The organism is Shewanella sp. 1CM18E (assembly GCF_023161665.1).
Taxonomy (GTDB): Bacteria; Pseudomonadota; Gammaproteobacteria; order Enterobacterales; family Shewanellaceae; genus Shewanella.
Map to the genome: position 1 here is coordinate 1 of NZ_JALNTW010000016.1, position 57,671 is coordinate 57,671.

49 protein-coding genes (1 of these 49 running past the window's edge) are annotated in these 57,671 nt (G+C 42.2%); 36 read left to right on the forward strand and 13 right to left on the reverse strand.

From position 1 onward, the window contains the following. The first annotated feature begins 368 nt into the window (after positions 1 to 368). Both MSG37_RS17230 and MSG37_RS17235 read left to right on the forward strand, forming a co-directional pair. Positions 369 to 1,247, forward strand: coding sequence for a 6-carboxytetrahydropterin synthase (locus MSG37_RS17230; RefSeq protein WP_248471910.1), 879 nt, complete (start codon positions 369 to 371; stop codon positions 1,245 to 1,247). A gap of 101 nt (positions 1,248 to 1,348) precedes the next feature. Next, the gene (locus MSG37_RS17235; RefSeq protein ID WP_248471990.1) at positions 1,349 to 2,134 is read left to right on the forward strand and encodes a M23 family metallopeptidase; all 786 of its coding nucleotides are present in this window, start codon (positions 1,349 to 1,351) and stop codon (positions 2,132 to 2,134) included. 174 nt (positions 2,135 to 2,308) lie between these two features. Here MSG37_RS17235 and MSG37_RS17240 read toward each other — a convergent pair whose 3' ends face one another. After that, the gene (locus MSG37_RS17240; protein ID WP_248471911.1) at positions 2,309 to 2,818 is read right to left on the reverse strand and encodes a DUF2062 domain-containing protein; all 510 of its coding nucleotides are present in this window, start codon (positions 2,816 to 2,818) and stop codon (positions 2,309 to 2,311) included. A gap of 32 nt (positions 2,819 to 2,850) precedes the next feature. On the opposite strand from MSG37_RS17240, the gene MSG37_RS17245 reads away from it, so the two are divergent. From MSG37_RS17245 to MSG37_RS17260, 4 genes are read left to right on the forward strand one after another with little or no spacing between them, the layout of a single operon-like run. Then, positions 2,851 to 5,367: a DNA internalization-related competence protein ComEC/Rec2 gene (locus MSG37_RS17245; protein WP_248471912.1), complete on the forward strand. Its 2,517-nt coding sequence runs from the start codon at positions 2,851 to 2,853 to the stop codon at positions 5,365 to 5,367. A gap of 32 nt (positions 5,368 to 5,399) precedes the next feature. Then, the gene (msbA, locus tag MSG37_RS17250) at positions 5,400 to 7,223 is read left to right on the forward strand and encodes a lipid A export permease/ATP-binding protein MsbA (protein ID WP_248471913.1); all 1,824 of its coding nucleotides are present in this window, start codon (positions 5,400 to 5,402) and stop codon (positions 7,221 to 7,223) included. Continuing rightward, complete coding sequence (lpxK, locus tag MSG37_RS17255; RefSeq protein ID WP_248471914.1) at positions 7,224 to 8,216, forward strand: tetraacyldisaccharide 4'-kinase; 993 nt, start codon at positions 7,224 to 7,226, stop codon at positions 8,214 to 8,216. It abuts the gene before it with no gap. 11 nt (positions 8,217 to 8,227) lie between these two features. Then, positions 8,228 to 8,401 carry a Trm112 family protein gene (locus MSG37_RS17260; protein ID WP_084221416.1) on the forward strand — a complete coding sequence of 58 codons (174 nt, stop codon included), beginning with the start codon at positions 8,228 to 8,230 and terminating at the stop codon, positions 8,399 to 8,401. 55 nt (positions 8,402 to 8,456) lie between these two features. On the opposite strand, the gene MSG37_RS17265 is transcribed toward MSG37_RS17260, so the two are convergent. From MSG37_RS17265 to MSG37_RS17290, 6 genes are all read right to left on the reverse strand, one after another. Next, positions 8,457 to 9,875, reverse strand: coding sequence for a hypothetical protein (locus MSG37_RS17265; RefSeq protein ID WP_248471915.1), 1,419 nt, complete (start codon positions 9,873 to 9,875; stop codon positions 8,457 to 8,459). 196 nt (positions 9,876 to 10,071) lie between these two features. After that, entirely contained in the window at positions 10,072 to 10,653 is a 582-nt protein-coding gene (locus MSG37_RS17270) for a hypothetical protein (RefSeq protein ID WP_248471916.1), read from the reverse strand. Between the two features lie 279 nt (positions 10,654 to 10,932). Continuing rightward, positions 10,933 to 14,028, reverse strand: a complete 3,096-nt coding sequence (locus tag MSG37_RS17275; protein ID WP_248471917.1) for an efflux RND transporter permease subunit — start codon at positions 14,026 to 14,028, stop codon at positions 10,933 to 10,935. Next, positions 14,025 to 17,318, reverse strand: coding sequence for an efflux RND transporter permease subunit (locus tag MSG37_RS17280; protein ID WP_248471918.1), 3,294 nt, complete (start codon positions 17,316 to 17,318; stop codon positions 14,025 to 14,027). Before MSG37_RS17280 ends, MSG37_RS17275 begins: the two co-directional genes overlap by 4 nt. 22 nt (positions 17,319 to 17,340) lie before the next feature. After that, a complete protein-coding gene (locus tag MSG37_RS17285; protein WP_248471919.1) occupies positions 17,341 to 18,405 on the reverse strand; it encodes an efflux RND transporter periplasmic adaptor subunit in 1,065 nt (354 codons plus the stop codon). A 463-nt stretch (positions 18,406 to 18,868) separates the two neighbouring features. Next, complete coding sequence (locus tag MSG37_RS17290; RefSeq protein WP_248471920.1) at positions 18,869 to 20,158, reverse strand: citrate synthase; 1,290 nt, start codon at positions 20,156 to 20,158, stop codon at positions 18,869 to 18,871. Between the two features lie 411 nt (positions 20,159 to 20,569). Here MSG37_RS17290 and sdhC point away from each other — a divergent pair, with 411 nt between their 5' ends. From sdhC to MSG37_RS17340, 10 genes are all read left to right on the forward strand, one after another. Further along, on the forward strand, positions 20,570 to 20,965 hold the full coding sequence (gene sdhC, locus MSG37_RS17295; RefSeq protein WP_248471991.1) for a succinate dehydrogenase cytochrome b556 subunit: 396 nt from the start codon (positions 20,570 to 20,572) through the stop codon (positions 20,963 to 20,965). Beyond that, a complete protein-coding gene (gene sdhD / locus MSG37_RS17300; RefSeq protein WP_248471921.1) occupies positions 20,959 to 21,306 on the forward strand; it encodes a succinate dehydrogenase, hydrophobic membrane anchor protein in 348 nt (115 codons plus the stop codon). The genes sdhC and sdhD overlap by 7 nt, the downstream gene beginning before the upstream one ends. Next, on the forward strand, positions 21,307 to 23,073 hold the full coding sequence (sdhA, locus tag MSG37_RS17305) for a succinate dehydrogenase flavoprotein subunit (protein ID WP_248471922.1): 1,767 nt from the start codon (positions 21,307 to 21,309) through the stop codon (positions 23,071 to 23,073). A 12-nt stretch (positions 23,074 to 23,085) separates the two neighbouring features. Further along, on the forward strand, positions 23,086 to 23,793 hold the full coding sequence (locus MSG37_RS17310; RefSeq protein ID WP_248471923.1) for a succinate dehydrogenase iron-sulfur subunit: 708 nt from the start codon (positions 23,086 to 23,088) through the stop codon (positions 23,791 to 23,793). Between the two features lie 207 nt (positions 23,794 to 24,000). After that, a complete protein-coding gene (gene sucA / locus MSG37_RS17315) occupies positions 24,001 to 26,820 on the forward strand; it encodes a 2-oxoglutarate dehydrogenase E1 component (protein WP_248471924.1) in 2,820 nt (939 codons plus the stop codon). A gap of 33 nt (positions 26,821 to 26,853) precedes the next feature. Then, a complete protein-coding gene (gene odhB / locus MSG37_RS17320; RefSeq protein ID WP_248471925.1) occupies positions 26,854 to 28,050 on the forward strand; it encodes a 2-oxoglutarate dehydrogenase complex dihydrolipoyllysine-residue succinyltransferase in 1,197 nt (398 codons plus the stop codon). A 78-nt stretch (positions 28,051 to 28,128) separates the two neighbouring features. Continuing rightward, positions 28,129 to 29,295 carry an ADP-forming succinate--CoA ligase subunit beta gene (sucC, locus tag MSG37_RS17325; RefSeq protein WP_028766998.1) on the forward strand — a complete coding sequence of 389 codons (1,167 nt, stop codon included), beginning with the start codon at positions 28,129 to 28,131 and terminating at the stop codon, positions 29,293 to 29,295. After that, the gene (gene sucD / locus MSG37_RS17330; RefSeq protein ID WP_248471926.1) at positions 29,295 to 30,167 is read left to right on the forward strand and encodes a succinate--CoA ligase subunit alpha; all 873 of its coding nucleotides are present in this window, start codon (positions 29,295 to 29,297) and stop codon (positions 30,165 to 30,167) included. Before sucC ends, sucD begins: the two co-directional genes overlap by 1 nt. A 242-nt stretch (positions 30,168 to 30,409) precedes the next feature. After that, positions 30,410 to 30,718: a hypothetical protein gene (locus MSG37_RS17335; RefSeq protein ID WP_248471927.1), complete on the forward strand. Its 309-nt coding sequence runs from the start codon at positions 30,410 to 30,412 to the stop codon at positions 30,716 to 30,718. 303 nt (positions 30,719 to 31,021) lie between these two features. Continuing rightward, entirely contained in the window at positions 31,022 to 31,939 is a 918-nt protein-coding gene (locus MSG37_RS17340) for an AEC family transporter (RefSeq protein ID WP_248471928.1), read from the forward strand. Positions 31,940 to 32,111: 172 nt separating this feature from the next. Here the strand turns inward: MSG37_RS17340 and MSG37_RS17345 are convergent, their stop codons facing one another. Continuing rightward, positions 32,112 to 33,764, reverse strand: a complete 1,653-nt coding sequence (locus tag MSG37_RS17345) for an FMN-binding glutamate synthase family protein (protein ID WP_248471929.1) — start codon at positions 33,762 to 33,764, stop codon at positions 32,112 to 32,114. 151 nt (positions 33,765 to 33,915) lie between these two features. On the opposite strand from MSG37_RS17345, the gene MSG37_RS17350 reads away from it, so the two are divergent. Then, positions 33,916 to 34,416 (forward strand): GNAT family N-acetyltransferase, encoded by a 501-nt coding sequence (locus MSG37_RS17350; RefSeq protein ID WP_248471930.1) that lies wholly within the window; start codon positions 33,916 to 33,918, stop codon positions 34,414 to 34,416. Positions 34,417 to 34,553: 137 nt separating this feature from the next. On the opposite strand, the gene fur is transcribed toward MSG37_RS17350, so the two are convergent. Then, positions 34,554 to 34,985 (reverse strand): ferric iron uptake transcriptional regulator, encoded by a 432-nt coding sequence (fur, locus tag MSG37_RS17355; RefSeq protein ID WP_220781983.1) that lies wholly within the window; start codon positions 34,983 to 34,985, stop codon positions 34,554 to 34,556. Positions 34,986 to 35,253: 268 nt separating this feature from the next. On the opposite strand from fur, the gene cobB reads away from it, so the two are divergent. The 3 genes from cobB to MSG37_RS17370 all read left to right on the forward strand — a co-directional run bounded on the left by cobB (position 35,254) and on the right by MSG37_RS17370 (position 37,739). Beyond that, a complete protein-coding gene (cobB, locus tag MSG37_RS17360) occupies positions 35,254 to 35,979 on the forward strand; it encodes a Sir2 family NAD+-dependent deacetylase (protein WP_248471931.1) in 726 nt (241 codons plus the stop codon). A 69-nt stretch (positions 35,980 to 36,048) separates the two neighbouring features. After that, the gene (locus tag MSG37_RS17365) at positions 36,049 to 36,510 is read left to right on the forward strand and encodes an AAA family ATPase (RefSeq protein ID WP_248471932.1); all 462 of its coding nucleotides are present in this window, start codon (positions 36,049 to 36,051) and stop codon (positions 36,508 to 36,510) included. A gap of 323 nt (positions 36,511 to 36,833) precedes the next feature. After that, positions 36,834 to 37,739, forward strand: coding sequence for an MBL fold metallo-hydrolase (locus MSG37_RS17370; protein WP_248471933.1), 906 nt, complete (start codon positions 36,834 to 36,836; stop codon positions 37,737 to 37,739). 468 nt (positions 37,740 to 38,207) lie between these two features. Here the strand turns inward: MSG37_RS17370 and fusA are convergent, their stop codons facing one another. Then, complete coding sequence (fusA, locus tag MSG37_RS17375; protein ID WP_248471934.1) at positions 38,208 to 40,301, reverse strand: elongation factor G; 2,094 nt, start codon at positions 40,299 to 40,301, stop codon at positions 38,208 to 38,210. 541 nt (positions 40,302 to 40,842) lie between these two features. Between fusA and MSG37_RS17380 the strand changes: the two genes are divergently transcribed. Next, positions 40,843 to 41,784 (forward strand): hypothetical protein, encoded by a 942-nt coding sequence (locus MSG37_RS17380; RefSeq protein ID WP_248471935.1) that lies wholly within the window; start codon positions 40,843 to 40,845, stop codon positions 41,782 to 41,784. 178 nt (positions 41,785 to 41,962) lie between these two features. Here the strand turns inward: MSG37_RS17380 and bioA are convergent, their stop codons facing one another. Further along, positions 41,963 to 43,303: an adenosylmethionine--8-amino-7-oxononanoate transaminase gene (gene bioA / locus MSG37_RS17385; RefSeq protein ID WP_248471936.1), complete on the reverse strand. Its 1,341-nt coding sequence runs from the start codon at positions 43,301 to 43,303 to the stop codon at positions 41,963 to 41,965. A 332-nt stretch (positions 43,304 to 43,635) separates the two neighbouring features. Here bioA and bioB point away from each other — a divergent pair, with 332 nt between their 5' ends. The 6 genes from bioB to MSG37_RS17415 all read left to right on the forward strand — a co-directional run bounded on the left by bioB (position 43,636) and on the right by MSG37_RS17415 (position 49,441). Beyond that, the gene (bioB, locus tag MSG37_RS17390; RefSeq protein ID WP_248471937.1) at positions 43,636 to 44,688 is read left to right on the forward strand and encodes a biotin synthase BioB; all 1,053 of its coding nucleotides are present in this window, start codon (positions 43,636 to 43,638) and stop codon (positions 44,686 to 44,688) included. A 149-nt stretch (positions 44,689 to 44,837) separates the two neighbouring features. After that, positions 44,838 to 46,031, forward strand: a complete 1,194-nt coding sequence (locus MSG37_RS17395; RefSeq protein ID WP_248471939.1) for an 8-amino-7-oxononanoate synthase — start codon at positions 44,838 to 44,840, stop codon at positions 46,029 to 46,031. A 42-nt stretch (positions 46,032 to 46,073) separates the two neighbouring features. Further along, positions 46,074 to 46,844: a methyltransferase domain-containing protein gene (locus tag MSG37_RS17400; RefSeq protein WP_248471940.1), complete on the forward strand. Its 771-nt coding sequence runs from the start codon at positions 46,074 to 46,076 to the stop codon at positions 46,842 to 46,844. A 26-nt stretch (positions 46,845 to 46,870) separates the two neighbouring features. Beyond that, a complete protein-coding gene (gene bioD / locus MSG37_RS17405) occupies positions 46,871 to 47,536 on the forward strand; it encodes a dethiobiotin synthase (RefSeq protein ID WP_248471941.1) in 666 nt (221 codons plus the stop codon). 403 nt (positions 47,537 to 47,939) lie between these two features. Further along, the gene (gene htpX, locus MSG37_RS17410) at positions 47,940 to 48,803 is read left to right on the forward strand and encodes a protease HtpX (RefSeq protein WP_248471942.1); all 864 of its coding nucleotides are present in this window, start codon (positions 47,940 to 47,942) and stop codon (positions 48,801 to 48,803) included. Between the two features lie 290 nt (positions 48,804 to 49,093). Beyond that, a complete protein-coding gene (locus MSG37_RS17415; RefSeq protein ID WP_248471944.1) occupies positions 49,094 to 49,441 on the forward strand; it encodes a cytochrome c3 family protein in 348 nt (115 codons plus the stop codon). Positions 49,442 to 49,550: 109 nt separating this feature from the next. Here the strand turns inward: MSG37_RS17415 and MSG37_RS17420 are convergent, their stop codons facing one another. Beyond that, positions 49,551 to 51,017, reverse strand: a complete 1,467-nt coding sequence (locus MSG37_RS17420; protein WP_248471945.1) for a NarK family nitrate/nitrite MFS transporter — start codon at positions 51,015 to 51,017, stop codon at positions 49,551 to 49,553. A 392-nt stretch (positions 51,018 to 51,409) separates the two neighbouring features. On the opposite strand from MSG37_RS17420, the gene MSG37_RS17425 reads away from it, so the two are divergent. The 8 genes from MSG37_RS17425 (at position 51,410) to MSG37_RS17460 (ending at position 56,892) form a co-directional block, all read left to right on the forward strand. After that, positions 51,410 to 52,567 (forward strand): hypothetical protein, encoded by a 1,158-nt coding sequence (locus tag MSG37_RS17425; RefSeq protein ID WP_248471946.1) that lies wholly within the window; start codon positions 51,410 to 51,412, stop codon positions 52,565 to 52,567. Positions 52,568 to 52,869: 302 nt separating this feature from the next. Beyond that, positions 52,870 to 53,418 (forward strand): curlin, encoded by a 549-nt coding sequence (locus tag MSG37_RS17430; RefSeq protein WP_248471947.1) that lies wholly within the window; start codon positions 52,870 to 52,872, stop codon positions 53,416 to 53,418. 105 nt (positions 53,419 to 53,523) lie between these two features. Beyond that, the gene (locus tag MSG37_RS17435; protein WP_248471948.1) at positions 53,524 to 54,159 is read left to right on the forward strand and encodes a LuxR C-terminal-related transcriptional regulator; all 636 of its coding nucleotides are present in this window, start codon (positions 53,524 to 53,526) and stop codon (positions 54,157 to 54,159) included. Then, a complete protein-coding gene (locus MSG37_RS17440) occupies positions 54,156 to 54,611 on the forward strand; it encodes a curli production assembly/transport protein CsgE (RefSeq protein WP_248471949.1) in 456 nt (151 codons plus the stop codon). The genes MSG37_RS17435 and MSG37_RS17440 overlap by 4 nt, the downstream gene beginning before the upstream one ends. A gap of 12 nt (positions 54,612 to 54,623) precedes the next feature. Further along, positions 54,624 to 55,037: a curli assembly protein CsgF gene (locus tag MSG37_RS17445; RefSeq protein ID WP_248471950.1), complete on the forward strand. Its 414-nt coding sequence runs from the start codon at positions 54,624 to 54,626 to the stop codon at positions 55,035 to 55,037. 2 nt (positions 55,038 to 55,039) lie between these two features. Next, positions 55,040 to 55,888 (forward strand): CsgG/HfaB family protein, encoded by an 849-nt coding sequence (locus tag MSG37_RS17450; RefSeq protein WP_248471951.1) that lies wholly within the window; start codon positions 55,040 to 55,042, stop codon positions 55,886 to 55,888. A 159-nt stretch (positions 55,889 to 56,047) separates the two neighbouring features. Then, positions 56,048 to 56,443, forward strand: coding sequence for a hypothetical protein (locus tag MSG37_RS17455; RefSeq protein WP_248471952.1), 396 nt, complete (start codon positions 56,048 to 56,050; stop codon positions 56,441 to 56,443). Beyond that, complete coding sequence (locus MSG37_RS17460; RefSeq protein WP_248471953.1) at positions 56,443 to 56,892, forward strand: hypothetical protein; 450 nt, start codon at positions 56,443 to 56,445, stop codon at positions 56,890 to 56,892. The genes MSG37_RS17455 and MSG37_RS17460 overlap by 1 nt, the downstream gene beginning before the upstream one ends. A gap of 113 nt (positions 56,893 to 57,005) precedes the next feature. On the opposite strand, the gene MSG37_RS17465 is transcribed toward MSG37_RS17460, so the two are convergent. Next, positions 57,006 to 57,419 carry a TetR/AcrR family transcriptional regulator gene (locus MSG37_RS17465; protein WP_248471954.1) on the reverse strand — a complete coding sequence of 138 codons (414 nt, stop codon included), beginning with the start codon at positions 57,417 to 57,419 and terminating at the stop codon, positions 57,006 to 57,008. Between the two features lie 195 nt (positions 57,420 to 57,614). Here MSG37_RS17465 and hinT point away from each other — a divergent pair, with 195 nt between their 5' ends. Continuing rightward, a protein-coding gene (gene hinT, locus MSG37_RS17470) for a purine nucleoside phosphoramidase (RefSeq protein ID WP_248471955.1) crosses the window boundary here: on the forward strand, positions 57,615 to 57,671 show its start. 300 nt of this gene lie beyond the right edge of the window; only the first 57 of its 357 coding nucleotides appear in the window; it begins with the start codon at positions 57,615 to 57,617; its stop codon lies off the right edge, out of view.

The following is a 57,671-nucleotide window of genomic DNA, read 5'->3' on the forward strand; positions in this document are numbered from 1 at the left end:
GCGGTACAAGCTTCTAAATCAGGGATGATTTAGTAGAGCCTATAGGGATATATTTACGGCGTCTTGTTAACGCACGGCAGGAAAGCTCCCTTTTAGGGAGTTATATCAAAGCCACCTTCTTCAGAAGGTGGATCTTTTACTTGTATAAACACTATTATCTTCTTCAAAGTGCGCAAATTGAGAAACAGTTGCACTTGGTATAAAACCACACTGTTAATACTAAAAAAGTCGAATGTTAGTTCGGTTCAATGTAAGCTACAGCAATCAATGTAAAAGGGCAGTTTATTGCCTTTAAAACACCATTCATCCTGCGGCCATATGCTGTATGGACTATGACAGGTAGACTGTTTTTCTACCTAGGAGCGAAAATGCAACTGTTTGTTAAAGATTTAACCGTAATCGATTTTTCATATTTGTGTCCAATTAGAGGCATGGTCGGTGAAAGCTGGATTGTGGATGTGCTGCTTGATGGTGGTCTCGATGAACAAAACATGGTGCTCGATTTTGCTAAAGTGAAGCGCACTATCAAAAATACCATTGATGATGTTGCTGATCACCGTTTGCTTATTCCTACGGCTTTTAGTGAAGTGCGTTGGCAACAGCAAGGTGACCGCGTGTGGATGGATTTTTCAAGCCAAAAAGGTGATATCCACTTAGCGTGCCCATCTCAAGCATTTGCGCTAATCCCAAGTGAGATGATTGACTTTGAAAGCGTAAATAAGTTTCTACAGCAAGCGCTTAAAGAAGTACTCCCGGACAATGTCGAAGGGATTTCGTTGACGTTACGCAATGAAATTCACGATGCGCCTTTTTATCACTATAGCCATGGCTTGAAAAAGCACGATGGCAATTGTCAACGCATTGCCCATGGTCACCGCAGCCCAGTTACCGTGTTTGAAAATGGCGTAGCTGCACCTAAGTGGGATGAATATTGGGCTAAGCGTTGGCAAGATATCTATTTAGGGACGATTGAAGATCAAGTTTCAGTCAGCTCTTTAGAGCTGTCACCGCAAACAGACATTAAAGATGACACTCACTTTGGTTTTCACTATCAAGCACCGCAAGGGGATTTTCAACTAGCGATGCCCAAAGCGTTATGCGATATTTTGCCTCACGATACGACGGTTGAGCTGCTTGCCGACTATATGGCGCAAACCTTATCTGATAAAGAGCCTATGAGTGATTTCAAAGTGATTGCATTTGAAGGTGTTGGTAAAGGTGCTATTGCCACTCGCAGCGCAAAATAACTTGATACTTAGCCATCGTTAAACGATTAAAAAAGCAATAAGGAGTCGCTTTGAGACCTTTAGTACAAATTATATTGACGAGTGTTTTCTCTAGTTTGGCGATGCAGGCCATTGCTGGAGTCGAGTTAAATGGTGAGTTATCTCAAGGCGCACTTATTCGCGCTAAAGTTGAGCCAGGTACTGAAGTATTTCTCAATGACGAAGTGGTAAAAGTTAATGATAAAGGCGAATTTGTATTTGGTTTTGCCCGTGACGCGCAAGCAGAGCAAATGCTTAAACTAGTTTATGCTGATGGCTTAACTGAGCTAAAACCTTTAAAAGTGAAGCCGCGCGAATATAAGATCCAAAATATTACTGGGATCAGCAAGAAAATTATGAAGCCAGACCCCAAAGCGCAAGCTAGAGCGGCTGAGGATTCTAAACAAGTTAAGGCTGCGCGTGCGCAATTTACAGCAAGCGATGCTTTCAATCAGGATTTTATCTGGCCACTCACTGGGAGAGTAACTGGGGTGTATGGTAGCCAACGTATATACAATGGTAAACCTGGTACACCGCATTACGGTGTTGATATTGCGGCTAAAACTGGAACAGTAGTTGTTGCGCCAGCTGATGGGGTTATATCTCTTTCAGTGCCTGATATGTTTTATTCTGGTGGAACAATGATTATTGATCATGGTTATGGTGTGAGCTCAAGTTTTCTGCATTTAAGTAAACTTTACGTCGAGCCGGGACAGGTAGTTAAACAAGGCGATAAAGTGGCTGAAGTTGGCTCAACAGGCCGCTCAACAGGCCCGCATTTAGACTGGCGAGTTAATTGGTATCAAGTTCGGTTAGATCCAACAACAGTAGTACCGTCGATGAAAAGCGTGTTAGCTAAACAGCAGTAAATCATAAGTTAGCCAATAAAAAAGCAGTCATTAAGACTGCTTTTTTGGCTTTGAATCCTGTACTAAAATCTATGGCGTGCCAAGTTTATTGCGGTAGCTTTATATTGGTTTGTGCAGATCTACCTTGAGCCAAAAATTAGCTTGTTCAAAGTATAACGTCCCACAGTCGAACTCTTACTCTTTGTAGCGGTTCTTCCATTTAAACAGTACTGAATACTTCCATAAAGTACTGATCACAAAATATCCTAACAGCGCAAAAATACCAGCTAGAACCACGCAGCCTAATAAAAATGGTGGGCCAATGGTTTCGAGTGAGGCTTGCACCCAATGCCAACTTGCTTCGAATTTAAAGGCTTGCGGTTCATGGCCAAGTAATGTCGCGCCGAGTAAATAAGCAATATAAAACATGAATGGCATGGTGATTGGATTGGTGATCCAAACCAACGCGACTGATAATGGTAAGTTGACATTAAACAATATTGCTAATGCTGCGGCTAACACCATTTGAAAAGGCATCGGTAACCAGGCAACAAATAAGCCTACCGCGAACGCTCCTGGGGCTGAGTGGCGGTTTAACGTCCATAAATTGGGTTTTAAGAGTAGATCACCAAACATGCGCAAGTGTTTATGTTCGCGCAATGTTTCAGGTTTTGGCATGAATTTTTCAATAAATTTTTTTGGCATAACTTCTATTTGCTGTCTTAACTTAATGCACTATGAATCGATTTATGTGCGGCTACTGCATCACCATTGTTTCTACAATGTTTTGGCCATCCTTGGTTAGTCTATATATCCTACCTTTACTAATCGTAGTGGTTATTACAGCCTGTAGGCGTTTTCCATTTATCGCTGGAAGTCTATTAGCGATAGGCTGGTTCAGTGTTTTCTATTCGTTATTAATGAGCTGGAGTACAGACGAATATGGCAAAGCACTAAATATTGAGGGCGAGATAGTATCATTAGTTAGCTCAAATCGCGACTGGATTAGCGTGGATATTGTTCTGCTTGGGTTAAACTCACCCCAAATAGTACAAAGTAAACTGCGTTTATTTTGGCAAAAGCCACCGAAAGTTTCAGTTGGTCAACGCTGGCTACTGACAATAAAACCTAAACCTAAACCTATAACCAGTATCCTCAACCAAGGTGGTTTCAATCAGCAAAAGAACTTTCTCGCTAAACATATTATAGCTAAGGGAAGTGTTATTAGTGCTGAGTTGATTGAAGATAGTCCCTCCTACAGAGCCCAACTAATCGCACAACTTAAACCTGTTTTAAAATCATATTCAAGTGGAGATCTTATTCTCGCGCTAGTTTCAGGTGATAAGTCTCTAATCAGTAAGGCACGTTGGCAAGAACTTAGAAGTAGCGGTGCAGGGCATCTGTTTGCAATATCTGGGTTACATTTATCTGTGGTGTCTATGTGGCTGCTTCTTTTGGCAAGACTAATACTTTATCGACTAGTCCCCATCAATAGTCGGCGTAATTGGCTTATATGCTTGTTAGTGGCCGGTATTGGAGCAATCTTTTATGCTTATCTAGCGGGTTTTGCTGTCTCTACCCAGCGTGCACTAGTTATGCTAATTGGATTCATTGTTTTTAGTGCAGTAAGTCGTTATTCATCAAGTTGGGAACGCTTGTTATATGCACTATTTATTATCTTAGTTATTGATCCTCTCAGTATTTTAAGTGCCAGTTTTTGGCTCTCTTTTAGTGCATTAGCCATCATATTACTGACGGTATCCAGAGCCAATGCGGTAACGAGTATGGCAAACGCTACAGTTTTAACTTCTGGAGCGGAGCCTGATAATCAGTTAGCAAAACAAGCGCCAAGTAAAAGCTATTTTAAGCCAAATAAAATTAAGCTTTATAACGGGCTTAAGATGTTTTGGGCAGTTCAGTGGAGGTTAACCATTGCATTAGGCATTATTCAGGCTATTTTCTTTGCCGGCACATCTGTTACAAGCCTTTTAGTGAATATGTTACTCGTGCCTTGGTTTAGCTTTGTATTGATCCCTATTAGCTTATTATCGCTAGTTAGTTTTATGGCGTTTACCGCATTAGGGCTTTCTGGCTATTGGTTGTTTGAACTATCAGCATTATTGATGGAGCCTGTAGTTGTTGTATTGGCGATAGTTACCGAGTTTAGTTTTTCCTGGCTTGTGATTTCTGATGAGCTACTTGCGGTGTTGATAGTCGCTTCTATTGGCTGTTTTTTAATGCTGAATATTAAGAATACACATTGGCGGCTGGTGTTGTCTGTGATGCTATTGCCTTTGATAATGTATGGTGGATTAAGGCTGCATTCGCCTGTCATTAATAACCGCTGGCAGGTACATGTGTTGGATGTTGGTCAAGGATTAGCTGTTGTTATTGAACAAAATAAACGAGCCGTCATATACGATACTGGTGCGCGTTATGGCGAAACTTTTAGCTATGCTGAGCGGGCGCTGCAACCTTTTTTAGTCAGCAGGGGCATTAGTGATGTCGACTATTTGGTGGTCAGCCACAGTGATAATGACCATGCTGGTGGCGTAAACTATATGCTTGCTAGCTACTCTAGCGTTAAAGTGATTGCTGACTTTTTATTAAAGAGTAACACTGATGAATCATCATCCAGCAGTGCCAAGACTTCTCTGCGTTCAAGTAGTGCAAATTCAAGTCAAAACAAAGCGCCAAACCAAAGCCAAAATGTTAGTCAAAGCCAATATAAAAACAGTAATAAACCTGATAAAGCCTGCCGGCCCCATAAACTCGACTGGCAGCATTTACAGTTAGACTTTATTGCGCCAAATCAGCCGCAAAAAGGAAATAATGGCTCTTGTGTATTGAAAGTAAGTGATGACATCAATAGCCTGCTTTTAACTGGTGATATAGAAAAACAAGCAGAGCTTGCATTAGTCGCAGAATTTAAAGATAAACAGCTGCAGAGTCGGCTATTGATTGCGCCTCATCATGGTAGTAATACTTCATCAAGTGCTGAATTTATTGATGCTGTTGCACCGGAATTAGTAGTATTTCCCGCGGGATTTAATAATCGTTACGGTTTTCCTAAACAAAAAGTGGCTGAGCGTTACCAACATAGAAATATTCCATCTCTTACAACAGGTTTAGAGGGGCAGGTAAGTATTATATTTAATCAACAATCAATGAAAGTGCGTACATATCGAACAGATTTGGCACCATTTTGGTATAACCAAGTGTTTAGGTTTGGTCAGATGCAAAATCCGGAGTAGAATGCTTCTTTTGCCAATATGTTAATTTCTCAATGACAACATCTCCTAAAAATGAAGTCTGGACTGTATTTAAGCGTTTACTGGGTTATTTAAAGCCTCTTAAAGCAGTGCTGGCTTTAGCCATTTTTGGCCTAGCTATGTATGCCCTTGTGGATGCAACGTTTATCGCAGTTATTAAGCCATTTATTGATGAAGGTTTTGGCGGTCAGGCCGGCCAAGCTGCACAGGCAGCTGGAGGCATAGGTAGTATTGATTTCGGTACTGGTGCAGGTTTCAACTCAGAAAGTGACGTCTTACTGATAGCACCTCTTGTGGTTATTGGCCTATTTTCGCTTCGCGGCTTAGCAAACTTTTTGTCGACTTATTGTATCTCTTATATGAGTGCTCGGGTGATTATGGATATGCGTCAGGAAGTATTTGAGCATTACCTGACACTGCCTGTGAGTTATATCGATAAAGAGAACACGGGTAACTTAATTTCTCGTGTGACTTACGATACCGAACAGATTGCTCGCGCTTCGGGTAGTGCGTTGATAACGATTGTACGCGACAGTATTACTGTCATCGGCATGATAGCGATTATGTTCTATTTTTCATGGAAATTATCGTTAGTGATTCTAGTGGTTGGCCCTGTGATTGGGTTAGTTATCACAGTGGTGAGTCGTCGCTTTCGTAAAGTCTCTAAGCAAATTCAAACGGCAATGGGCGGCGTAACTGCAGCAACTGAGCAGATGATTAAAGGCCATAAAAACGTCTTGTCTTTTGGTGGTCAGCAAACAGAAGCTGAGCGTTTTGCTAAAGTCAATAATCAAAACCGTTACCAAACAATGAAGCTCGCGACAGCGCAGGCTATTAGTCAACCTTTAGTGATGATTATTGGTTCATTTGCTTTAGCGTTTGTGCTTTATGCCGCTAGTCTAGACAGTATGAAAAGCGAGCTTACCGCAGGTACGTTCGCCACGATTCTTGCAGCTATGCTGGCGATGTTGCAACCGATTAAAAACTTAACCCGAGTGAATGCTGAGTTCCAACGTGGTATCGCAGCCTGTACGACGGTATTTGAATTACTTGATACCGAACCTGAAAGCGATAAAGGCACACTTGAAGTTGAGCGGGTAAAAGGTGATTTATCATTTAACCAGGTGAACTTTAGCTACCCAGGACAAGAAAAGTTAGCCTTAGATGGTATCGACTTTACTGTAGAGCAGGGACAAACCTTAGCTTTAGTAGGACGTTCTGGTTCTGGTAAGTCAACCATTGCAAGTTTAGTTACTCGATTCTACACCGGCTTAAAAGCCGGTGAAATTACCCTAGACGGGTATAATATTGACGAATACAAACTGAAAACCCTGCGCAGCCAAGTGGCCTTAGTATCGCAGCAAGTGACATTATTTAATGACTCTATCGCCAATAACATCGCTTATGCTTATCCGGGCGTAGCGACTCGAGAGCAGATCATTGAGGCGGCAACGCTTGCTCACGCAATGGAGTTTATTGAGCCTATGCCTGAGGGATTAGATACCCAAATTGGTGAGAACGGGGTAAACCTTTCTGGTGGCCAAAGACAACGTATTGCTATTGCGCGCGCCATTTTACGTAATGCGCCAGTACTTATTCTTGATGAGGCGACATCAGCGCTTGATACCGAGTCTGAAAAAGCGATTCAGCAAGGTTTGGATAATTTACGTCAAAACAGAACTTCTGTTGTTATTGCCCATCGCTTATCAACCATTGAAAGCGCTGATCAGATTTTGGTTGTTGACCAAGGTAAGATTGTTGAGCGTGGTAACCACGAAACCTTATTGGCTCAAGGTGGGGTATATGCCAACCTGTATCAAATGCAGTTTGGTAGTTAAATGCAGTCTTGGGTTAATCGATTATGGTATCAAGGTCACCCGCTGAGATTTGTGTTGTGGCCTTTATCGTTGCTATTTGCTCTTATTACAGCAACGAGACGACTGTTTTTTAAAATTGGACTAAAGCAAGCGATTAAACTTCCCGTGCCGGTGATTATTGTCGGTAACATTACTGTTGGCGGCAGCGGTAAAACCCCCACGGTGATCTACTTGATTGAATTGCTGCGCAGCCATGGCATGAAACCCGGGGTGATTAGCCGTGGCTATGGCGTTGAAATCGACGGTGTGAGAGCGGTATTGCCTGAAGACTCGGCCGATAGCGTTGGTGATGAACCAGCAATGATAGTTGCTCGCACTGTCGTGCCTATGGTTGTAGGGGCTAAACGAGTCGATGCGGCGAATAAGCTATTAACAGACTTTGATGTGGATATCATCATCAGCGACGATGGTCTGCAACATTATCAGTTAGCACGAGATATTGAATTGGTGATCCTTGATGGTGAGCGCCGCTTAGGTAATGGAATGTTACTGCCTGCAGGCCCTCTACGTGAAGGGGGTTGGCGTTTAGGTAGTGTTGACCATGTTATTGTAAATGGTGGCGATGCACTTGCTAATGAACAATTAATGACATTAGAGCCCACCAAGTGGTTGCCTGTGTCAGCACTGCATCATGGTAGTTCAGTTCCTACAAAGAGTGATTCTATTGTGGCGATGGCTGGGATTGGTAATCCACAGCGGTTTTTTGATTCATTATTAGCACAAGGTTATGACGTCGAACAGGCTCAAGCTTTTGATGATCATAGTGATTACCAAGAATCTGTTTTGACTGAACTGGCAGATGGTCGAATCTTAGTAATGACAGAAAAAGATGCGGTGAAATGTCGCGATTTTGCAAAAGATAACTGGTGGTATCTCGCAGTTGATGCGAAGCTATCTTCCTCATTTGATAAACAACTACTGACTAAAATTGATCAGTTAGTAGCAGATAAGTAAAGGCATTCAAAATGGCATTTGATAAAAAATTACTCGAAATCGTTGCGTGTCCAGTGTGTAAAGGCAAACTTGAATACAATAAAGAAGCGCAGCAGTTAATCTGCAAGGCTGATAAGTTGGCTTATCCTATCAATGACGGCATTCCGGTATTACTTGAAAACAAAGCTGAACCGTTAGCTGAGTAGTTTAGTTGCACTAAAAAAGCGCCTTAATGGCGCTTTTTTGTTGGCAGCAGTTTTGTTAAAAATAGGATATTTCTAGTTCATATAGCAGGGCATCATCTTCGTAAGAGTCATATCTTGCTTGCAAAGAATATGTAGTGGTTTCTATATCAACTATGTCATAGTTATCGACAGCTTCATTATATTGATCAATCATTTCTGCTTTCGACAATGGAATTTCTAGTAAGCTAATACTGCTTAAGAAAGAATGTTCATTAGTATCGGAAAATAAAGATTCACTGATTTTTACTTGCTTAGGAACTTGTTCATCAAACTTAATTAAGATGTGATTGCCTATCAGTAACCATGTGTTGTAATCACTTGCTATATTGATCTTATGGGTGAATGGAATACGTTGTTTTAGTTCGTTAAGAGTAAATTGACCTGCTGTAGTAGGTGATAAGAATTTATTTAATAACCATTGCTTATGTTGTTGAGGTAACTGTTTAGGTTTGCCTGAAGATTCTTTATCTGAAGTTCTTAAGGTGAAATTAGCAAGTTTTAATTGGCTTTCATATGTTGCGGTTGAGCTGAAACTGTTAAAGTCTAAAACAAGTTCTTGATCCTTTTTTTTCAGTAAAATTTGGTCTGATGCGAGTTGGAAATCGGTGGATGTAAGAACATCTTTGACCTTTGTTATATCGCTTTTTTTTACGGCAACGCCTTCAATTTTCCATAAACTTTCATCAAATTTTGGCCTGAAGCCTAAACTGTTAAGGCCTGCACCACTTAATATAGTTTGTTTCGAAGTAATGTTAATGAGTGAGCCTTCTCTAAATGTAAACCATAGTCGTCTGCCATAACCATATAAGATTTGATTGTTATCTAGGATAATTTCAATACTTGGTGGGCCAAGCTTTGCTATTGTTTCAGCAAAGTTGCTTCCAATTTTTACTCCAAATGCTCCTGTTGAGATAGAAACGTTTTCTTCAGGTAATTTAATGGTTTTAGCAATGTCATAAGCGGATTTTTTTTCTAACGAATTCGGTATGAATGTCAATTCATAAGTATAATTAGTTACTTGATAGCCTTTTGCATTATAAGGGGCAGGGGTGTTTGACAAAGATTTATCGTTAGCACACATGATAAACCCATTTGCCTCAATTTTTGTATATTGACTTTTCTTATCATTTTCGTGCTTTGTTATATGGTGGTTAACATTAGTTATTATGACTGCATCAGCACCTTTACGTTTAGCTTCTTTTGTTAGCGCTAATAAAGCTAAACGAAGAGAGTTGAGCTTTTCATTATTCTGTAAGTTCTTATTTTGTTGAATATTGCTTTCAGGTTCTTGTGAAATGACTTTAATTACGCCTAAGTCGTCTGCTACACAATTAGGCAGGTAGTCAAATATTATTGGCACTTCAACAGCACTACTTTGCAGTGGAATTACAACTGTAAATAATAAAAGCGCTAATTTTGAGAAAGTATTTACCATTTATGCATTTCCTTATGCTAAATCATCATTTTTTCGAATTGTTTTTATTAATCGGAAGGGGATTTAGTAACTTACTCTTTATGAGAAAAAGTATCTACCTGACCCCCTCTTAAATTTTATGACGTGCTCGGCTTACGATTTAGCACTTTTACTAACAGTATTCCGGTTGCTGTTTTATATTAGCTTTCAACAGTGTTTATTGTATCAAGCTAATTGCTTGTACTTGTAAGATTGCTTTGCCACCATGCTTGTCTGTCATACTTGGCGTTAAATAGAGTGCATTGATTTCATTTAGTATTATGCCATGATCTACCGAACTTTTTGGTGTCCAGTCTGGGCGAGAAAAAGTATCAAAACCGACTTCTACAGTATTCCAGTCATTGCTTGCTGGAAGCTTTGTTTGGTAGTGAGCATAAGTCTTGTCACCTTCTTTACCGTAGTGAGATTGCGATAACTTAATCAGTAATGGTATGTCGCATTTATAGGTAAGGCGGATCTTTTTAGTTCCCGTTAAGCTGGTGGCTTCAGGAGAATAAATGACTTCAACCCAAGAGTTACGTTGTGGATCGACTCTTGGGATCCGCTTGAACTTAACCCAAACACCTTCATCAGTGATCATTTGATTTCGAAATGTGGCAGTACTGCCATATGGATCCGTTGCATAACTCCATTGGGTCGCATCGAGTGCTGGAGTCGTTTCTTTCGCTTGGCTATCGGAAGTATTGATTAGCATAGCAGCGACTAGTCCAATTAAGGCATATTTCCCAAACGGCTTCATGATTATCCTTGTCATGTTAAAGGTAAACGATATGGGGGCGCAGGCCCTTAATCTGTGCGGTTAAGTGAGGCTAGGATAACAAATTCTATTTTGCATATTGTCTTATTTTATAAACAGTTATTTTGCCAAACGCACAAAAGCTAGCGTTTATATGCAGCCATAGAATAAAAAAGACTAAAACCTAGTCATGGTTTTAGTCTTTTAGATTAGCCGTTAATGGCATAAGTTAATGCTATCTTTTAATGTTAGCCCCTTGTATTGGGACCCATTATTTGCAAGTTAATGCGCGCCACTCATCCAAGGCAAAACCTTTCTTGAAAACCTATCGGCTTGCCCGAGACGAATAGCACTGTTATGTCTCATTCTATAAAGCGCTTGATAACAGAGTGGCACTAAATACAAGCTGGTTACCGTTGAGAATGTCAGGCCGCCAATAATGGCAATGGCCATTGGTGAATATGAAGGGCCACCGCCACCAAGTTGGGTGTCTCCCATCGCGAGTGGCACTAAACCGAGTACAGTGGTGCCAACTGTCATCAATACAGGGCGCAATCTTGTATAACACACAGCACTAATCGCATTTGACAGCTCATCTAACGCGGGTGACATTTGGTTTATTTGGTCGACCAATACTATGCCGTTGTTTACCACTATCCCCATAAGAATCAATATGCCTATCATCGCCATAATCGACATGGGGGTGCCAGTAAATAATAAGGCCCAGAATACACCGGTTATTGAAAATAAAATCGAGGTGATAATTGCTGTTGGCAGCAAGAGTGACTCAAATAGCGCTGCCATTACGATATAGATCATCGCGATTGCTAAAATCATGTTTGTCGCCATGACGGCTTCGTCTTCATCTTGCTTTTGAAAGCCACCTCTAAGGGAGTAACCATAACCGGCAGGAAAGTTAACGCTATCCATAACCTGTGTGATTTTTTCCTGTGCCTCTTCAGTTGTTAGGCTATCGAGGTTAGCGCCAATCGACAGCGCGGTTTGCCTGTCGTAATGCCTTATGGTATCGAATCGCGGTAAGATCTCAATTTGTGCCAAGTTATCTAAGGTAAATACGCGATTATCGATACGGATCACCGGTAACTGTTTAAGTTTCTCTAGGGATAGACGCCATTGTTGCTCATAGGCCATTTCAATGCGGAGTTCACCGCTTGGATCGTGGCGAAATGAACGTAAAGGCGTACCACGTAGCGCCATAGAAATACTGGAAGCCACTTCATTTAGCTTTAAGTCCAGTCTAGCGGCCATTTGACGGTCGATGCGGATCACCACTTCTTGCTGGGCACCGTTAAGTTCTGAGCGCACATCGGTTAAACCATCAATTGCGCTGAGTAACGGCACCACTTGCTGGCTAATACGGATAAGTTCGCTGGTAGAGCGTCCGGTTAATGACACCCGCACACCATTGTTTTCACCGCCCCAGCCAAATTGCGGTTTGGCAATCGCAAATTTAGGAAAGCCTTCGCGTATGGTCTTTTTCAGTGCTTTCATATCAACTTCGGTATCGTCTTTTAAGATCAGTGTTGATTGGCCTCTGTCTGCAGAAAAGTAGCTGTATACCGAGTCAATTTGGAACTTGTCTTTATTGGCATAAAGGTAAGTTTCCATTTTGGTGATCATCGCCTCTGTAACATCAAGGCTATGTCTGCCTTCGACTTGATAATTGATATATAAACGATTATTGCCTTCGCCATCAGACTGATCTTGGCTGACCATACTCAGTGGTAGGGCTGTTGATGCCAATATCACTAGCGCCAAAACCCCAGATATACGTGGGTGAGCCAAAATCCAATTAAGGCTGGTTTGATAGCCTGTTTGTAAGCGGCTCTTTTTGGCGACGGGCTTAACTTTAAAACTCAGTTTACTGAGCATCAGCGGCAGTAGTGTTTTTGCAACCAGTAAAGAAGCGGCGAGTGAGATACAAATTGCAATTGCAACGTGCTCCAAAAAAATCGTCAATTCGACTTTAACGCCGAAAATATTCGGTAAAAAAACAATAGCAGTGGTGAGTGTTCCCGCTAGTACTGCAAGTGAAACTTTATCGACACCACGTAAAATCGCGCTGCTTTTTATTCCTTGGTTAGGAGAATATGTGGCAGTAGCGTCAGAACGGTTGTCACTATTAGCCTGCTTTTCCTGCAATACACTTTCAGTAACCACTACTGCATTATCAATCAGCATACCTACGGCCAACAATAAGCCCATCATAGATAAGATATTGAGGCTATAACCTAAAAAGTACATAGCAGCCAAAGTCATACAGATGGAAATAGGTACCGATGAAACAATAACTAAGGTCATCTTCAAATCGCGTAGGAATAGATACAAGACCACAAAAGACAGTAGTGCGCCAATTAAGCCAGCTGCAAGTAAGTCGCGAAGTGAAGAGGTCACGCCATAAGCTTGATCTTCCATGACAAACAGTTTGATACCATCAAATTGTGAGTTCTGTTTAGCTTCATCAATGACCTTCATTACTCGCTTAGAGACGTCAACTAAATTAGCGCCAGACTCTTTAAATACATCTAGACCTACCGCATAATTTTGATCTAAATGGCGCCCATCTAAACGCTCTGGTAGCGAAAAGCTGACCGTTGCGATATCGCCAAGGGTGATCCCCGGTGCCAAGACAAGTACATTGATATCATTTAAGTTTTTAAATTCGCCCTTTGGCGACACTTGGTATACCCGAGATTGCGTTTTTAATACGCCGGCATTAATAACAAAATTTTCTTGTTGTAAACGGCGATTAAGCGCTTGCACTGAAATATTACTTGCAGCCAGTTTGTCGGCATTGACACGTATTTCAATCTGCTTTTGCTCAACGCCGTAAAGGGTGACTTGCGATACACCGGCTACCCGCTCAAGAGGCTTTTTAAGCTGTTTATCGAGTAAGTCAAAGGCGCTTGATAATTCACGGTCGCTGGATATACGCAGATTGAGCACTGGCATATCAGCAGTACTGAACTGCCTGATAAACACTCGTTCTACATCTTTTGGCAGTAAATGACGCACCGCATCGACTTTTTCACGGGCTTCTAAGCTTTTAGTCGCAACGTTTTCGCCCCATTTCATTCTTAGGTCGATTTCAGCACCATTTTGCGAAGAGCTTGAACGAAGCTCTTCAATGCCCCCCATAGTAGCTAATGACTCTTCCAATATATTGGTGATATCGCGTTCAACTTCAGCGGGAGTTGAACCTTTATAAGGCACCTCAACAATGACTTGCGGAATATCGATGCCGGGAAACATTTCCAGTGGCAACAATCTGCTTGAAGCAAGACCGAATAATAGTATTGCCACAAAAAACATCGTGGTTGTGACCGGGCGTGCTAAGGCTAAGCGGGTAATATTCATGCTTGGCCTCCTTCAAGTTCTGGCTTATTAGTTGCACTGCTTTGGTTGCTACTTTTAGCAAACTGCTTCCTATCAAAGACGGCATAAAGCACAGGGATAACCACAAGAGTAAGCAGGGTAGAGAGGCATAAGCCAAAGATAACCGTTATTGCCATTGGCGCTCGAACTTCACTACCATCGCCTAGGCCAAATGCCATTGGCGATAAACCTAGCGCTGTGGTCATGGTGGTCATAATGATTGGGCGTAGGCGCGATTTAGCCGCGTTTGAGATTGCACTCAGTTTATCTTCACCGCTTTGGCGCAGTTGATTAATTCGATCAACTAGCACAATGGCGTTATTCACAACAATACCTGCGAGCATGATAAGACCAATGAACACCACCACACTTAAGTGAGTTTGAGTGATAAACAAGCCAAAAATACTGCCGCCAACAGCCATAGGAACGGCGATGAGAATAAGTAGCGGGTGCAGTAAAGATTCAAACTGACTTGCCATCACTAAATAAACTAAGAATACCGCTAATACGAGTGCAATTTGTAATGACTTAAACGAGTGCTCCATCTCCTCGTTTTGTCCGCCAAATCGAGCTTGAATCGAAGTGGGGAGAGTTTGCGCTGCCAAAATCTCACGAGCGGTTAATACAGCATCGTTTAAATCACCATAAGCGAGGTTGGCAGACACAATAGCAACGCGTTGTTGACTGATACGGTTAATTGCAGACGGACCTAATTTTAGGCTGACATCTGCTACTGCACTAAGTGATATTGGATGGCTGCTATTTGGATTAATAATCATCGAGTCGATGTCGCTTATTTGGTTGCGTTCATCAATTTCACTGCGCACCAAAATATCAATCTTGCGGTCACGAACTGTGTATTGGCTAGCAATAGTACCGCCAATACGCTGGGCAATCCGGTTCGCTACCGTTGGCGCATCCATTCCCAGAGCTGCTAAACGTTGATGGTCAAACTGAATACTTAGCTCAGGTTGGCCGTCGCGTAGACTCGTATTGATATCAGCGAAACGCTCAGAATCACCCAGTGCATCAACAAGATTGTCTGCCGTTTGTTTAAGCTGAGCTAAATCATAACCAACAAGTTCGATTTCAAGTGGTGTTTTAAAACTAAATAGTTCTGGGTGCTGCACTTTGGCTTCAAGTTCAGGAATTCGCATAGCGGTTGCACGTAACTTATTTGCTACCGCATCAAAGGCGTTATGATCGCTAAGTACGACTTGCAAACGTCCCCAATTCTCGCCGCCTCGAGAGGTGTCAGAGGTCATCAGTCCGCCGCTGCCTGCTTGGCTATAAGCGTGTTTAACGTCCTTGCGATCTTTTATCGATAGCGCCAATTTACGCAAAATGCGGTCAGTTTGGGCAACTTCGGTGCCTGGTGGCAATAATACCTCTACATAAAATTCACCTTGGTTCATCGGTGGAATGAGCTCCATGCCTAAACGGGGTACAAGTAGGGCGGCGCTTGCTGTGACCATCAAGGCTATCGCTAAAGTGAGTCCCCGAAACTTTAGCGCGGCTGCTAATAGTTTATGATATACGCCTTCAAGTTTGCTGTAGCCCCAATTAAATGCACCACTTATTGGGCGCATCACCAGACCTGCTAACCATGACAGGCTACGACCAACAATAAGCACGAGTGTTAACAGCGCACTCGGTAAGTAGCTAAATAACAATACAAAAGGAAAGGAGAATACGGTGGCGCTGTAATGCTTTAGTTTGCCTATTTTTGTTGTAGGCTTTGGCTTAGCCGCTTTTTCAAGTAACGGTGGTAGGGCTTTAAAGCCTTCGCGGGATGCCAACATTGGGATGGTGGTTAATGCCACAAGTAGCGATGCGAGTAGGGCAAAGGTAACCGTTAACGCTTGGTCTGAAAAAAGTGCGCCAGCGACACCATCGACAAATACCAGTGGCACAAACACGGCTAGGGTTGTAAGTGTTGACGCAAAAATCGCACCGGCAACTTCTTTGGTGCCAGTGAAAGCTGCCTCAAGTTTGCTCATACCCAGTGATTTACAACGATCGATATTTTCCAATACCACAATGGCATTATCGACCAAGAGTCCAACGGCTAAGGCTATGCCACCCAGTGACATAATATTGAGACTGATGTCGGCAAAATACATCATGTTGAAGGTGGCAATAACCGAAAAGGGGATTGAGATAGAAATAATTAATGTTGGAATGATATCGCGTAAAAATAGATAGATAACCAGCATAGAAAGTAGGCTACCGATTAGTGCTGCACTCGTGACCTCATTAACTGCACTTTCAATAAACTCTGACTGATCATAAATAACTTTTAGCTCGCCTTTAGGGTTGCGCTGATTGAGTTTATTGAGTTCATCAGTCACTTTACGCGCCACTGCAACCGTGTTGGCATCGCCTTCCTTATAAATAGCGAGTTCAATGGATTCTTTATCGCCTATGCGAGTAATGTCATTACGTTCTTTAAAGGCATCGGCAATGGTTGCTACTTCAAATAGGCGCACTAATGTTTGTTTATCACGGTAAACCACTATTTGTCCGAGCTCGTCGAGCGAGTTGAATTGATTTAGAGTACGAACCAAATACTCTTTGTCTCCTTGAATGACTTTACCGGCAGACAGGTTAATGTTTTCTTCGGCGATACGATTGCGAATAAGGTCCGCACTTAAATTGAGTTGGCTGAGTTTTTGTTGATTAAGTTGAATATGGACTTCTTGCTGTAAACCACCTGAAAGCCTTACTGCTGCAACACCTGATAATGATTCTAGTTGGCGTTTTAGCTCTTCCTCTGCGTAGGTTCGCATCTGCTTTAGCTCGGTTTCACTCATGCCATCAGTGACTGCACCACTCGCTTCTGGCACTGAAAGCGCTAAACGAACAATGGGGTCAAGGTTTGGGTTAAAACGCAGTAGCAAAGGCTTTTTGACATCTAGAGGTAGTTCTATGGTGTCGAGTTTTTCTCGCACATCAAGGCTTGCCATGTCCATATCTGTGCCCCATTCAAACTCAAGTACCACATCAGACATACCTGAGCGCGAAATCGAACTGATTTTTCTAAGGCCTTTTACAATGCCCGCCGCTTCTTCAATCGGCTTTGAAACCAGTTGCTCTACTTCAACGGGTGCCGCCCCTACATACTGTGTACGAATAGTAATGGTTGGGTAGCTTAAATCAGGCAGTAACTTTACCGCTAAGCGAGAAAAGCCCACCATGCCGAAAAGGATCACCGCAAACATAAACATCCACACTGTGACCGGTCGATTTACTGCTGTTTTTATAATAGACATAAGGTGCTCCGCAGTTTCTAAGCTATTTAGTTGACGCTAGATCTGTTGAATTGATCACTTCAACTAATGACAGGTCTTTAAGGTTTTGCTGACCACGGACAACGATTTGCTCGCCAGGCTGAATACCGCTAACGATTTCAACCGTATCGGCTTCACGGTACCCGAGAGACACACTGCGGCGATTAACATTGTCACCCTCGAGAACATAAAGGGCATACTCGTTATCTTGATTAATCAATGCGTTATAAGGCACTGTGATAACATTATTATGGGTGTCGTACTTTAGTTCCACGCGAGTAAACATCCCCGCTTTAAGCGTCGCATTTTGATTGGGTACAGAGAGGGTGACTTTAAAGGTACCGCTTCGTGCATCGACAATCGGGCTTATACGAAGCACTGTGGCATGGGTGGTTTCTTGGGTATGTTTGTTGGCAAAAATTTGGGCATCTTGGCCCAAGCGAAGGTGTTGTAATTGCTGCTCGGGTAAATGCACTATGCCGTATAGTTCGTCTTGATTGACCACATAAAATAGTTCATCAAACTCTTTTGCCATATTGCCCGATTTGACAAATCGCGTTGCGATAACGCCATCAATTGGTGAGCGGATCATGCTTTCTTGTACGTAAAGTGCTGCTAAATCACGTTTGGCCATGGCTGCTTGCAGGTTATATTCAAGCTTTGCCATTGAGTCGGCGCTGAAAAATTCTTTATTGCTGATTTTCTTAAGGCGATTGAGCTCTTGCTCGATGATTTCAACTTCGGCTTGCGAGCGGTCTAAATCGAATTTCTGTCTTTTAGAGTCGATAACCGCGAGTAGTTGACCTTTTTTAACTCTATCACCTTCTTCAACTTTTAATTCTTGTATCAGCCCTGCGACTCGAGTAACAACATTAGCTTCTTGTGGCGCTTCTAACGTCGCGGTTGTGCTGTAAAAAGAGGAAACATCGCCTTGGATCACCGTGGCAGTTTCAACTGGGACGGCGTATTTTTCTTCTTCTTTAGTTTGTTCTTCACTGCCACAAGCACTTAAAAGTGATACGCCCAATAATAAGGGGAGAATAATGTGTTTTTTGTTCAACGCTTCCATGTAAGCTGACCTTAATTTAATTGTTCCAATAAGCCTGATAAAGCATGATGCGTGCCACATTGTTAAGTTGTTACTTAACAATAGCTTATGTGCTTCTAAGTTTATTTCTTAAAATTAAATTAATTATTATCTAGTGAAAAAGTTTAAATGTTGGTTTTTTTAACAAAGGTTACAATTGGTTTCCTTTTAGGTGCCTAGTCTTTGGCTTATTTACAACTCAATTAAGCGCTATAAGAACTTTAGTAATGGCTTGCGGTGACTACGACTTGGGTTACACAGATGTGGAGGGTTGAAAGAAGTGATTTTTGAGCGCATTGACGTGTTACCTAACCAGAATTATTTTCATGATTAAAAATATACAAATAAAAAGCGCGGCAATAAAAAAGGCACTCAATGAGTGCCTTTCGATCAATTTATCAGTCATTTAAGTGACGAGCTTAAACTGACAGCTAAATCATATAGGTTAATCGCGCTTATCAAGCTCTACAAAATCGCGCTTAGCATCACCAGTGTATAGCTGACGAGGACGGCTGATCTTGTGACCTGGCTGATCTAGCATCTCTTTCCAGTGGGCAATCCAACCGACAGTACGCGCAAGGGCGAATAGTACAGTGAACATGCTTGTAGGAATACCGATAGCCTTCATGATGATCCCTGAGTAGAAATCAACATTTGGATAAAGCTTCTTAGAGACGAAATACTCATCTTCTAGTGCAATGCGCTCAAGTTCCATTGCTACGTCTAGAAGTGGATCGTTGACCTTAAGTTCAGCAAGCACTTCATGACATGTTTCGCGCATCACTTTCGCGCGAGGGTCGAAGTTCTTGTAAACACGGTGACCAAAGCCCATTAGACGGAAAGGATCTTCTTTGTCCTTAGCACGTGCAATAAACTCAGGAATACGATCAACAGTGCCAATCTCTTCGAGCATGTTTAGGCATGCTTCGTTAGCACCGCCGTGTGCTGGTCCCCAAAGTGATGCAATACCTGCAGCAATACATGCAAACGGGTTAGCACCTGAAGAGCCAGCTAAACGTACTGTTGATGTTGAAGCGTTTTGCTCGTGGTCCGCGTGTAGGATAAAGATACGATCCATTGCACGTTCAACGATTGGATTCACCTTATATTCTTCACAAGGTACACCAAACATCATGCTTAGGAAGTTACCGGCATAGCTAAGCTCGTTACGTGGGTAAACAAACGGTTGACCGATTGAGTACTTGTAGCACATAGCTGCGATAGTTGGCATCTTTGATACTAAGCGGTATGCAGCGATTTCACGGTGACGTTCATCGTTTACATCCAAAGAATCTTGGTAGAACGCCGAAAGCGCGCCGGTTACACCACATAGCATTGCCATTGGGTGAGCATCACGTCTGAAGCCTCTAAAGAAGGCTGCAAGTTGCTCATTTACCATGGTGTGAGTTTTTACTGTGTGCTCAAACGTGTCGTATTGAGCTTTATTTGGCAACTCTCCGTAGAGTAGCAAATAACATAAATCTAAATAGTCAGACTCTACTGCCAACTGATCGATTGGGTAACCGCGGTGAAGCAGTATGCCTTTTTCGCCGTCGATGTAGGTGATCGCTGATTCACAGGATGCGGTCGCAAGAAATCCTGGATCAAAAGTAAAGTGACCTTTGCTACCTAGCTTACTGATATCGATTACATCAAAACCTGCCGTACCTTCTTTAATAGGCAGTTCGATTGAATCGTTCCCTGGTAGTTCTAACTTGGCTATATTGTCAGCCATACCCCATTCTCCTTACTTCATTCTTATTGAGTGCGGCTTATCAAACGACAATACTTTACAGTGAATCTAGATCACATTTCAATTTAAATAAGCGTTTAAATTTGTTAGACCATGGTCTTATTTTTGCTTAAGTGCTTGTGCCAGTAGGCGCTTGGCAGATTTTTTTACCAAAAAAACAAAATTTGCATAATGTGATGTTTGTATTTGACATTTCACCCACGTATACTTGCCGCAGCTCAGAAGAGCTGCACACATTAGCGATAAGTTATCACTTGTTTACACGCTTAATTAGTGGTTGCTAAATCTGTTAAATGTTTGTTTCAAGTTTTCTTTTGTAAAAGTTCTAAACCGTGATCTGAATCACTGTTTAGAATTTAAGCAAAAGCGGTTCGTATAACAAAAATTAGCTCAATTGAGCAGAGTGAGCAGAACGTGAAAAAGCAAAGACCTGTCCATTTAGATCTGCAGACCATACGCTTCCCTGCAACAGCTATTGCGTCCATTCTTCATCGTGTATCGGGCGTCATCATGCTGTTTGCCGTTGGAATTCTTATCTGGTTGTTGAATGAATCTTTAGCATCAGCCGAGAGTTTCGCAGGCGTCCAATCTCTTTTTGATAACTTCGTCGTTAAGTTCATCATTTGGGGAATTCTTACCGCGCTGGGTTATCACTTGATAGTGGGTATTCGCCACTTAGTGATGGATGCTGGCTACTGGGAAGAACTCTCTTCTGGTGTTTCTTCGGCTAAAGTCGCTATTGCATTGGCAGTAGTGTTTTCAATTATTGCGGGGATTTGGGTATGGTAACTAACGCAGCAAGTCTTGGTCGCAGCGGTGTCCATGACTTTATTCTTATACGTGCAAGTGCCGTAGTCCTAGCCTGTTACACCATCTTTTTGGTTGGATTTATTGCATGTAGCTCTCCACTAACCTATGACGCATGGCATGGCTTATTTAGCGCATTGCCAATGAAAGTCTTTACAATACTTGCCCTTGTCGCAGTACTGGTTCATGCCTGGATTGGTATTTGGCAAGTCCTAACAGATTATGTAAAGAGTGTTTCTCTACGTGGTGTACTTCAGTTTGTTTTTGTCGTAGCAGCCTTCAGTTATTTGGCAGCAGGCATTTTGATAGTGTGGGGTGTTTAAGTGGCTATTCCAGTTCGCGAATTTGACGCGGTTGTGATCGGTGCAGGTGGCGCCGGTATGCGAGCCGCTCTACAGATCTCTAAAGAAGGTAAAAGCTGTGCGCTTTTATCTAAAGTATTCCCAACTCGTTCTCATACTGTATCTGCGCAGGGTGGTATTACTGTAGCACTGGGCAACGCCCACGAAGATCACTGGGAACAACACATGTACGATACCGTGAAAGGTTCTGATTTTATCGGTGACCAAGAAGCGATTGAGTTTATGTGTAAAACTGGCCCAGAAGCAGTTATCGAACTTGAGCATATGGGACTACCATTCTCACGTTTCGAAAACGGCAAAATCTACCAACGTCCGTTTGGTGGTCAGTCTAAAAACTTTGGTGGTGAGCAAGCTGCTCGTACAGCGGCAGCTGCCGACCGTACTGGTCACGCATTACTGCACTGCCTGTATCAACAAAACGTTAAACATAAGACTGAAGTCTTCTCTGAGTGGTATGCACTTGATTTAGTCAAAAATGAAGACGGTGTGATTGTTGGTTGTACTGCAATTGAAATTGAAACCGGTGAAATTGTTTACTTCAAAGCTAAAGCGACAATTCTAGCGACGGGTGGTGCAGGGCGTATTTACGCTTCTACCACAAACGCACATATTAACACTGGTGATGGTGTGGGTATGGCGATGCGCGCTGGCGTGCAGATGCAAGACATGGAAATGTGGCAGTTCCACCCAACGGGTATTGCTGGCGCTGGTGTACTTGTAACTGAAGGTTGTCGTGGTGAAGGTGGATACCTACTAAACAAAGACGGCGAGCGCTTTATGGAGCGTTACGCACCTAACGCAAAAGATTTGGCATCACGTGACGTAGTCGCACGTTCAATGATGACAGAAATCCGCGAAGGACGTGGTCTTGATGGTCCATTAGGCCCGCACTGTTTGCTTAAGCTTGATCACTTAGGTAAAGAAACTCTTGAAGCTCGTCTTCCTGGTGTTTGTGAACTATCACGTACATTCGCACATATTGATCCAGCAGACGGTCCAATCCCAGTATTGCCGACTTGTCATTACATGATGGGTGGCTTGCCAGCTAAAGTAAGTGGTCAAGTTATTCGCCAAAATAGCGATGGCACAGAAGAAGATGTAACGGGTCTATTTGCGGTTGGTGAAATTGCGTGCGTATCGGTACACGGAGCTAACCGATTGGGTGGTAACTCATTGTTAGATCTTGTAGTATTTGGACGTGCAGCAGGTCAACATTTAGGTAAGGCACTAGATGCGACTCCGATTGCAAAAGACGCAACAGAAGCTGAAATTAACGCATCACTTGCTCGCCTAAATCGCTGGGAAAGCAATAAAGACGGTGAAGATCCAACGGTTATCCGTAAAGATCTACAGCTTTGTATGCAGCTTAACTTCTCAGTATTTAGAAGTGGTGATGCAATGGCTGAAGGCCTTAAAGAGCTTAAAGCGATTCGTGAGCGTTTAGCCAATGCCAAGCTTTCTGACAACTCAACTGAATTTAATACTCAACGTATTGAATGTTTAGAGTTAGATAACTTGATGGCCACTGCGATTGCGACGGCTACAGCGGCGAACTTCCGTACTGAAAGTCGCGGCGCACACTCTCGTGAAGATTACTTAGATCGAGATGATGATAACTGGTTATGTCACAGTATTTATGACCCAGTAACCGAGCTTATGACTAAGCGTGATGTCAACATGGAGCCAAAACTTCGTGATGCATTCCCGCCAATTAAGCGTACCTACTAAGGAGAAGGCCCGATGAAATTGGAATTTGCAGTTTATCGCTACAATCCTGATGTAGACACTAAGCCATACATGAAGGATTACAGCGTAGAAGTTCAAGAAGGTACCGACATGATGGTCCTTGATGCACTTTTAAAGCTAAAAGAACAAGATCCGACACTGGCGTTTAGACGTTCATGCCGTGAAGGTGTATGTGGTAGTGACGGTATCAACATGAACGGTAAAAACGGCCTAGCGTGTATCACGCCTGTTTCTACCTTCAAGGGTAAAAAGATTGAAATCCGTCCATTGCCAGGTATGCCAGTAGTACGTGATTTGATTGTTGATTTGACTCAGTTCTACACCCAGTATGAAAAGATTAAGCCTTTCTTGATTAACGATGAGAAAACGCCTGCGCGTGAACATCTGCAATCTCCTGAAGAGCGCGAGCATTTAGATGGACTTTATGAGTGCATCATGTGTGCATGTTGTTCTACGGCTTGTCCTTCGTTCTGGTGGAACCCTGATAAGTTCATTGGACCAAGTGGCCTATTGCACGCTTATCGTTTCTTGATTGATAGCCGTGATACGGCAACTGAGGAGCGTTTATCAGGTCTTGATGATGCGTACAGCGTATTCCGCTGCCACGGCATCATGAACTGTGTTGATGTTTGTCCTAAAGGGCTTAATCCAACTAAAGCAATTGGACATATTAAGTCTATGTTGCTGCAGAGAGCCGTTTAAATGCAGTACCAAGAGCCGATATTGATATAGCTCTATATGAGTCACTTTCCTATGTGGAGAGTGACTCTTTTTGTGTCAAGGAAGACAAATATAAATAAGATCTGGAACTCTAGGGGCTACAGAGATTACAGAGAGTTAGAGTTTATTCTTACTGTCTGTATTTATGACTTTGGCTAAGCACGTGTATACAGTTTGAAAGGAATAGAAATGCACCAAGGCATCATGAAAGCCTGGCTCGAATCGTCACACCTTAATGGCGCGAATTCGACCTATGTAGAAGAGATGTATGAAGCCTATCAAGTCGATCCGCAGTCAGTAACTGAAGACTGGCGTGTCGTGTTTGATAACCTCCCTCTAGTTAATGGTACATCGAAAGATATACCTGAAGCTGCCCACTCTAAAGTACGTGACTATTTTCGTAGTCTTGCATTAGAAGGACGTCAAAAAGGCTCACCTAAGGTGACCGACCATGAAGTCGATGCAAAACAAGTTAAAGTCCTACAGTTAATTAACGCGCACCGTTTCCGTGGTCATCAGAATGCCAACTTAGATCCGCTTGATATTTGGAAGCGTGACAAGGTATCTGAGTTAGACCCAGCATTTCATGGCTTAGATAGCGATGATATGCAGCGCCAGTTTAATACGGGCTCGTTTGCTCATGGTGGCGAAACCATGAAGCTTGAAGATCTCGTTAAAGCACTGAAAACGACCTATTGTGGTTCTATCGGTGCTGAGTATATGCATATTACTGACACTGATGAGAAACGTTGGATCCAACAACGTTTAGAACCATCTCTTGGTGCTGCAAATTACTCTAAATCCGACAAAACCCGCATTCTTGAAGGCCTTAACGCTGCAGAAGGTATGGAAAAATACCTAGGCGCTAAGTTCCCTGGTGCAAAACGCTTCTCATTAGAAGGCGGTGATGCGCTAGTACCTATGATGCGTGAAATCATCTACCGCGCAGGTGATGCAGGTACCAAAGAAGTGGTTATTGGTATGGCGCACCGCGGTCGTTTGAATGTGCTGGTTAACATTCTAGGTAAAAAACCATCAGAACTATTTGATGAATTTGCCGGGAAGCACAGTGAATTAAACGGTAGTGGTGATGTTAAATATCACCAAGGTTTCTCATCAGATTTTGAAACTCCAGGTGGCAATGTCCACCTAGCGCTTGCCTTTAACCCATCTCACCTTGAGATTGTTAATCCCGTGGTTATCGGTTCTGTACGCGCACGACTAGATCGCCGCGGTTGTAAGACCGGCCAACAAGTGATGCCAATTACCATTCACGGTGACTCGGCAATTACCGGTCAGGGCATTGTGCAAGAAACCTTTAACATGTCTCAAACACGTGGCTTTAAGGTTGGCGGCAGTATCCGCATCGTAGTCAACAATCAAGTTGGTTTTACCACTAACTTAACTGAAGATGTGCGTTCAACTGAGTACTGTACAGATATCGCGAAAATGGTGCAGGCACCGATTTTCCACGTTAATGCCGATGATCCAGAAGCGGTTGCTTTTGTGTCACAGCTTGCAGTTGATTACCGTAACGAGTTTAAGCGCGATGTGGTGATTGATTTAGTTTGTTATCGCCGCCATGGTCATAACGAAGCCGATGAGCCAAGCGCAACACAGCCTTTGATGTACGCAAAAATCAAAAAGCACCCAACACCAAGAAAGATCTATGCAGACCGCCTAATTGCTGAAAGCACTTTAGGAAGCGATGACGTGACCTCTATGGTTAACGATTATCGAGATGCATTAGATGGTGGTGATTGTGTGGTTAAAGAGTGGCGCCCAATGACGCTGCACTCAGTTGATTGGAGCCCATACATCGGCGCAGAGTGGGATGATGCTTACGATGCTCAGATGTCGATTGATCGCATTAAAAACCTTGCTGATAAAATCAGTTATGTACCAGAAAGCCATAAACTGCAGTCACGCGTTGCCAAGATTTATAAAGATCGTTTAGCCATGGCCTCTGGCGAAAAGCTACTTGATTGGGGCTTTGCTGAAACATTAGCTTATGCATCGATTCTTGAAGATAACAAGCGTATTCGTATTACAGGTCAAGACTCGGGGCGCGGTACTTTCTTCCACCGTCATGCTGTATTGCACAATCAAAACGATGCAACGGCGTATATGCCGCTGCGTAATATCGCTGATGAGCAAGGGCCGATTGATATTACTGACTCAGTATTATCTGAAGCATCAGTATTGGCATTTGAATATGGTTACGCAACAGCTGAACCTTTAGGCCTTACCTTATGGGAAGCACAGTTTGGTGATTTTGCTAACTGTGCTCAGGTGGTAATTGATCAGTTCTTATCATCAGGTGAGCAAAAGTGGGGACGTCTATGTGGTCTTACAATGCTATTACCTCATGGTTATGAAGGTCAGGGACCTGAACACTCAAGCGCCCGTCTAGAACGTTTCTTGCAGCTTTGCGCTAACCACAATATGCAAGTTTGTGTGCCATCGACACCTGCACAGGTTTATCACATGTTGCGTCGTCAGGTGGTACGTCCTATGCGTCGTCCATTGGTGGTTATGTCACCTAAGTCATTACTGCGTCATCCACTTGCCGTTTCAAGTATGGAAGAACTTGCTGAAGGTTCATTCCAGAACATTATCGGCGAGATTGATGAATTAAATGCAAGTAAAGTCGATAGAGTCGTATTTTGTAGCGGAAAGGTTTACTTTGAGCTGCTTGAGCGTCGTCGCAAAGAAGGCTTAGAGAATGTGGCACTAATTCGTGTAGAGCAGTTATATCCGTTCCCACATGAAGAAGCGGCAGCCGCCCTTGCTGAATATAGCCACGTTAAAGATTTCGTTTGGTGTCAAGAAGAGCCACAAAACCAAGGTGCTTGGTATTGTAGTCAACACCATTTCTGGAGCGTCATTCCTGCAGGAGCTCAATTGAGCTACGCCGGTCGTGAAGCCTCAGCTGCGCCAGCATGTGGTTACCCTGCATTGCACGCTCAGCAACAAGAATCATTAATCAACAGTGCATTAAAGCTGTAGTAATAGAACATTATATAAGAAGGATCGTAATCCATGAGTATCGAAATTAAGGTACCCGTACTGCCAGAATCTGTTGCTGATGCAACTATTGCGACTTGGCATGTTCAAGCTGGCGAGCAAGTTTCTCGTGATCAAATCCTTGTTGATATTGAAACTGATAAAGTGGTTTTAGAAGTTGTTGCACCAGAAGATGGTCAAATTTCTGAATTTCTAGCCGAAGAAGGTGACACTGTTCTTGGTGAAGCCGTTATCGCAAGTTTTGTTGCGGGCGCAGTAGCAGGGCAAGAAGTGACTAAAGCACAAGCTGAAGCTTCAGCTCCAGTTGCCGAAGTAACAGATGAGTCTAATGATGCGCTAAGCCCATCAGTACGTCGTTTGATAGCAGAGCATAATGTTGATGCCAATGCCGTTAAAGGTACGGGTGTTGGTGGACGTATTACTAAAGAAGATGTTGAAGCGTTTGTGAAGAACAAGCCTGCAGCATCAGCGCCTGCGGCAACGGCTCCAGCAGCGGTTGCACCACTTGCAGAGCGCAGCGAAAAGCGTGTTCCTATGACACGCCTTCGTAAAACGATTGCTAATCGTCTGCTTGAAGCGAAAAACTCAACGGCCATGTTAACGACGTTTAACGAAGTGAACATGAAGCCGATTATGGATATTCGTAAGCAGTATCAAGAGATTTTCGAAAAGCGCCACGGCATTCGCTTAGGTTTCATGTCTTTCTATGTGAAAGCAGTAACTGAAGCGCTTAAGCGTTTCCCAGAAGTGAACGCATCAATTGATGGTGACGACATTGTTTACCACAACTACTTTGATGTGAGCATCGCTGTATCAACTCCTCGTGGCCTTGTAACACCAGTTCTCCGCGATACAGACAAGATGAGCCTTGCTGACATCGAACGTAACGTTCGTGAACTTGCGATTAAAGGTCGTGACGGCAAGCTTACCGTTGATGATATGACTGGCGGTAACTTCACTGTGACTAACGGTGGTGTGTTTGGCTCGCTAATGTCGACGCCAATTTTGAATTTGCCACAGAGCGCAATCTTAGGCATGCATGCCATTAAAGATCGCCCAATGGCAGTAAATGGTCAGGTTGAAATCCTGCCTATGATGTACCTAGCGCTTTCTTACGATCACCGTATTGTAGATGGTCGTGAATCAGTTGGTTACTTGGTAGCTATTAAAGACTTCCTAGAAGATCCAACTCGTTTGTTACTTGACCTTTAGGCCAAGAACAAACAATACCCTCGTGCAGGCCCGTTTGGGCCTGTTGAAATACACAAGAAGTATAATGGATAGATCATCATGAATTTGCATGAATATCAGGCAAAATCTCTATTTGCCGAATATGGTTTACCAGTGTCAGAAGGTTTTGCATGTGATACTGCCCAAGAAGCAGTAGAAGCAGCGGGCCATATTGGCGGTGATATGTGGGTTGTTAAGTGTCAAGTACACGCTGGCGGCCGTGGTAAAGCAGGTGGCGTTAAAGTCACTGGAGATAAAGAAGAGATCCGCGCATTCGCTGAACATTGGTTAGGTAAGAACCTTGTGACTTACCAAACTGACGAGAAAGGTCAGCCAGTTGCTAAAATCTTAGTAGAAAGCTGCACTGACATTGCAAATGAATTATACCTAGGTGCAGTTGTAGACCGTGCGACACGTCGCGTTGTGTTTATGGCATCTACTGAAGGTGGTGTGGAAATTGAAACTGTGGCTGAAGAAACGCCAGAGCTAATCCACAAAGCGATTATTGACCCACTAACAGGTCCACAACCATACCAGGCTCGTGATCTTGGCTTTAAGTTAGGTTTAAACCCAACTCAAATGAAGCAGTTCACTAAAGTCTTTATGGGCTTAGCGAAAATGTTTGAAGATCACGATTTCGCACTACTTGAAATCAACCCGCTTGTTATCACTGACGAAGGCAACATTCACTGTCTTGATGGCAAGATTGGTATCGATGGTAATGCGCTATTCCGTCAACCAAAAATCCGTGAAATGCACGATCCATCACAAGATGATGCACGTGAAGCACATGCGGCTAAGTTCGAGCTTAACTATGTTGCACTAGACGGAAACGTTGGCTGCATGGTTAACGGTGCTGGCCTAGCAATGGGTACGATGGATATCGTAAACCTACATGGTGGCAAGCCTGCTAACTTCCTAGACGTTGGTGGTGGAGCAACTAAAGAACGTGTTGCTGAAGCATTTAAGATCATCCTATCTGACGATAACGTTAAAGCGGTTCTAGTGAACATCTTTGGTGGTATCGTACGTTGTGACATGATTGCTGAAGGCATCATAGGCGCAGTTAAAGAAGTGGGTGTTGAAGTGCCTGTAGTTGTGCGTCTTGAAGGTACTAACGCTGACCTAGGTCGCGATGTATTGGCAAGCTCAGGTCTTGACATTATTGCTGCAGAGTCGCTAACTGACGCTGCTGTTAAAGTTGTAGCTGCTGCGGAGGGCAAATAATGTCTGTATTAATTAACAAAGATACTAAAGTTATCTGTCAAGGTTTCACCGGCGGTCAAGGTACTTTCCACTCTGAGCAAGCAATTGCTTATGGTACTCAGATGGTTGGTGGTGTATCTCCAGGAAAAGGTGGTCAAACTCACCTTGGTCTGCCAGTGTTTAACACTGTTAAAGATGCGGTAGAAGTAACAGGTGCAACTGCATCAGTTATCTACGTACCAGCACCTTTCTGTAAAGATGCAATTCTAGAAGCAATCGACGGTGGCATTGAGCTAATCGTTTGTATTACGGAAGGGATCCCAACGTTAGATATGCTTCAAGTTAAAGTTAAGCTTGAAGAAACTGGCGTACGCATGATTGGTCCAAACTGCCCAGGAGTTATCACTCCGGGTGAGTGTAAGATTGGTATTATGCCTGGCCACATCCACAAGCCTGGTAAAGTGGGTATTGTTTCTCGCTCTGGTACATTAACGTACGAAGCGGTTAAGCAAACAACTGACGAAGGTTTCGGGCAGTCTACTTGTGTTGGTATTGGTGGTGATCCAATTCCAGGTACTAACTTCATCGATGTATTGGAAATGTTCCAAAACGATCCACTAACAGAAGCAATCGTAATGATTGGTGAGATTGGTGGTACTGCTGAAGAAGAAGCGGCTGAATACATCAAGGCTAACGTTACTAAGCCTGTTGTTTCATACATTGCTGGTGTTACTGCACCTGAAGGCAAACGTATGGGCCATGCTGGCGCAATTATCGCTGGTGGTAAAGGTACTGCAGAAGATAAGTTTGCGGCTCTTGAAGCCGCTGGCGTAACGACTGTACGTTCACTTGCTGACATCGGTAAGGCACTACGCACTAAAACAGGTTGGTAATAAATCAATCTAGTTGAAAAGGCGCCTTGAGCGCCTTTTTTATTGCTTGCTAAATACTTTTTAAGTACATCTCTGAGTGTAAAAATGAAGATTTTGCAGGTTATTTTTAGAGTTTAATTTCACACATATTCCACTAACTAGAACGAATGGCGATAAATGCGGCTTATTTAAGCGAAATAATGGCGTAGTCTTAGCAATCTGTTATACCTAATTTATCTATAGGGAACTTGTAGGTAACTTTTATGTCCATGGTTAGTGCGAAAGAGTTTTCAGATTGGTTGCGATTGCGGTTTGGTGATATGAAAGAGGGCGTAGCGCTCACACGTAAAGATATCAACCAGTTAACAGGACGTCAGAATTTCTCTTCAGACTTTGTAAACGATATTCATTTTGAGTTGATGCGCCATAACTTGGCTTTTGTCACCGATACCTCTCGTGAGCATTTTTATTTGGTGCCGATTAACAAACAGTGCTGGCGTGACCGTCTTGAGCAGCAGTTTGAAAAGGAGATCTTCTGTAATATTATTCCGCTAAATATTTCTAGCAAATAATGAGCTGAGCGCCTAAAACTGTTATCGCTTTTATTAATTAACAAGGTGTAAGTTGTTTCAAGTCTATATGTTCGTTGTTAGCTGTTATATTGGCTCGCTTCATAGAGGGGAGTAGCTTAAATTTAAAAACAGCGTTACTGCTTTTTAAAATCCATCGGCTTCAGCATTATAGTTCCGCTTTCAAAATACTTATTTTATCGAAGCGATGAAGCTAACATCTCTATAACCGATTCTGTTATCATCTTCTAGCTAATAATTTCTAATAAATCATTGCTTTAATCGCAAGCTTGAAGGTTTAACGCTATGTCTACGCTGTCCATTATTTTCCCGCTTCTATTTATGGCCAGCTTAGGTTACTTTCTCACTGCTAAAGGTCCTTTTAACAAAGCACAGATCAGTGGCATCAGCTTGTTTACTTTCTACTTATCGATTCCGGCTTTTTTGTTCCTTAACATGTATAAAGCAGATCTAGCCAAGAGCTTTGTGGTTGATCATTTTCTCGCTTTTTACTTACCAGTATTGATGATTTTTGCTGTTGGATCAGTTTTGTACAGTTGTCTAAAGAGCGGAGGTTTACCAGCAAGTAGCGCTGTATATGGCTTGTCGTGTAGCTATTCGAATACCATTTTAGTCGGCTTGCCGTTAATTGTTGGTGCGCTCGGTGAACAGGTAATGGGCAATGTTTTCGCGATTATTACTTTCCATAGTGCAATGCTGTTTTCGCTGACATTTTTAATCAGTGCTAGGCAGTCGAGTCGCACAGAGCTAAAACTCTTTATAAAAGGCATAATTTTTAATCCTATCGTTTTGAGTATATCGGCTGGATTATTACTGAATTTGTTAGATGTACCTTTAGAAAAAAATCTATTCAACGGCTTAACTTTACTTAGCCAACCAGCTTTGGCTTGTGCACTATTTGTACTTGGAGCTAACCTAAGTTTTTATAAAGTCGCAAAAGATTGGCAACTTGCGTTAACCGCGACATTGATAAAACTACTTTTATTACCCATGTGTGTTTACCTTACTGGTCATTACCTTTTTGATCTACCTGCTGTTGAGCTCACTATTTTGGTGTTATTAAGTGCATCACCGTTAGGAGTCAATGCTTATCTGATTGCTATGCAGGTAAAGGCACTTGAATCTGCTGTTGCCAGTACAGTAGTGCTATCGACAGTACTGTCAGTGATTACAATGAGTATATGGCTTGCTGTATTACTTTAGAATGTTTTCAACGAGTGGGCGAGAGGTTTACTCGTAGACGGTAAGTAGGAGTTTTAGTCGGTTTATGCAGAGTAGCACTTAGGGTAACGATAGCGTTAGAGCACAATTAGGCCGTTGCTGTAATTAAAATGTACTCTAAAGCTAGTTAAAGATTCATGACTAAGGGCGATTTTTAGCCTTGCTTACGGGGCCTTGATAGCTCCGCTGGCGATAAGATATAAACATCTTCAGAATAAAAGTCTTCTGCTTGCGCCATATTCCACCATTCATTCCATGGCCCTGCTAATGATTCGCCATTAACGAGATCATTACTTTGTAATGGCTCAATCAGGCTACCAACAGACATGAGCAGACCGTAAGGCGTACGACGTTTAAGCATATGTGGTTGCAGTTTATCTGGCGAGTCTAAGCCCATACTGCCAACTAATTCAAAGAAACTCTTAAGGGTATTTTGATGATAGTTTTTTACCCGTTCACTCTTGTCGATAACGTTTATAGCTTTACTGCGAGCAGGATCTTGTGTGGCTATACCTGTAGGGCAAAGGTTGGTATTACAGTGGCGTGATTGAATACAACCAAGAGATAGCATCATGGTACGGGCGGCATTGACGGTATCTGCGCCCATTGCGATTTTGGCCAGCAGATCAAAACTTGATGCCGTTTTACCTGAAGCGATAATTTTTATGTTATCGCGAAGCCCTGCGCCAGTTAGCGCATTATGGACAAAATAAACTGCTTCAAGGCACATCATACCGAGGCGATTAGTAAATTCAACCGGAGCCGCGCCTGTGCCACCCTCTGCGCCATCAACGGTGATAAAGTCTGGAGTGATACCTGTTTCAATCATGGCTTTGCATAATCCTAGAAATTCGACGGGATTACCTAGACACAACTTAAAACCTACCGGCTTGCCATCACTAAGTTCTCTAAGGCGGGTGACAAAGTTAAGTAGATCTTTTGGTGTGGTACATTCAGGATTAACCGCAGGTGAGACACAATCTCTATCTTTAGGGATATGGCGAATCGCAGCAATTTCATCAGTAATTTTGGCTGCTGGTAATACGCCTCCATGTCCTGGCTTTGCACCTTGGGAGAGCTTAATTTCAATCATTTTGATTTGCGGCTGTGTCGCCATCGCTCTAAAACTATCAGGATTAAAGTTACCTGCGTCATCCCGGCAACCAAATAAACCAGAGCCAATTTGCCAAACGATGTCACCTTGGTGCTTTAAATGATAAGGGCTTACTCCGCCTTCACCAGTGTTGTGATAGCAGCCAGCTTTCAGTGCGCCTAAATTCAGTGATTCAATGGCATTAGCGCTGAGTGAGCCAAAACTCATCGCTGATATATTAAAGTAACAGGCTTGATAGGGCTGCTTACAATCTGGACCACCAATCTTGATGCGCTTGGCGGTATCGTGGACTTCTTTAGGATGAAGTGATTGCCACAGGCTGAGGTAGTTATCTTCTAGTAAGTTTCTTTGGGTTCCAAAGGCGATGGTATCTCTTACATTCTTGGAACGTTGGTATACCAGTGAGCGTTGTTCGCGATTAAATGGGGTTTCTTCAGTATCGTTGGCAATAAAGTACTGCTGGATCTCAACTCGGTAGGACTCTAGGAAATAACGCAGGTAGGCTACAACGGGATAAAGGCGATTGAGTGTATGCGGGCTATGATGGATATCGTAATAGCCAACAACAGTATAAATGAGTGAACACACAAGGAGTAAGCTTGCAAATAAGCCTGATGCATTGAGCATATAGTTAATAGCAAGCAGATTTCCTAAGGTCGCAATGACCCAATAGACCTTTTGCATTATTGTCATAAAGCATTCCTTTGTAGCTGACTATAATTGGTATCGCTTTATTGAACGCGATTAAGCACGTTTAAGCAAACATGTTTTAATACTTTCTAAACTAAACAAAATGTGAGTATATTAGGTGGATAACCCGTAAAGGGAATAAAAGGAGGTTATTGTGATTATCACTGAGACGGACAGGCTGATCCTGAGACATTTTGAAGCAAGAGATACTAAGGCCATCTTTTTGCTTAACAGTATCCCCGAGGTACTGACTTATATTCCTGGAGAACCGATGACGTCATTGTGTCAGGCAGAGCAAATTTTTGAAAATGTCATTTCCACCAGTTATCGAGAACGCGGCTATGGTCGCTGGGCAGTAGAGCATAAAGCTGATGGCAAAGTGATCGGTTTTTGTGGGCCAACATTTATTACTGAGTTTAATGAGGTTGAACTTGGCTATCGTTATTTACCGCAATATTGGGGGCAGGGCATAGGTTATGAAGCTGGTGCTGCGGCATTAGATTGCTTTAAAAATTATGATATCCATGAAGCAATAGCTTTGATTTTACTTGGTAATAAAGGTTCAGAAGGCGTTGCTAGAAAAGTTGGTATGAAAGAGCGTAATCGCGATAAATTTATGGGTCACAAGGTCAATGTATTTCACAAAGTGCTTTGATAAGGCTCTTTAATTAGGTGACCATATTAAGGGCCTTGAATTAAAGGACATTAATTAAAACTATGATTACAGCTTTGTATATTACAGCCATAAAAAAACCAGCTCAGAGCTGGTTTTTTTATGGCTTAAGCGCAGCTTTACGCGTCGCCGTGGTCACATTCATCGTTAGTGCACACGCCATATAAGTACAAGCTATGGTTGGTAAGCTTGATATTATGTTTCATCGCGATTTCATCCTGACGACGTTCAATCATTTCGTCAGAAAACTCAATAACCTTACCGCATGAAAGGCATACTAAATGGTCATGGTGATGCTGAGATGAAAGTTCAAAAACAGCCTTGCCGCTTTCAAAGTGGTGACGAGTCACAATACCTGCATCATCAAATTGGTTTAGAACACGATAAACAGTAGCAAGACCAATCTCTTCACCCATGTCGAGTAACTTTTTATAGAGATCCTCGGCACTAATATGTTGATTCTCTGGCGCTTGCATCAATTCTAAAATTTTGACTCGTGGTAAGGTCACTTTCAAACCCGCTTTCTTTAGCGCTTGATTTCCATCTGTCATTATTGGTCTCTTGATTGCAGAACGATTAGCCATAAGTTAATCAGTTCATTTGTGGGTATTCAATCCATTATATGTGTACAAAATGAAAACTTAAACCTTTGATCTAGCAATAAAGCGTCTTTACCAAATAAAAGCTATTAACTAGATATAAAACAAGCAATTTAAGCATACATTTTGTATTGTTATTACCCATTTATACTAACGCCTAATGTCATATAAGACTACAAAAAGGCAAAATGGCAACAAAGACCAATAAAAAGGACTGTAGATGTACCAGCAGATTGTAGTATTGACCGGAGCAGGGATCTCTGCCGAATCTGGATTACGCACCTTTAGAGATCAAGACGGTTTATGGGAAGAACATAAAATTGAAGAGGTCGCTACGCCTGAAGGTTATGCAAATAATCCTGAGTTGGTGGAGGGGTTTTATAACGACAGGTGGCAGCAGTTTCACAATGGCTCAATTGAGCCTAATGCGGGGCATATTGCGCTGGCTAAATTAGAGCAAAAGTTTCAAGGCGAATTGTTAGTCGTTACGCAAAACATTGATGACTTACATGAAAGAGCAGGTTCTAGACGTTTGTTACATATGCATGGAGAGCTTTCTAAGGGCCGTTGCCCACGCTCGCAACAAACGTTTTTGCTTAGGGAGCCTTTTGGACCAGAGCATACTTGTACTTGTTGTATTCCGGCACAACGTCTGCGGCCCCATGTGGTGTGGTTTGGCGAAATGCCGTTCGGCTTAGATAGAATTCAGCACGCGCTTGATACCTGTGACCTATTTATCGCAATTGGTACATCGGGTACTGTTTATCCCGCTGCAGGTTTTGTAGATACCGCTAATCATCATGGCGCTCAAACCGTTGAGATTAACTTAGTCGCAGCCGACCGCCATAGTCAGTTTCAATATCATCTTGAGGGCAAGGCGAGCGAGTTAGTACCTAAACTTGTTGACGATATTCTTAGCGGCAAAATTGTCAGTAACGATATTTAGACTTAATCATATTTAGAATTAGTGATTGGCTGTAACAATCACACAGCAAAACTTTTGGGGCTGAAACGAATGACAAGACAAACTAATTACCAAGGTTTAGCAATTATTATGCGCGGTTTACCAGGCAGTGGTAAAAGCTACTGGGTTGAAGAGTATATTAAGGGGCTGCCAAAATCACAAAGTGATGAGCGAGTGAAAGTTTGCTCGACGGATGAGTTTTTTTATCAAGAAGGACAATACAAGTTTAATCCTAAAGAGTTGTCTAAATACCACCAACTCAACTTAACCCGTTTTATACATGCCATTGCCAATAAAGTACCTGTAGTGATCTGTGATAATACTAATATGGCAGAGTGGGAGTTTGAGGGATACTGTACAGCAGCGAAAGCGGAAGGCTATCAAGTTCAAATTCAACAAGTGGGTGAGCCAAAAAATAAAGAGCATCAATTGTTATGTGCAGATAGGAATAAGCACAGCGTACCCTTAAAAAGTATCATAAGAATGGCAAATAGCTTCGAGGTTTTAAGATAAGCGATAACAAAGGTGACTTGATTTATCAAAGCTATCTTACTGTGTTGTATCGTTTCATTTCTGCGGTAGCAGTGACAGTTTTTAGCTTTTTCAAATCGTGGGTTACATCTGCTTTAGTAGGTGGCTTTAAGCGACTAAAACATTTCTTTCTATCTAAGGGTTATGGCCCTCCTTGAATAGCCTACTTATGCCTTCTATCCTTTTAGTTGGTTAGTTAGCATCTACCTTTGTTGTTTTGAAAAGTATGTGCAATCAACAACCATCTGATGTTGCGTTATAGCTGATTATCGCAATGGAAAATCATTAATAAAAGGACGCTTATTATGGCTAGGTATTTGTTCAATGTGTTGGTTTTTACGGGACTCATGTTTGTCAGTTGCTTTAATGCCCAAGCAGAATCCACTGTCTCAGTTGATGTATTTAAAGGTGAAACTGCCACAGTTAATTCCTATCTCTTTTCAAATGGTAAGTCACTCATTGTAATGGATGTTCAGCGCTCATCTATTGAAGCTGAAAAGTTAGCTAAAGTTATTCAAGCTAAAGGGTTACCGTTAACTCATATTCTTATTAGCCACGGGCATCCTGATCACTACATTGGTATGAACTTGCTGATGCAAACGTTTCCTGATGTAAAAGTAGTTGTTGCAAATGAGGACATTAAAAAAGATATCATTGGATTTTCTACTTGGATGGAAAGTGTAGGCTGGTTAGAAAACGAACCTGCGCTAAAACCTAAATCAGCTAAGAACCCCGATGGTTTTGACTATGAGAATAATATTACTCTTATAACGGGCGATAGCTTGGCCTTCAAAGGCGGTGGAGAACTTAAGCTTGATACTCACTATCTACCTGCTGAGGCAAATCATGTTACAACTATCTATATTGATGATTTGAATGCCTTATTTACTTCGGATCTGGGCTATAACAAGGTCCATTTATGGATGGGGCAAGGAGTAACGAATGAGCATATTCAAAACTGGAAAGCGCAATTGTTGGCATTTAACAAAACTTATAACGATTCTGATTTAGTTATTTATCCAGGTCATGGTGATGCGACAAGCAACCAATTATTTACAGAGATGATAGGTTATATAGAATATTTTCAGCTAATCACTGAGAGCACTGACTCCAGAGCGGAAGCAATGGCAGCGATGAAACAGCGTTATCCTAATTATAAAGAGGCGGATTTTTTATTGAAGTACAGTGTCGACTTTCATGTTAAGGAATAATACTAATCGCTATGATATTAATACCAATCAGTATAAACATTTAGTCATTCAGCGAGAGTTTAGCGGTTTTGAGGCAAGGTCATTAAGTGCTCCTGCTTTAATGACATTCGCTGCATCCATGCAGCTCGCAACGAATGAAGAGCATAGTTGTTCTACGTTCAAGTTCCCTCTTTGTTTATTAAGAGTCACAGCATCAGAACCGCTAAAACTCGCCATTCTGGAACGTTTTTGGCAGCCTACTTCTGCGTTGAATACCTTTATAAGGGAATAACCATTATTTCAGCTATTCGCCTTGAATTAGTTTGCCAAAAATCGTTCTGAGCTGATCAAATTCTTATACTGATTGGTATAAACCGTTTGCGAATTGATGACTCAATAAGCTAAAGATAATAAAAAAGCCTGTAGATTTTCATCTACAGGCTTTTTGTTAAAGATTAAAACTCTAAAGAGTCATAACTAAATTAATAGTTACTTCTTAGCTTCAGCAGCTTTTCTTTCTTTAACTTGAGCGATAACTTTCTCAGAAACGCTGTTTGGACACTGTGCGTAGTGAGCGAATTCCATAGAGAATTGGCCACGACCAGAAGTCATAGTACGTAGTGAACCGATGTAACCGAACATTTCTGAAAGCGGTACGTCAGCCTTAATACGAACACCAGTAACACCAGCGTTTTGGTCTTTGATCATACCACGACGACGGTTAAGGTCACCAATTACGTCACCAACGTTGTCATCTGGGCTGAATACGTCAACGTTCATGATTGGCTCAAGAAGTTCTGCACCAGCTTTTGGCATAGATTGACGGAATGCGCCTTTAGCAGCGATTTCGAACGCGATAGCTGACGAGTCAACTGCGTGGAAAGCACCGTCAGTTAGTTCTAGTTCAACGTCTAGCACTGGGAAGCCTGCAACAGTACCAGTCTTCATCATGCTTTCGAAGCCTTTCTCAACTGCTGGCCAGAATTCCTTAGGAACGTTACCACCAACTACTGAAGACTTGAACGTGAAGCCAGTGTTTGCTTCGCCTGGACGGATAACGTAGTCGATCTTACCGAACTGACCAGAACCACCAGACTGCTTCTTGTGAGTGTAGCTATCAGCGATTTCGCGAGTGATAGTTTCACGGTAAGCAACTTGTGGCTCACCTACAATTAGCTCAACGCCGTAAGTACGCTTAAGGATGTCTACCTTAATGTCTAGGTGAAGCTCACCCATACCTTTAAGAATAGTTTCACCTGAGTCTTCGTCAGTTTCTACGCGGAATGATGGATCTTCAGCGATCATCTTACCGATAGCAACACCCATCTTCTCAGAACCACCTTTATCTTTTGGTGCTACTGCGATAGAGATTACTGGCTCTGGGAATACCATTGCTTCAAGAGTACAAGGGTGCTTAACATCACATAAAGTGTGACCAGTTTGTACGTTCTTCATACCAACGATCGCGATGATGTCACCAGCTTGTGCGTAATCAAGTTCGTTACGCTCGTCAGCTTGCATTTCACACATACGGCCGATACGTTCAGTCTTACCAGTTGCACTGTTAAGAATCGTGTCGCCTTTACGTAGCTGACCTGAGTAGATACGTACGAATGTTAGTGCACCGAAACGGTCATCCATAATCTTGAATGCTAGTGCTTTTAGTGGCTCGTCTACAGATACTAGAGCGTGCTCACCAGTTTCGTTACCTTCTTCGTCAGTTAGAGGCTGTGGATCAACTTCTACTGGATCTGGTAGGTAATCAACAACTGCGTCAAGAAGAAGCTGCATACCTTTGTTCTTGAATGCAGAACCACAGTATGTTGGGAAGAAGTCCATAGTACGAGTACCCTTACGGATACAACGCTTGATGTCTTCGATAGATGGCTCTTCGCCTTCCATGTATGCTTCTAATAGATCATCGTCTTGCTCAAGAGCAGTTTCGATTAGCATTTCACGGTATTCTTCAACTTGGTCAACCATGTCAGCTGGAATGTCTTCGATGCGGTAGTTTTCCGCTTCGCCAGTCTCATCCCAAACCCAAGCTTTACGAGAAAGTAGGTCAACAACACCACTGAATTCGTCTTCGATACCGATTGGTAGAACCATTACTAGTGCGTTAGCAGCTAGAACGTCTTTAGTTTGCTTAACAACACGTAGGAAGTCAGCACCCATACGGTCTAACTTGTTTACGAAGATGATACGAGCAACGCGAGAATCGTTAGCATAGCGCCAGTTAGTTTCTGATTGTGGTTCAACACCACCAGAACCACAGAATACACCGATACCACCGTCAAGAACTTTAAGAGAACGGTAAACTTCTACTGTAAAGTCAACGTGGCCAGGGGTGTCAATAACGTTGAAACGGTGATCGTTCCAAAAACAACTAACAGCAGCAGACTGAATGGTAATACCACGCTCAGCTTCCTGTTCCATGAAGTCAGTTGTAGATTCGCCGTCATGAGTTTCACCAGACTTATGGATCTTACCGGTTAGCTTTAGGATACGCTCAGTTGTAGTAGTCTTACCCGCGTCAACGTGAGCAAAGATACCAATGTTTCTGTACTTTGATAAATCAGTCATTTTTCTACTCTATTGGAGTTACGTTCTAAAATTCCGCGCAAGTATAGCAATACTTTTCAATTTATTTTATTCATTTTTATCATTCAGGGCTAAATTAAACGAAATATCATAAAAAAATCACATTTTATAGCCAAAACTAAGCTCAAAAATCCGTTTGCAAAGGCTTGAGGAACCTAGCATGTGGCTTTTTTCGCTGAATTTTTTATCGACATAGAATAAATGGGCATACGATTGCGCGAAGCTGAAGCTAGTTTAGTCAAATTTAATCTAAAAGGACACAAGCAAACGCAAGTATGTATAGCTATGTTTGCTCAATGAATGGCTTTCCCGTCGTTAACCTGAATTAGCTAAGGCAGGCTTGTATGCATATAGTACTTTGAGTGGTGTCTTTAGTGATTGTTAATCGTTTTCCAGGTGTTCAACGTATCTCATGTAATGATGCTTCTATTCTCAACAAATACATTTTATCCCATAGATCCTGTGTGGGCAGAGGCAGTAGGGGTCGACATAACGCGCAGGCGAATTTAATTGAGGGCATTTGATGCAGACTTTAGTGAGCCAAGGAACGATTGAGCAAATGTCTAGCGTTAAGAGCTGCTTTGCGCCTAACTCTATACCTATTCTCTTTGTCGATTACATAGGCAATGGTTTTTTTTCAATTATAGTGCGCTTGTGTATCGTGTTATTTGGCTTGTTTTCTTTCCAATGTATGGCAGCTGAGATTGACATTATTGACACCAATGTTCCGGAGTCCGAAAAAGTAAAAGTGAGGCAATGGCTCAACTATGGTGTGAATGCTGTGAGCAAGACGTTAGGTCCGCTGCCACAAAAGCGTATCGAAATAGAAGTGATACAGCAGCGAAATGCCCGCGAACCGGTCCCTTTTGCTGAAGTGAACCGCAGCAAACCCATTAAAGTGAAGCTGACCGTTGATGCTTTCGCGACATTAGACGATTTTATAGAAGATTGGACTTTGTACCATGAGCTATCGCATTTATATCTGCCATATTTAGATTATCCCTCCTTTTGGCTTACAGAGGGATTTGCAACTTATATGCAATATGTGACGATGCTTAAAAGTCAGATCATTAATCGTCAGTCGTTTATTGAGCGTATGCGCGATGGTTTCATTCGTGGCGCCAATCAAACAGAAAAGCATCCTGGTCGACTTGCTGATGTGGCGGATAATATGTGGCAGAGAAGGGCGTATAAGCGAGTTTATTGGTCTGGTGCGGCGTTTTTTGTTGAAGTCGATTATCAATTAATGAGTCAAGACCTTAGTCTTGCAGATGTTATTACACGTTATAGTCGATGCTGTTTGCGTGAATACAACACTGGTAAGCATTTGATGGCTGAATTTGATAATCTTACACAAACCACAGCTTTTACTGACGCTTACCAAAAATATGCCAAGCGACGGGACTTCCCTAAAATCTCTGAGCTTCAGATTGAGAGAGTTGCTGATTATTACTCTAAGCATTAAAGCCACTAATTAAACAAGCAACAATGGCTAAACATCAAAGTTGTCAAGTAAAGTGAGTTGTCGAGCTAAGATAACAAGAACCACACCAATATATGCGTTTAAGTGTAGCGAAGTGGCACAAAAGCATATATGCCACTATTTTGAGGCTAATTTGCCGACAAAAACGAAAGCGCTGACACTAACCGTGACTGATAAAGTCGCCTGACGCATTAGGTAAACTAGACTGTTTTGCAACAGCTTTCATTGCATTGGTTAGCTTGCTTAAGTCCGTCGAACTAATGCAGTAAGGCGGCATAATATAGATAAGGTTAGAGAAAGGTCTAATCCACACACCTAGATCTACAAATTGCTGCTGAAGCTCTGCGGTATTAAGGGTACTAGACATTTCTAGTACACCGACGCCACCTAAAACTCTGACATCTACAACATTCGAATAATCAGCAGCTTCTGCTAACTCCATTTTTAATTGAGCTTCGATGGCTGAGATTTGTTGTTGCCAATGATTTTCTTTGATGAGTTCAAGGCTCGCAACTGCTGCTGCGCAAGCTAATGGGTTACCCATAAAAGTAGGGCCGTGCATAAATACGCCCGCAGGTGAGTCACTCACTCCTTGTGCGACCTCGTCACTGCATATGGTTGCGGCCAAAGAAATATAACCACCAGTCAGTGCCTTACCTAAACAAAGGATATCGGCTTCAATATCACTATGTTCATAGGCAAAAAGCTTGCCTGTGCGGCCAAACCCGGTAGCTATCTCATCTAATATAAGTAGTACATTATATTTGTCGCACAATTTTCGCAGCGCAGCTAGGTAATCTGGGTGGTAAAAACGCATACCGCCAGCACCCTGCATGATGGGCTCAACCAGCACTGCTGCAATTTGTTGATGACTATCTTCAAATAATTGGGCTATTTCGGTAAGTTCCTGCGGATCAAACTCTTCACCGAAACGAGAGCGTGGTGCGGGGGCAAACAACTGTTTGGTAACCAATTCGCCAAACATGGTATGCATACCGCCTTCTGGATCACAAACACTCATGGCTGCAAAAGTGTCGCCATGGTAACCGTTCTTGATTGTGAGGATTTTTTGTTTGTATGGCTTAGCTCTACCTTGCCAATACTGCAGCGCCATTTTCATGGCAACTTCAACAGAAATGGAACCAGAATCGGCTAAAAAAACCTTGGTCAATTTAGGGCTGGTTAGTTCTACAAGTAAACGAGCTAGCTCAATTGCTGGTCGATGAGTTATTCCGCCAAACATTACATGGCTCAGTTGCGCGGTTTGTTGCTGCATAGCCGCAACGATTTTGGGGTGACTATAACCATGTATACAAGCCCACCAGGAACTCGTACCATCGACTAACTTGCTACCGTCTTGCAATTGTAACTCAACACCTTCAGCCGCAACCACACCGTAAGCGGGCAGTGCATTGGTCATTGACGTATAAGGATGCCACAAATGATCTTTATCAAATTGAAGGTCGATACTGTTTGTCGTAGATTGATTATCTCTGCTCATAAATTAACCGTTAGTAAACCTTTTAATTCGTATGACATTGACAGGTTACGGCTTGCAGGTATGCTAAGCAAGAAAAATATAGTGGTAATTAACTAGTCATTTATTTGTAGTTATTTGTTTTTTATATTAAATAGTTTGTTACCCAGTACAGGTTTATATTGATTAGTCACTTAGTCGAATACCTAAGGGGGGGGATTTGCAATATAAAGCGGATGCAGTAAATGACCTTAATATTAAAGACCGCTCTAGCTATAGCGTTAACTCATCAGTATAAGAACAATTAACAATAATAACGTCTTGTGATTTGAAATCAGTGAGCAAAAGGGAACCAAATGTCTGAAGTACAGCTAAGAAATGATTGGAAACGTCAAGAGATTGAAGCGCTTTTTGCTTTGCCAATGAACGATCTTTTATTTCAAGCGCACAGTATTCACCGCCAAGAATTTGATCCAAATGAAGTTCAAATCAGCCGATTATTATCGATTAAAACCGGTGCTTGCCCTGAAGACTGTAAGTATTGCCCACAAAGCGCTCGTTACGACACAGGTCTTGAAAAAGAGCGCCTAATGGCGATGGAAACAGTATTAACAGAGGCGCGCAGCGCCAAAGCTGCTGGCGCTTCACGTTTTTGTATGGGCGCTGCGTGGCGTAACCCGAAAGAACGCGATATGCCGTACCTAAAGACCATGGTCGAAGAAGTCAAAGCGTTAGGTATGGAAACGTGTATGACCTTAGGCATGTTGTCTGCTGATCAAGCTAATACACTTGCTGAGGCCGGTTTAGATTATTACAACCATAACTTAGATACTTCGCCAGAATATTATGGCGATGTGATCACCACTCGTACTTATCAAAGCCGTTTAGATACCCTAAGCAACGTGCGCGCATCAGGCATGAAAGTATGCTCTGGTGGTATTGTCGGTATGGGGGAAAAAGCGACAGATCGTGCTGGACTCATTCAGCAGCTTGCTAACCTAGATCAACACCCTGATTCGGTACCAATTAATATGTTGGTAAAAGTCGAAGGTACACCATTTGAAAAGCTCGATGACTTAGATCCATTAGAGTTTGTGCGTACAATCGCTGTGGCACGTATTACCATGCCTAAGTCTCGAGTTCGTCTATCTGCTGGTCGTGAAAACATGACCGAAGAGTTGCAAGCAATGTGCTTCTTTGCCGGTGCAAACTCAATTTTCTACGGTTGTAAGCTGTTAACGACACCAAATCCTGAAGAAAATGATGATATGGCGCTATTTAAAAAGTTAGGCTTGCATCCAGAGCAAGGCGTAGCAGCCACTAAAGAGCAAGATCAAGCCATGCTTGCCAAAGCTGCTGCACAGCAAGATAAGAAGCAATCAGCGTTTTATGATGCTGCTGCGCTCTAGTTGCACTTCAAGGGTATGAATAAGCGCACAAATAAAGATTAATTAAAACAATAGCTAAAATAGTAAAAATCTAACCATTGCAATCGCTTATACCTCGTAGACTTACAGTGAGGTATAAGCACTACACGCTTTTAAATTGAGCCTAATCAATGTCAGAAAGTTCCAATCAAGCACAACCACTAGAAAACCTTACAACTCGTATTGTTAACCGAAATTTAGCACTTAACGAGCAAGGTTTATTGAGAAAACGTACCAACCTAGTACTGGATCCTAGTCAGTCAAATTACTTTGAAGTTGATGCATTACCCTATGTTAATTTCAGTAGTAATGATTATTTAGGTTTATCAACATCAGTTGAGGTCGTTGATGCATTGCATCAAGGTGCTAAAGACTATGGTGTAGGCAGCACAGCTTCACCGCTTGTTGTTGGTTATACCGAGGCGCATGTAAAGCTTGAAAAAGCACTCTGCGATGTCACAGGCCATGAAGCTGCATTACTATTTTGTTCCGGTTTCAGCGCTAACAATGCCTTGATGAAAACCTTGTTTGAATCACATGATGTAGTTGTTGCCGATAAGTTTATTCATGCATCTATCATCGATGGTATTCAAGACAGTGGGGCGACACTTAAACGTTTTACTCACAATGACGTTGATAGCGCTAAGTCTTACTTTGACCGTTTTAATCCAAGAGCACTGATCACTGAAAGCGTATTTAGCATGGATGGTGATGTCGCGCCGCTAGCTGAACTTTCTGCACTTTGTCAGCAAAACAATGCGTGGTTGATTGTCGATGATGCCCATGGCTTCGGTGTCATTGGTGAAGATGGTTTTGGCGTGACTAGGCTTGCTGATGAGGTAAAAGTCGATGCGCAGTTAGTCACATTTGGCAAAGCGCTTGGTGGTCAAGGGGCTGCGATTCTAGGTAGTCGTGAGTTAATTGACTTTCTGGTTGCCAATGCACGTCATTATATTTACTCAACGGCTTTGTCACCAGCAAGTGCTGCTGCGGTTTTTACTGCGCTAACGGTAATAGAGAAACAACCAGAGTTAAGAGAAAGACTTAATGACAACATCAGTTATTTTCGAGCTCAGTGCGCGAAAAACAATATTGAGTTAACCGGCTCGTTAACCGCGATACAACCGATCATTCTAGGCGACAGCGCTAAAACCATGGCAGTGGCTCAGCGCCTAAAAGAACACGGGTTTTGGTTAGGAGCAATTAGGCCGCCAACCGTACCGCAAGGTAGCGCAAGGCTGAGATTGACACTAAACACTAACCATTGTCATCAAGATATTTCAGCGTTAGTTAATGTGTTAGCCGATATTTTAAATAACGATTAATCATTAAAAGAATGAAAGACAACTTTTTTAGGATCCAATGCTGTGAATAAAGGATCAACTGGGCTAAGCCAGCAGGTGGCGACATGTTTCTCTGCCGCTGCAGATCGCTACCATAGCTATGATGTGTTGCAACAGCAAACTGCTAAACGATTACTTGCACAAATGTCGCCATGTGAACATCTGTTAGATATTGGAGCAGGTCCTGGCACTAGCTTTATTCACCTCGAGGGGTTAAAGCTAGTTACCAGTCTTGATATCGCGCCTGGCATGCTACGAATATTAGCAACTAACTTTCCTGAATACCTAGCCGTTTGTGGAGATGCACAAAGCTTGCCTTTGGCATCAGCAAGCGTTGACGGGATCTACTCTAATGTAGCCCTACAGTGGTGCGACAATTTGGAGCAGGCAATTAGCGAAGCTAATCGGGTATTAACAGTAGGTGGGGAAATTAATTTAAGCATAGTGGCGCAAGATAGTTTGCATCAACTGCGTGATCTCGGTTTTAAAATAAATCAGTTTATAGCGCCAAGCAGTTTGTTGGCATGTTTCGATACTAATGTTTGGCATATTGAAGTGTGCGAAACTCAAGCGGTTAATGTTTATTTTTCTAATCTCAAAGCGATGTTGCAGTCAATCAAAGGGGTAGGGGCTGCGATTGTTAAGCCCGCGCAAGCCACTAAGTTGCCTCAAGTCACACTGAGAGGACGTAAAGATTGGCAAGCACTGCAAGCTAAGGCAGAGTTGAGCCGAGCCCCAGAGGGCCTTTCCCTAACTTATAATATTAGCTTTATTAAGGCGCGCAAAAAGCGTTAATCGCAGCTGAGCGACTTGGAGAGAACATGACTTTTTTTGTAACCGGTACAGATACCGACTGTGGTAAAACGCTTATCTCATCAGCTTTATTAACTGCTGCTAAAGGTGAAACTCTTGGTTTTAAACCAATTGCATCAGGTTGCGCTACAACTGAAAATGGCTTGCGTAATAGCGATGCCTTAGCGCTAATGGCAGCCTCGACCATTAAGCTGCCTTATGAAGATATTAATCCTTTTGCTTTTGAACCTGCCATTGCACCGCATATTGCAGCGGCAGAGAAAGGTGTTGAGCTACTTCCTAACCGTATTGCTGCACAACTTAAAATGGCGGAGTATGTTGGTGCCGATTTTTGTGTGATTGAGGGCGCTGGTGGTTGGCGTTTACCGCTTGGCCAAGGGCATTTCTTATCTGAAGTGGTGCAATCAATGCAGCTACCTGTGATCCTTGTGGTCGGTATGAAATTGGGTTGTTTAAACCATGCATTACTTACTGCAGAAGCAATTAAGGCCGATGGTTTGAATATTATTGGTTGGGTTGCAAACCAAGTTGATCCAGAGATGGCTAATCAAGCTGAGAATCTGGCTTTTCTAAAAGAAAACATAACGGCACCATTGATTGGTTATGTCCCCTATCTTGCAGCGCCATCAGCAGAGAAAGCGGCTGAATACCTAGATCTTAGTGTTTTAGGTTAGTCAATAACTTGCACAATTAAGGTTGTTCGGATAAATGGTTTATCACATTAGTTTGCTGAATTGGCTCGGCGCATAAGTGCTAAATCATTTGCCGTTAAAGGTTTTATGCTGGCGTGAAGCGCTAAAATACTTGCTTGCTAAGTAAGCAGTTAATTCAGCGTATCTCATTGTTAAAAAAGATTAATCAATAACTGACATAATTATAGGGTTACGGTGATTATTTTAATCTTAGATTAATGAACTCACCCTAGAATCTGAGCGCCTGATATAAAGTGGAGCGAAGTCGTCTACTATTGAAGCGACTGGACATAATTTTAATTGTCTCCCCTTGAATTCTCGATTTTCAGACATATTATGTCTTTAAGAGTGCATATTAGGTACTTTGTATCCAACAGGAGCTTAAATGAAGCGTATATTTTTATTGATTGCCACTAACATGGCGATCTTACTTGTGGCATCTATTGTGATGTCTATTCTAGGTGTAAACACCTCAACCATGGGCGGATTGCTTGTATTTGCAGCAATTTTTGGTTTTGGTGGTGCGTTTATCAGCTTAGCTATTTCAAAGTGGATGGCTAAAAAGACCATGGGCTGTGAAGTGATTACCACTCCACGTGATAACACTGAGCGCTGGTTAGTCGAAACAGTTGCACGTCAAGCTGAGCAAGCTGGGATTAAAATGCCAGAAGTGGCAATTTATCAATCTCCAGAGCTAAATGCGTTTGCAACAGGTCCAAGCAAGAACAATTCTTTGGTAGCGGTAAGTAGCGGCCTATTGTACGGCATGAACCAAGATGAAATCGAAGCTGTACTTGCTCACGAAGTTAGCCATGTAGCTAACGGCGACATGGTGACATTGACCCTAATCCAAGGCGTTGTGAACACTTTCGTTATTTTCGCTGCACGTGTTGTCGCTGGTATCATCAATAACTTCGTTGCAAGCAACGATGAAGAAGGTGAAGGCTTAGGCATGTTCGCATACATGGCAGTTGTTTTCGTTCTTGATATGTTGTTTGGTATTTTAGCTTCAATTATTGTTGCTTACTTCTCACGTATTCGTGAATACAGAGCCGATGAAGGTGCTGCACGTTTAGCGGGTAAAGAGAAGATGATTGCTGCGTTAGATAGATTACGCCAAGGCCCTGAAACAGGAGCAATGCCTGCATCTATGTCTGCACTTGGTATTAACGGTAAGAAGTCTATGGCGGAATTGATGATGAGTCATCCACCACTAGAAAAGCGTATTGCGGCGTTACGCGCTAGCTAATATTGCGTATTGCTAAACAAAGCGGTTTGAGTTGATAAAGCTCAAACCGCTTTTTTATTGCTCAAAATCAAGGTGATAAATAGTGAAAACGCGCATATTCCACGAGACAATTTGATTGAGCGCACGTTTTGCCTAAAACCACAATGATATGATCTTGCAGCTAAATTAGTTGCGAATTAGATAATGCTTAGCTAAATTAATCTAAGTCGTGCTAAAAAATATTGATCGCAAGATGAAAACAACCTGACATATAAGTTTTCACTATGCGGCCATCAAATGAGGATACAATTGTGAGCAATAAACTACTAAGCGTAATCTTTGGCGCGGCATTCGCTGCGTTAGCACTATCTCCTTCTGCTTTTGCTGAAGGTCAAGAACTTGCTGAAATGCATGCTGAAATGGACGGTTGTGAAGCGTGTCACGCTGACGGTTCTCCATCTGCAGACGGCGAGTATGAATTTGAACAGTGTCAAGCTTGTCACGGTACATTAGCTGAAATGGACGCAGTTCACCAACCACACGATGGCATGCTAATGTGTGCTGACTGTCACGCGCCACACGAAATGAACGTAGGCGATAAGCCAACTTGTGACAGCTGTCATGATGATGGTCGTACAGCAGAGTCTACGCTTAAATAACTAAATTTATTTAAGTCACTAAAAACCAGCCTTGAGCTGGTTTTTTTGTTTTTAAATTGGTATTTCACAACGATAACTTAGGCGTTTTACACTAGTGTGATGTTCAAAGCTAACTTACTTTAATAAGTGTGACTTCACCATTTTTATTGGTTTCTGAGATATAACCTTTGGGCTCAGTCATGAAAAACAGTGCGATAAAACTGAATACTGCACTGGCTGCGATAACATAGAAAAAGATTTCTACTGTGGTGATAGAGTAAATCGTTAAGAAAAACACAGCTCCTGCGTTACCATATGCACCAGTCATTCCGGCAATTTGACCTGTTAACCGCCGCTTAATTAGCGGTACCACTGCAAACACTGCACCTTCACCACTTTGAACGAAAAAGGAACACAGCATTACCATTAGAATAGCACTGGTAATTGACCAATTATTGTCAATTTGAGCAACAGCAAAGTAACTAATTGCTAGACCACTAGTCAGTATAAATAATATGGATTTTCGACCAAATCTATCGCTCAACCAGCCGCCAGCTGGCCGCGACATTAAGTTCATAAAAGCGTATGACGAAGCGAGCAAGCCGGCTTGAGCTATCCCTAAATCAAAGGTTTGTGCAAAAAATAAGGGGAGCATTGATACAACGGCAAGCTCGGAGCCGAAGGTAGAAAAGTACAGCACATTTAACACTGCGACTTGTTTAAAGTCATAACGCTCATGGTCTGCAAACGTCTTTGTAAATACCGACCTGTTAAGCTTAATGCTATGCAAAGAATCGATGAACATAACAATACACAGCAGTAGGTAAACTAAATTTGCTGCCCCACTTGTGAGCATTGCGACGCCTGAAGGCGATAGCTTCCAAGTGAGTAATGCTAGTGAAGCATAAATGGGGAGTTTCATAATAAGTAGGAGGCATAAATCCAGCTTACTTGTAACTTCTAAAGCGCCAAAATTTGCGGCTTTAAAATAAGTTGAATTTTTAGGTGAGTCACTGACATTCGTGTAATAGATGAAAGCAAAGGCCAGACTGAGCAGGCCGGTCAAACCTATGGCATAGCGCCAACCATTTTCTTCACCAAACACTAGTGCTATTACTGGCAGGCTAAAGGCTGCGGCGGCAGAACCAAAATTGCCCCAACCAGCATAGAGTCCCTGTGCTAACCCCAGCTCCTTTGCTGGGAACCATTCACTTATCATGCGGATCCCAATAACAAAACCTGCCCCAATAAAACCCAGTAAAAATCGGGCAAATGCCAGTTGTTCAAAAGAGCTTGCAAGCGCAAATAAAAAGCAGGGGATTGAACATATTGCCAGTAGCAGCGAATACACTTTTCTAGGACCAAATCTATCTGTTAGCATGCCGACTATGATTCTAGCGGGGGTGGTTAATGCGACATTTAAAATGAGCAGGGTCTTGATCTGATCGTGACTTAAATTAAAGCTTGCTGCTATTAAACTCATTAATGGCGCTGCATTAAACCAAACTAAGAAGGTAATGAAAAAGGCGCCCCAACTCAAATGCATAATTTTCATTTTGCCGCTGAAGCTAAAAAGGTTAAATTTTTGTTCGACCATATTTCGTCAGTACCTATACATTAGCTATTGGACGTTATTTAAGCTTACCGACTAGCTTGAATATTTGCACAGCAATTTAGTTTTACGCTTCAATCGTTAAAACAGTAAAAATGTCGCTCTCAATTTCTAACAAGTTTTTGGCTTAGCCTATAGCCGGATAAAGCTAAATGACTTGAATTCACTGAGCCTGATGCTGGGAAAATCTAAAAATGAGTTAGCTATTTCAAGCAACACTGTTGTATAAGCGATTAGCAAAGTCCCAAGGAGGTGAGCGTTAAACTTGCAGGCAGCTCACGACTTAAGCCATAAAACTTATTCAGTTTGTAAAATAGCCTTGTTGGAGGAATGTTGCTAATGTGTTTATTTCCGCGAATGATTCAAGGAGTGGCGCTGTGCGAAGGATTGTTGTTTTATGTTGCCAATTATTGGTTCTAGGGCTAACCCAAGGCTGTCAATTAAGCGTTCAACCTATTGCTACACCGCAGTTGCCCGATTTAGGCCATACCGATAACAGTACAAGTTTTGTTGTTCCTCAGCTTGAGGAAATGTATCGATTATCACCAGAGCAAATCGCCGAACTTACTCAATTTACCCTTAGAGAAGATATCGCGCTTTTACCTAAACAAAAGCAAGCTTACGAGTTTTTAAAGAGTCGCTTAGTTAACTTTGACTTCGAGGGAGAAAACTATTTTGCCAGCGAGTCTTTAGCATTAGGCCGAGGCAATTGTATGGCGCTTGCCATGCTGACCTATGCGATAGCCAGAGAGTTAGATATTCAAATCAATTTTCAAGTCATGCATACCATGCCGATATTACTTGATGTTTCAGGCAAGTTCGCAATGACTTCGGATCATGTTCGTAGTTTTCTTTTTCAAGAAGTAAGTGAAGAGCAAACCACATACTTATGGCAAAGAGATCGTATCGTTATTGATTATTTCCCAGACCGTTATGACAGAGGAGGGAAAATGATTGATGAAGATGAGTTTTTTGCCATGTTCTATCGAAATCTAGCGGCTGACTCAATGATGGTAGGTGAGTTTGAATACGCGCACTTGCTATTAAAGAGAGCACTAGAGCTGGCGCCTGATTACGCACCTGTGATTAATATGCTTGCGGTTGCATCTAGGCAGCTAAGCGATAACAGGCTTGCTGAGGCTCTGTACCAATACGGGTTACAGGTGGCAGATGAAAAAGTAACCCTACTGAGTAACTATCATGTCTTGTTAACTAAACAAGGCCGAGATCAGGAAGCAAGGCAAATTAAACAACAGTTATTGGCCTATGATGACCAAAGACCATATATATGGTACTTACAAGCAAAAGATGCAATGGCAATTAATGATTTTGAGAGTGCAGAAGTGTATTTAAATAAATTTCTTGAAAACACTAATTACTACCACAAAGCGTATTTTGATTTAGCGAAAGTGCAACTTCAGCTTGGCAAGCCTTATAAAGCGAAAAAAGCGTTGGATCTTGCTATTAGCTATTCATCTTCAAGCGAAAACAAAGGTTTATATGAGGCAAAATTAAACTGGTTATCATCTCTCTAGCTAGCCTGTTATAAACCACTAGTAACGGTACCGTTAGTACTAGGTCTCAAAGATGTAAAGTCGTACCTTGATTGCCAACCTCTAATTATATGGCCTATAAAACAATGTTTTATCTTGTTTTTGGTGAGCTACTGGCTGTAGCACTTATGGTGCACAACTAGTAGTTTAGTCTAGTTTTACTCAGTTAAATAATCATTATGACGCATAGCCTTTAATACTCTGGATTGATGAAGGCTATGTGCTTTATCGACATAATGACCGCGTCTTTTATATTTAGTCAGCGGAAAGGTTGATAAGTAATAATGAATCACTACCCATCGAACAGAGTCGCACAACCGTTTTGTGCCAGCTCACTTAAAAGTAGCGTTCTTGTAGCAATATTTATTGCCTCTCCTTTTTTATATGCAGATCAGGACTTGAGTCAGCTCGATGAGCTAAATGGTTTTGACAACCATGCTTCAATTGTTCAAAACGGCAGTAATTTAAATGCCGGAGTGAGTCAGCAAGGCGTGTCAAATACCGCGATTGTAAACCAAAGTGGTTTTTCAACCCAGGCAAACGTTGAGCAAATTGGTGGGACTAATTATGTTTTGGCTCATCAAAATGGCGCAGAAGTAGAAGCTAACATTCTGCAAAGCGGTTTTAATAATGTGTTTATTTCTTCTCAGCAAGGCGCATTTCTTAGTGTGGAATTAGAACAACAGGGAAATGATAACCGTGCATCAGTATTGCAAATTGGTAATGAAAGCGATGTCTCTATTTATCAAAATGGAACTGGACATGCGGTATCGGTTATTCAGTACGGTCAAGGCCGCTCGGCGCAGATCACCCAAGGTTACACCTCAAATTAAATCTTAAAAGCACAATTCACCAACAGATATGTTGAATATGTGTAACAGATATGTATTACACTAATGGCCACATGGATGGTGATAAAAAGTACACGGAGTAAGGTTATGTTTAAAGTTACACATTGGGTCGTTGTCACGCGTTCGCATCTTTTTGCGGATCTACTTAATACGAGATGGCCTCAAGAGTTTCTGGTTAAGTTACATCGAGTATCGCCGGAGCATTTTAATGGTGATTTATTAGAAAGCCGGATCACTATAATCTTGATTGACTTGGCAAGTGTTGACGTACAAACCGCATATCAGATCCAACGTAGAATAGAAAAAGGCAGTAATGTCGCTCGCGTAGTGTTTCTGCATTTCCCGCAGCAGGTTGATGCAAGGTTTTTATTGCAAGCTTCAGTCACTGCAGGCGTATTCTATGCAGATGCTTCTCTTGAACAAATTGGCGAAGGAATGGCCGAAATAGTTAAAGGTAAAGTCATTATCCCGCAGTCTTTAATTGAATCGAATAATGCCAAAGATGCTGTAACGGATGACGTTGAAACCCTTACTATTCGCGAGCGAGAAGTATTACAAGTGCTGAGAAGTGGCAGCACTAACATCGATATCGCTAACAAGCTTTTTGTCAGTGAAAGCACCATTAAAACCCACCTTTACCGAGCATTTAGAAAGATCGGTGTATCAAGTCGCGGCCAAGCCATTGCCTGGGCGCAAACCAATTTACATGAAGTGACTCAATGATCCGCTGGGCTTTATGTTTAGTGTTGCTGTGCTCATGGGTAAACGCTGAAGAGATAACAGTCAATCAGTCTATTGCTGCAATCAGCACCAGCGATACCCCCCCAAAGGTTGAAACAGACTTGATTGATGGCTTGATCCTTAGTCGAGCCATGACTCGCTTTGGCCATAGATTTTATCGCCAATTTGTCGCTGATTATCGTGATATAGGTGGTGTTACGCGCCATTCAGGTTTAACTGTTGTTGAGCAAGCAACAGCTCGTAGTGGCAGTAAGATCAGTATTTTGCATAACCGAAAACCGATTTACATCACTGTTGTTTCGCCAGCGAGTCGCAATATAGATGAGCAAGCGATGTCGGCAGCTAAGTATGTCAATCAGAAATTGAAGCAACATCAGAAGCAAGCTAGCTGGGCACAATTTCTAGATCCAGATCTAGCGCCTGATGAGTTTTAACAAGGAATGTCCATGAATAAAATGACAAAAATGACCAGTGGATTGGCACTTCTGGTTTTTGGCACGAGTGTTAACGCTACCCAGCTAATTTATACACCGGTTAATCCCAATTTTGGTGGTAGTTACTTAAACGGCTCGTACTTGCTATCTAATGCTTCTGCGCAAAATAAACATACTGGAGGCTCTAGTTACGTGCCGCCTACAGCGCTAGAGAGGTTGGCAAGTTCACTGGAATCGCGATTAATGAGCCAGCTTTTTAATGATGCCGCTAATGGCGGGGAAGGTTATTTAAAGACCGATGACTTTGAAATCCAAGTCGTTAATGAAGATGGCTCTCTTTTAGTGCATATCACAGATGTTCTGACTGGTGAAACAACAATAATCGAAGTCGGTGGACTTGTAGATAGCAGCACAGGAGCTGGCTAACGATGAAAAAGCTAATCCCATTATTTATCTTGTGTTTTGTGAGTGCATGTTCATCAACCAGTGAATTAGAACAGATAGAGGCGTCATCGAGTTTGATGCCTAAAAGTGACACCTATTATGACTTAATCGGTTTGCCTAATCCTCAAGGTAGCATGGTGGCAGCGGTTTATGATTTTCGTGATCAAACAGGTCAATACAAGCCTATTCCATCGAGTAACTTTTCAACGGCAGTTCCTCAGAGTGGTACAGCATTCTTGGCTCAAGCACTCAACGACTCAAGTTGGTTTATTCCGGTAGAGCGTGAAGGGCTGCAAAATCTGCTAACGGAGCGAAAGATTGTTCGTGCAGGCCTAAAAGGAGATGCAGCCAGTTTAAGTCAGCTCAATTCGGCACAAATATTAATGGAGGGGGGGATTGTTGCCTATGATACCAATGTTCGTACTGGTGGCGCTGGTGCTCGATACTTAGGTATTGGTGCTTCAAGTCAATTTCGGGTTGACAGCATTACAGTTAATCTTCGAGCTGTTGATATTCGCACTGGGCGATTATTGAGCAGTGTAACAACCACTAAATCGGTTTTGTCGAAAGAGCTAACTGCAGGGGTATTTAAATTTATAGATGCTCAAGAGCTACTCGAGTCTGAAGTAGGTTATACATCAAATGAACCTGTTAGTTTATGTGTTGCGCAAGCAATCGAAAGTGCTGTTGTGCATATGATTGCAGATGGCATTTGGAAAAGAGCTTGGAACCTTGCAGATACCCAAGCCGGGTTAAAAAATCCTGTGTTACAAAAGTATTGGTTAGAAGCTCATTCTATTGAACGTGTGCAAGCGCGAATAGATCAAGGCTAGTTCAATCAAGACGACTAAAGGCATCTAGGATGCCTTTTTTGTGGCTAAATTTTACTATAAGTAAAGCTGCGCACAACACTCACTGGTCAGTAAGCTATACAGGTGTGTAGTTTTGCTTTATACTCTTTGCATCTTAGATTTACAGGTAAGAGGCAATAGATGAAATTTAAAATACTTACAGGACTTACATTAATTGGCAGCGTGTTATCTGCAAACCTATTTACTGTTAGCACCACAGTAAGCCTGTTAGCTGTGAGCTCTTTCTCTACCCAAGCTGCAACAGTTGGTTGTGAACGAGCTGGTGGTATTAAGTGCCAAAAAGTCAGAAAGCCCTACAAAAAAGCAAAAGTGATTGTTGTACCAAAGCATCACCGTCATTATCACGCTTATCATTCGCCTCTATTGACGGCATTAGGTATGGCGATTGTGCTAGATGCTGCCGGTAACGCGGTAACAGAAACTGGCAATAAAGTCGTTGTATTGGGTGAGGGAAATGAGGTTAAAAACGTCTATGAGAAAGACGGTGTGGTATATCTGATCAAAGAGATTGGATAATGAAAATCAGCCAAAGAGAGTTTGCAGAGCAATTGCCGCTAATTGATAAAGCCCTAAGCTGCTTAGCGGTAATAATGTGTGTTGCAGGCTTAGTTTTTGTTATTAAAACCAGTGCTTCTGAGTTAAGCATTATGACCATGATTGCGTCAGTAGTCATTGCATCTTCAATCTATTTATTCAAGGTACTTGTATTGGGAGTCAGTCAACACTTGGTATTAATCGCTGATTCGATCCCGGCAAAACCGATAACTCAGTCGGTGGTTAAGCCCACGGAACAAAAGAAAGTGGCTAATTTTGGTTTGTGTACTTTCTGTAATCAATACGAGACTAAAAATACGCTATCTGGTCGCTATGTATGCTCTGATTGCTATAAAGTGTTTTTAAAAGTAAGAGGGCAAGTGCTAGAGCCTAAGCTTGATCGATTTATGGGCATAAAAAGAGTCAGTTAATCGCTAAGAGGTCATTCCCTTTGAACGACGCAAAGACATAAAAAAAGAGTCATGGTTATGACTCTTTTTTTATGTTCATCGACGTTAACTGCAATTAAGCTTGCAGCTAGTATTTAGCGGTTCATTTCACGTTCTTGATTTAAAAATTCAAAGCCGCTTTTTAAGAAGTTAAATCTCTCGTCATCAGGTAGCGTGCGAACTTGAGTTAACATTAGACCAAATGCTGAATCAATCATTAAACGGTCTGAAAGCTTTAGGTAACGATATACAACAGGTCTTAATACTACTGAAAAGTCACCTGTTAAATCTTCAAAGCGTTTTTCTTCGATAGCTTGAGTGTTATTCACTAATTCTCGCATGCACAGTGCTGCAAGTAGCGCATTTTTATCGCTGAAAGATTGATACTGTGCAGCTCGCGAGTAGCCGGCTTTTTTATGCACATCTGACATATTAAGTGCAATCATGCCTTTTTCTTGTACAAGTTCTGTTGCCGCATTCAGTAGTGCGGATTCTTTTTCAGTAAGCATTATCAAATTCCAACAAATTTTTATTTATTAAATGCGTTAATCAAATGAAAGTCAACCACATTGTATATACATCTGTTTATTCTATGTACAGTTTGTTAAGTAACAAAGGAATGATTTGTATTGATATTCGAGCATCGCCTTGTGAATGATTTCGCGTATACTATGGACTAGTTAATTCCTTTTGAGGGCAGAAAAATGGCCGAAGAAACCATATTCAGTAAAATTATTAGACGTGAAATTCCAGCTGATATC

Bases quoted from the DNA above. Each gene is read 5' to 3' on its own strand.
- MSG37_RS17455 (WP_248471952.1), top strand. From the start codon at position 56,048: ATGAAATTTAAAATACTTACAGGACTTACATTAATTGGCAGCGTGTTA.
- fusA (WP_248471934.1), bottom strand. From the start codon at position 40,301: ATGACTGATTTATCAAAGTACAGAAACATTGGTATCTTTGCTCACGTT.
- MSG37_RS17230 (WP_248471910.1), top strand. From the start codon at position 369: ATGCAACTGTTTGTTAAAGATTTAACCGTAATCGATTTTTCATATTTG.
- MSG37_RS17285 (WP_248471919.1), bottom strand. From the start codon at position 18,405: ATGGAAGCGTTGAACAAAAAACACATTATTCTCCCCTTATTATTGGGC.
- lpxK (WP_248471914.1), top strand. From the start codon at position 7,224: ATGCAGTCTTGGGTTAATCGATTATGGTATCAAGGTCACCCGCTGAGA.
- bioA (WP_248471936.1), bottom strand. From the start codon at position 43,303: ATGAGCAGAGATAATCAATCTACGACAAACAGTATCGACCTTCAATTT.
- MSG37_RS17365 (WP_248471932.1), top strand. From the start codon at position 36,049: ATGACAAGACAAACTAATTACCAAGGTTTAGCAATTATTATGCGCGGT.
- MSG37_RS17345 (WP_248471929.1), bottom strand. From the start codon at position 33,764: ATGACAATAATGCAAAAGGTCTATTGGGTCATTGCGACCTTAGGAAAT.
- MSG37_RS17270 (WP_248471916.1), bottom strand. From the start codon at position 10,653: ATGAAGCCGTTTGGGAAATATGCCTTAATTGGACTAGTCGCTGCTATG.
- sucD (WP_248471926.1), top strand. From the start codon at position 29,295: ATGTCTGTATTAATTAACAAAGATACTAAAGTTATCTGTCAAGGTTTC.
- odhB (WP_248471925.1), top strand. From the start codon at position 26,854: ATGAGTATCGAAATTAAGGTACCCGTACTGCCAGAATCTGTTGCTGAT.
- MSG37_RS17430 (WP_248471947.1), top strand. From the start codon at position 52,870: ATGAATCACTACCCATCGAACAGAGTCGCACAACCGTTTTGTGCCAGC.
- MSG37_RS17440 (WP_248471949.1), top strand. From the start codon at position 54,156: ATGATCCGCTGGGCTTTATGTTTAGTGTTGCTGTGCTCATGGGTAAAC.
- sucA (WP_248471924.1), top strand. From the start codon at position 24,001: ATGCACCAAGGCATCATGAAAGCCTGGCTCGAATCGTCACACCTTAAT.
- MSG37_RS17460 (WP_248471953.1), top strand. From the start codon at position 56,443: ATGAAAATCAGCCAAAGAGAGTTTGCAGAGCAATTGCCGCTAATTGAT.
- MSG37_RS17275 (WP_248471917.1), bottom strand. From the start codon at position 14,028: ATGAATATTACCCGCTTAGCCTTAGCACGCCCGGTCACAACCACGATG.
- sdhD (WP_248471921.1), top strand. From the start codon at position 20,959: ATGGTAACTAACGCAGCAAGTCTTGGTCGCAGCGGTGTCCATGACTTT.
- htpX (WP_248471942.1), top strand. From the start codon at position 47,940: ATGAAGCGTATATTTTTATTGATTGCCACTAACATGGCGATCTTACTT.
- MSG37_RS17450 (WP_248471951.1), top strand. From the start codon at position 55,040: ATGAAAAAGCTAATCCCATTATTTATCTTGTGTTTTGTGAGTGCATGT.
- MSG37_RS17445 (WP_248471950.1), top strand. From the start codon at position 54,624: ATGAATAAAATGACAAAAATGACCAGTGGATTGGCACTTCTGGTTTTT.
- MSG37_RS17235 (WP_248471990.1), top strand. From the start codon at position 1,349: ATGCAGGCCATTGCTGGAGTCGAGTTAAATGGTGAGTTATCTCAAGGC.
- MSG37_RS17465 (WP_248471954.1), bottom strand. From the start codon at position 57,419: ATGCTTACTGAAAAAGAATCCGCACTACTGAATGCGGCAACAGAACTT.
- MSG37_RS17290 (WP_248471920.1), bottom strand. From the start codon at position 20,158: ATGGCTGACAATATAGCCAAGTTAGAACTACCAGGGAACGATTCAATC.
- MSG37_RS17435 (WP_248471948.1), top strand. From the start codon at position 53,524: ATGTTTAAAGTTACACATTGGGTCGTTGTCACGCGTTCGCATCTTTTT.
- msbA (WP_248471913.1), top strand. From the start codon at position 5,400: ATGACAACATCTCCTAAAAATGAAGTCTGGACTGTATTTAAGCGTTTA.
- bioD (WP_248471941.1), top strand. From the start codon at position 46,871: ATGACTTTTTTTGTAACCGGTACAGATACCGACTGTGGTAAAACGCTT.
- bioB (WP_248471937.1), top strand. From the start codon at position 43,636: ATGTCTGAAGTACAGCTAAGAAATGATTGGAAACGTCAAGAGATTGAA.
- MSG37_RS17280 (WP_248471918.1), bottom strand. From the start codon at position 17,318: ATGTCTATTATAAAAACAGCAGTAAATCGACCGGTCACAGTGTGGATG.
- MSG37_RS17340 (WP_248471928.1), top strand. From the start codon at position 31,022: ATGTCTACGCTGTCCATTATTTTCCCGCTTCTATTTATGGCCAGCTTA.
- sucC (WP_028766998.1), top strand. From the start codon at position 28,129: ATGAATTTGCATGAATATCAGGCAAAATCTCTATTTGCCGAATATGGT.
- MSG37_RS17310 (WP_248471923.1), top strand. From the start codon at position 23,086: ATGAAATTGGAATTTGCAGTTTATCGCTACAATCCTGATGTAGACACT.
- MSG37_RS17370 (WP_248471933.1), top strand. From the start codon at position 36,834: ATGGCTAGGTATTTGTTCAATGTGTTGGTTTTTACGGGACTCATGTTT.
- MSG37_RS17240 (WP_248471911.1), bottom strand. From the start codon at position 2,818: ATGCCAAAAAAATTTATTGAAAAATTCATGCCAAAACCTGAAACATTG.
- MSG37_RS17380 (WP_248471935.1), top strand. From the start codon at position 40,843: ATGCAGACTTTAGTGAGCCAAGGAACGATTGAGCAAATGTCTAGCGTT.
- MSG37_RS17245 (WP_248471912.1), top strand. From the start codon at position 2,851: ATGAATCGATTTATGTGCGGCTACTGCATCACCATTGTTTCTACAATG.
- cobB (WP_248471931.1), top strand. From the start codon at position 35,254: ATGTACCAGCAGATTGTAGTATTGACCGGAGCAGGGATCTCTGCCGAA.
- MSG37_RS17395 (WP_248471939.1), top strand. From the start codon at position 44,838: ATGTCAGAAAGTTCCAATCAAGCACAACCACTAGAAAACCTTACAACT.
- MSG37_RS17420 (WP_248471945.1), bottom strand. From the start codon at position 51,017: ATGGTCGAACAAAAATTTAACCTTTTTAGCTTCAGCGGCAAAATGAAA.
- MSG37_RS17260 (WP_084221416.1), top strand. From the start codon at position 8,228: ATGGCATTTGATAAAAAATTACTCGAAATCGTTGCGTGTCCAGTGTGT.
- MSG37_RS17335 (WP_248471927.1), top strand. From the start codon at position 30,410: ATGTCCATGGTTAGTGCGAAAGAGTTTTCAGATTGGTTGCGATTGCGG.
- fur (WP_220781983.1), bottom strand. From the start codon at position 34,985: ATGACAGATGGAAATCAAGCGCTAAAGAAAGCGGGTTTGAAAGTGACC.
- MSG37_RS17265 (WP_248471915.1), bottom strand. From the start codon at position 9,875: ATGGTAAATACTTTCTCAAAATTAGCGCTTTTATTATTTACAGTTGTA.